Origin of the sequence: Agromyces sp. NDB4Y10 (assembly GCF_001620055.1) — a bacterium.
GTDB lineage: Bacteria > Actinomycetota > Actinomycetes > Actinomycetales > Microbacteriaceae > Agromyces > Agromyces indicus.
The window spans coordinates 224799-278678 of record NZ_LQGY01000014.1; the positions used below are offsets into that span (position 1 = coordinate 224799).

Genomic DNA, 53880 nt, shown 5'->3' on the forward strand with positions numbered 1-53880 from the left:
AGGGCAGCGGCCCACGGCGGAAGCTTCCGTCCCGCGAGCATGTAGTCCTCGTGGTCCTTCGTGCGTCGCGCGGCGAACACGCCGATCGCGATCATGCCGACGAAGTACGCGCCGAGGGCGATGTAGAGGAATGCCTGGTCGGACATCGCCGTCCTTCGGGGGTCGTCGCCCGGGCGGCTCTCCGCCACGGGCGGGGTGGGCATGGAGCACGGCCACCCTACTCGCTCGGCCCGCCCGCCGAAGAACCCGGGGGACGGACGGTGCGGCCCGTGACGGCGTCGGCGGGTCGTGCCATGCTGGCCGCATGCCCGAGTCACCCGAGGTGCAGGCGCTCGCCGACGAGCTCGATTCGCGGTTGTCCGGGCGCGCGCTCGCCGAGGTCGACGTGGTCGAGTTCCGGGTGACCAAGACGCGGGCGCGGCCGCTCGAGACGCTCGTCGGCGACCGGGTCGCGGGCGTCTCGCGGCACGGCAAGCTCATCGACCTCGAGGCCGCGAGCGGTGCGCACCTCGTGGTCTCGCTCGGCCGGCACGGGTGGGCGCGCTGGGCGGTCGAGGGCGAGGCGGATGCCGCCGGCACGGCCGACCCCGCGGATGCCGACCCCGCTGCCGACGTCGCGCCCCCGCCCACGCTCGCCGCCCTCGCGTTCGACGACGGCGCGACCCTCGAGCTCACGGATGCCGGAGACTGGGTGTCGCTCGGCGCCTGGGTCGTCGACGACCCCGCCGAGGTGCCCGCGATCGCGAAGCTCGGCCCCGACCCCGCCGACCCCGCGTTCACCCGCGCCGACTTCGACCGCGCGTTCGCGGGTCGCCGCAAGCAGGTGAAAGCCGTCCTGCAGGAACAGGAGTCGCTCGCGGGCATCGGCAACGCCTACTCCGACGAGATCCTCTTCGCGGCGCGCATCTCGCCGGTCGCGCACGCGTCGACCCTCGCCGCCGACGAGCTCGACCGGCTGTACGAGGCGACGGTCGGCGTCATCCGCTCGGCGATCGACGCCCGCCGCGGCGTCCCGATCGCCGAGCAGAAGGCCGCGAAGGTCGCCGCGATGCGCGTGCACGGGCGCACCGGCGAGCCGTGCCCCGGGTGCGGCGGCACGATCCGCGACTTCAGCTTCGCGAGCACGACCGCCCAGTACTGCCCCGACTGCCAGACCGGCGGCGCACTGCTGCCGCTGAAGGGCGAGTGAGCCGGGTGGCCGGCCGCGAGGCATCCGCTCGGCCCCTCACGCTCGTGGTGGACGTCGCGAACGTGATGGGGTCGCGGCCCGACGGCTGGTGGCGCGACCGGGCCGCCGCCGCGACGACGCTCCTGCAGCGCATCGCGCCGCTCGCCGGGCGCGAGCTCGACGTCGAGGGCGAGCGGGTCGAGATCGCGCGGGTCGTCGCGGTCGTCGAGGGGCGGGCGACGGATGCCGCGGCGCCGGCCGGCATCGACGTGGTCGCCGCACCGGCCGACGGTGACACCACGATCGTCGAGGTCGCCGTCGCGGCATCGAGCGCGGGGGAGCGGGTGCTCGTCGTCACCGCCGACCGCGGACTCCGGGCGCGGCTGCCCGAACCCGTCGCGACGGCCGGGCCGGGCTGGCTGAACGACCTGATCGGCCGGTGAGCCCGTCGACTCGGCGTGGACCCTGTCGCCGCGGCATCCGTCGACCCTAGGCTCGACCCGAGACGACCACCGACGGCCGGAGGGGGAGCCGTGATCGATCCGACCCTGCTGAGCGTGCCCGACGGTGCGCGCGACGTCACCGTCGTCGAGGCCATCGACGGGCTCAGCTACATCGACCCGAACGATCCGGCGATGCCGTCGTACCGGGTGATCGCGAACAACCGGCAGCCGGTCGCGCTGCGCGACATGATGATCGAGCCCGTGCGCACGGGCTACATCGGCGCGAACCACCCCAAGCCCGACCCGGCGCTCGTGCCGCCGACCGGCGCCGAGGCGGTGCCCGACGTCGACGTCACCGTCGTCTACCTGCCGGTGCGCGACGGCGTCGCCAGGGCGCAGGTGTACCGGCCCCAGTCGGCGGATGCCGCGGCGGAACTCCCGGTCATCCTGTACTTCCACGGCGGCGGGTTCACCGTCGGCTCCTCCGACGACACCGACTACCTCACGCGCCGGCTCGCGCGCGACAACGGAGCGCTCGTGGTCTCGGCCGATTACCGCCTGGCGCCCGAGTACCCGTTCCCGACGCCGCTCGACGACGTGCTCGACGTGTACCGCTGGCTGACGACGGATGCCGCCCGCCTCGGCGGACGGGCGGACCGCATCGCCGTCGCGGGCGACTCCGCCGGCTCGAACTTCGCCGCCGCCCTGCCCCTGTACGCGGCGCACCACGACCTTCCCGCGCCCGCCGCCGTCGTCATGCTCGGCGCGTTCGTCGACTTCGTGCAGGAGCGGTGGGACTCGTTCCAGCGGCTCGCCCCGCGGGGGATCGTCTACGACAGCCCCTTCTTCGGGTTCATTCGCAGCGCCTACCTGCCGACCACCTCGTGGACCGAGCCTCTCGCCAGCCCCATCTACGGCGACCTGTCGACGTACCCGCCGGCCTTCCTCGCGGCGGGCACGCACGACCCGATCGTCGACTCGGCGAAGGCGTTCGTCGACCTGCTCGACGGGCACGGTGTCGCGGCGGTCGGGTACTGGCCCGAGGGGATGCCGCACGGGTTCTACTTCTTCCCCGGCGTGCACCCCGAGGGCGACACGGCGTTCGAGCGGGTGTGGGCGTTCCTCGCCGAGCACCTGGTGTAACCGGCTCGGGCGCCTGACGTAGTCGGCTCGGGCGACGCGGCCGCCGCTCGGGCTATGCGTTCGCCGGCTCGGGGGCCCCGGCGGCAGCCGACGCCGCCCGCACCGCGTCACGGACCTCCTCCTCGACGAGGTCGGCGTTGATCGCCGCGCCCGCCATGCTGCCCGCCGACATCGCGTACGGCACCGACGAGCGGCCGTCGACGACGTTGCCGGCGGCCCACAGGCCAGGCACGCTCGTGCGGCCCATCGGGTCGACCGTCGCGAAGCGCCCGACCGGCGGGTGGTCGGCGAGCTCGGCACCGAGGGCGCGCAGCACGTCGTCGTTCGGCACGGGCCGCGGCCCGACGAAGATCACGTCGGCGGCCAGTTCGGCGCCGTCCTCCAGGCGGATGCCGCTCAGGCGACCGTCGTCGTCGGCGATCACGGCCGCGACCCGCCGCGTGTCGATCGGGATGCCGCGGGCGTCGAGGCCCGCGCGTGCGGCATCCGAGAGCTGGACGCCGTGGCCGAGGAACACGACGTCGGAGGTGAGCTGCCGCATGAGCTGCGCCTGGTGCACGTTGGCTTCGCTCGTCGCGAGCACGACCACGCGGCGGTCGCGCGCCTCCCACCCGTCGCAGTACGGGCAGAGGAACGCGCCGCGACCCCACTGCTCCGCCAGCCCGGGGATCTCGGGCAGCTCGTCGCGGAGGCCGCTCGCGACGAGCAGCCGGCGTGCGACGTGCTCCGAGCCGTCGCCGAGTGCGATCGTGAAGCCGTCGGCCTGTGCGGCGGCGGCCGTGACGGCGCCCTCGCGGATATCGACGCCGTCGTAGCGCGCGAGCTCGGCGCGGCCCGCGGCGAGCAGGTCGAGCGGCGACGTGTGGTCGCGGCCGAGCACGCCGTGCATGTGGCCTGCGAAGCGGTTGCGCGGCCGGCCCTCGTCGACCACGAGCACGCGGCGTCGCGATCGACCGAGCATGAGCGCGGCGCTGAGTCCGGCGCTGCCGCCGCCGACGATGAGGACGTCCCAAGTGGTGTGCTGCATGGATCGATGGTGCGCCGGGTGTCGCTGCAATGGCAAGATGGTTTGCCGGAGTGGCAAACGGAGGGTGCATGACCGACGCGGACGACCTGGGGCGCATGCTCGACGGCGTGGCGCCGCGCCTTCGCGCGCTGCGCACCCGACGCGGGCTCACGCTCGGCGAGCTCTCGGAGCAGACCGGCATCTCGGTCAGCACCCTGTCCCGGCTCGAATCGGGAGGTCGGCGACCGACGCTCGACCTGCTCATCCGACTCGCCGCCGTCTACCGCGCGAGCCTCGACGACCTCGTCGGCGCGCCGCAGATCGCGGACCCGCGCATCCACCCCAAGCCGTTCTACCGGGACGGCAAGGCGATCATCCCGCTCACCCGCAGCAACCCCGACGTGGTGGCGTTCAAGATGGTGCTGCCCGGTCACTCGCCCGACGAACCCGTCGCGCAGAGCGTCCACGACGGCTACGACTGGGTGTACGTGTTGAGCGGACGAATCCGCCTCGCCCTCGGCGACGACGAGCTCGTGCTCGAACGCGGCGAGGCCGCCGAGTTCGACACGCGCACGCCGCACGGCATGGCGAGCGCGTCGCTCGAGCCCGCCGAGATCCTGAACCTGCTGAGTCCCCAGGGCGAGCGCGCGCACGTGCGCGGCACAGGTGGCTGACCGCGGCCGGGCGGCCGCGACCCGTCAGCCGACGCCCACCTCGCCCTCCCAGTAACCGGTGCCGTCGCCCTCGGGCGACGTGATCTGCCACGGGATGGCACCCGCCTGCGCGTCCGTGCCGTCACGCAGCGCGGGGTCGGCGAGCCGGGCGGCGATGGCCTCCGCCTCCGCGACGGTGACGCGGGCGATGTAGACCTTCGGATACCGCGGCCCCTCGAGCAGCACCTCGGAGTTCGGGTGGTCGCGCGTGATCGCGACCAGCTCCTCGATGAGGCGCGGCGAGGTCGCACCCTCGACGTGCGTGAACTTCAGCCACGGCTGCTCCGACCGCACCGAGAACGTGCCGCCCCGCTCGAACAGCGCCGTCTCCCGCAGGGCGGCGAACCGCTCCTCGACTCGGTCGGGTTCGAGCAGGGCCGCGAACGGCCAGCCGTCCACGACCGACAGCCCCACGACGCCGTCGACCTCGGCCGCCTCGAGCAGGGCCGCGAGCGTCGCGCGGGTCGCCGCGGCATCCGTCGCCGGCTGCACCTCGAGCGACCACCACGGGTCGGCGCTCCAGGCGGTGTCCTCCGCGGCGCCCTCGTCGCCGGTCGCGTCGCCGGGCGGCTCGGCGCGCATCGTGATCGGGTCCTCCCACTCGAGGTCGCGGGCGAGGTCGGCGACGCCGTCGGATGCCGCGAGCACCGTCGCGGGGTCCGCCTCACCGTCGACGGTCACGGTCGTGTAGCGCGGGTTCTCGTCGCGCGGCTCCATGCCGCCGATGTCGACGGAGGCCACCCCGTCGAGCTCTTCGATGCCGTCGCGCAGCGCCTCCTCGCGCTCCACGTCGGTCATCGGCGTGGCCGGCGCCGGGTCGGTGCCGCCGGCACAGGCGGAGAGCAGGGCCAGCGTGACGGCGGCGAGGAGGGCGCCGCGGACGGCACGGCGACGAGGGGAGGTCGCGGTAGGGCGCATCATCCGAGCATGCGCGATCGACCCGGCATCCTCAACTCGGGCGGCCGGGCCGCCGGGGCGGAGGTCGCACGTCGCTCGTCGATCGGCTCAGCCTCGGCCGGTGATGCGCTGCAGTCGTTCGATCTCGGCGGAGGCCTGCGCCTTGGTGAGGTCGGCCGATACCTCTTCGCCGGCCTCGCGTGCCAGCGTGTCGAGGTAGCTGCGCTGCGCCGAGGTCATCGGTTCGTCGCCCGTGACCCAGTCGGCCGGGTCCTTGCTCGCCGGGTCGGCGTCGTCGTGGCCGCGCGCTCCGAGGGTCTCGTCGAAATCCGGGATCGTCTGCTCCTCGCCGGGCAGGTCGGAGCCCGGACCGGCATCGGGTGCCGGGCGCTGCTGCGGGTTCTCATCGCTCATGCAGCGAGGCTATGCGTCGCCACCGGGCGATCGGAGGGGCTTGCGCCCGGTGCCATCGGGCCCTAGGCGAGGCCGTCCGAGGAGCCCGTCGCCTACTCGGCCGCGGGTGCGGGCGGGATGCGCGACGCGATCACGAAGTACGCGCCGGTCGGGTCGGCGAGGCCCGCGCGACGGCCCGACGGCAGGTCCCACGGCGGCACGACGAGCGTGGCACCCGCCGCGACCGCCTTCTCGACCGCGGCCTCGACGTCGGCGACGCCGAACGCGACGCTCCACGCGGGCGGCAGGTCCTCGTCGAGCAGGGTGCCGGCGTCCAGGATGCCGGCGTGGTTGCGTCCGCCGTGGCGGTAGACCGCGGAGCGCGGCTGTCCGTCGCCGTGCGCCACCTCCCAGTGGAACGCATGGCCGTAGAACCGCTCGGCCGCGTCGAAGTCGCTCGCGGCGAGCTCGAACCACACGGCCGTGTCATCCTCGCCGAACGACTCGAAGCCCGCCAGGTTGCCCGGCTGCCAGTAGCCGACGACCGCGCCGGTCGCGTCGATCGCGAGGCCCATGACGCCCATGTCGGGGATGTCCATGGGCTCGAAGAGCACCGTGCCGCCGGCCTCTCCGATCGTGCGGGTCGTCGCGGCGGCGTTGTACGTCAGCAGGTAGACCGTCCAGTGCGGCGGCGCCGGATCGGTGTCCTGCCGGCGAGCCGCGCCCGCGACGCGCTTCCCGTGACGGCGGAACGTGACGTACCCGCCGTACCGCTCCTCGTCGCCGCGCTCGGCTTCCCACCCGAACAGCTCGCCGTAGAACGCGATCGTCGCGTCGAGGTCGGTGGTGCTCACGTCCACCCAGGCCGGCGAGCCGGCGACGAGGTCTTCGGATCCGGGCATGGAGCCTCCCGTGTCGATCGGAGCGGACGGCCGACGGCCGATTCACGCCCGCCGCGAGGCGACGGGCGTGCTGATCGCGAGGCTAGCACCGCGGCATCCGTTCGCCCAGACCCGCCGCGCTCGCATCACGCCGTCGGCAGCGCCGCGAGCAGCCGCGCCCGCAGGGCGTTCGCCCGTTCCGCGAAGCCGCGCTGCCGCCGCACGTACTCCGCCTTGCCCTCGGGCGTCTCGATGCGCACCGCCTCGCCGCCCCAGGGCGCCATGTCGTACGGCGATGCCTGCATGTCGAGGTGACGGATGTCGCGGGCGAGCTCGAACGCGTCGAGCAGCACCTCGCCCGGCGCGAGCGGGCCGAGCTTCACCGCCCACTTGTAGACGTCCATGTTGGCGTGCAGGCAGCCGGGCTGCTCGAGCTCGGGCTGCGTCTCGCGGGTCGGTGCGAAGCGGTTGCGGGGCACGGCATCCGGCGTGAAGAACCGGAACGCGTCGAAGTGGGTGCAGCGGATGTCGTGCGCCTCGACCACCTCGTCGGTGCCCGCCTGCCCGAGCCGCAGCGGCACCGGATGCCGGTGCTCGCCCTGCCGGTACACCATCGCCCACTCGTGCAGGCCGAAGCAGCCGAACTGGGCGGGCCGCGCGGCGGTGCGCCGCAGGATCCGCTCGACGACGCCGAGCATCGCGCCCTTCTCGCGCCGCATCGCCGCATGGTCGACGACGAGGCTGCCGGATGCCGCACCCGGGGCGTACCATCGCCACTCGGCGCGCGGCGAGCCCGCGGCATCCGCCAGCTCGACCCCCGCACCCGGATGCCACCGGCGCAGCAGGCCGGGGGAGTAGGAGTAGTACGTGAAGAGGAAATCCTCGATCGGGTGGGCCTCGCCGCGGAGGCGCCGTTCGCGGTGAGCCGCCGTGAGCGCGTCGGCGCGATCGGCGTGCGCCTGCTCCCGCGCCAGCCACTCGTCGGCCCCGAGCACCGCGACGGGTGCGCGGAGCGCGGTCGGCTGGGCTGGCGTGGTCACCCGACGAGGATAGGCGGTCGACCCGGGAGCGGCCCGGCCGTCACCGGCCCACGGACCAGCCGAGGACCGCGAGCTTCAGCGCGAGGAGGAACCCGCCCACGGTGAGCGGGGTGGTCTCCCGGTCGGGCGTGACGAGCGACTCGCGCCAGACCCGCTCGATCGGGTACCCGATCGACATGATCGCGCCCAGGACGCCGAGCACGCGTGCCGCGAGCACCGGCGGCTTCGGCGCGACGAGCAGCGCCACGCTCGCGGCGCCCTGCACCGCGAGCATCGCGGTCGGCGCCGAGAGCGACGTGCCCTCGATCCAGTGTCGCCGCCGCATCTCGTCGACCGACCTGATCCGCACGCCCGGGACGTCGCCGGGCAGCCCCTCGCGATAGGCCTTGCGCAGCCCGAGGATGCCGAGCACCAGCTGCGCCACGCCGATCGCCCCCACGATCCGCATCATGCGCACATGGTGGCACCGGGTTGCGCGCGCGGCAAGCCCGGCGGCGGTGCCCGGTCGTCGTCGCCGGCCCGGGGTCACGGACTGATGGAGTCGACGAACGCGTACGCCTCGCCGGCGATGGTGCGCCAGCGTTCCTCGCCCGCGTCGTACGGCACGACGGCCCATTCGCGCATCGGGCGGCCGCGCATGACCATCGGGTCGAGGCCGAGTTCGCCGATACGCTGCTCGGGCAGCTTCACGACGAGGTCGCCTGCGGTCGACGCGAACGCGAAGAGCTTGCCGCGCACCGCGAGCCCCTCGGAGCCGAACATGCGCCGCATCGTGACATCCGGTCGCTCGAGCACGGCGGCGACCTCGGTCAGCCGCTCGAGGGCGCGTTCCCGGTCGGGATGGGGCTTCGCCATGGGCCGAGCGTACGCCCGCCCGCCGACACGCTCAGGGCGTGCGTTCGACCGCGTTCACGCCGCGCACCATCCACTGCTCGGGATTCGACAGCGGCTCGAACCCGAACCGCTCGTACAGCCCGTGCGCGTCGCCGGTCGCGAGAGCGATGCGCTTCAGCCCCAGCGGGTCGAGGTCGGCGAGCACGAACTCCACGAGGCCGACGCCCACGCCGCGTCCGCGCGCCTCGGGACCGACGATGACGTCGCACAGCCACGCGAACGTGACGCCGTCGGTCACCACGCGGGCGTACCCGAGCTGGGCACCCGTCGCCTCGTCGTACGCGCCGTAGTTGCGCGAGCCCTCGATCGCGGCATCCTGCACCTCGCGGGGCCGGCCGAGCGCCCAGTACGCGTCCTCCGACAGCCAGGCGTGCACGCGCGCCCGATCGAGTTCGGCGGGGTCTGACGAGAAGCGGATGCCACGGGCCATCCGCCGATTCTGCCAGCCCCGCCCCGCCCGCCCCCTCTCCCCGCCCCCCGTCCCTGTCCCGCCCGCGGGCGCGCTGAAATGACGCGAACTGCTCCACGCCGCCCGCCGGGCAGCGTTTCACGTCATCTCACCGCGGGCGGGGGGCAGGCTCGCCGCGGGCGGGCAGCGGTCAGTGGTAGCGGCCGGAGTAGGCGTTGAGGGCCGGCTGCCCGCCGAGGTGGGCGTAGAGCACGTTCGAGTCCTTCGGGATGTCGCCGCTCGACACGAGGTCGATGAGCCCGGCCATCGACTTGCCCTCGTAGACCGGGTCGAGGATGACGCCCTCGAGGCGTCCGGTCAGGCGCATCGCCTCGTCGGTCGAGGCGACCGGGATGCCGTAGAGGTCGCCCGCCCAGCCCTCGAGGACCGTGATCTCGTCGTCGCGGAGGTCGCGCCCGACACCGATGGTCTCGGCGGTGTTCCGTGCGATCCGGGCGACCTGGTCGCGCGTCTCGTCGATCTTCGCCGACGCGTCGATCCCGATGACCCGGCGCGGCCGCCCGCCGAAGTTGTGCTCGAGGTCGGCGAAGCCCGCGATCATGCCCGCGTGCGTCGACCCGGTGACCGAGCACACGACGATCGTGTCGAAGAAGACGCCGAGCTCGGCCTCCTGCGCGGCGACCTCGTGGGCCCAGTTCGCGAAGCCGAGTCCGCCGAGCGGGTGGTCGGATGCGCCCGCCGGGATCGGGTACGGCGTGCCGCCGCCGGCTTCGACATCAGCGATGGCCCGCTTCCACGACTCGCGGAAGCCGATGCTGAAGCCCGCGGGCGACAGCCGCACGTCGGCGCCCATGAGCCGGGACAGCATGATGTTGCCGACGCGGTCGTTCACCGAGTCGGGCCAGTCGACCCAGTGCTCCTGCACGAGCACGGCCTTCATGCCGAGGTGCGCCGCGACGGCCGCCACCTGCCGGGTGTGGTTCGACTGCACGCCGCCGATGGAGACGAGCGTGTCGGCGCCCTTCGCGAGCGCGTCGGGCACGAGGTACTCGAGCTTGCGGGTCTTGTTGCCGCCGAAGGCGAGGCCGGAGTTCACGTCCTCCCGCTTCATCCAGACGCGGGCGCCGCCGAGGTGGGCGCTCAGGCGGTCGACCGGATGGATCGGGCTCGGCCCGAACGTCAGCCGGTGGCGGGGGAAGTCGGCGAGGGCCATGGTGCTCCTTCTGCGGGTGGGGTGGTGGCGGAGTCGGCCTCGTCGTCGAGGTGGAGGAGGCGGCCGAGCGTCGACCAGTTCTCGTGCGTCGCCCGGGCGGCGTCATCCGCTCGCCCCTCGGCGCACAGCGCGATGATGCGGTCGTGGTCGGCGACCGAGCCGCGGCCGGCGAGCGAGCCGAAGCGTGCGCGCTCGAGGCGCCGCAGCAGCGGGGTGACCTGTTCGAGCAGGCCGGGCAGCAGCGGATTCGCGCTCGCCTCGACGGCGACCGCGTGGAACGCGTCGTCGGCGGCGATGGCCGCGTCGACGTCGTCGGCGCCGAGCGCGGCCGCGAAGCGCGCGTTGGCGTTGCTCATCGCCTCGAGGTCGGTCCAGGTGAGCTGCGGCACCGCATCGCGCACGGCGAGTTCGTGCAGCGACGCCGCGATGCGCTGCGCGGCGAGGGCCGTGCGCGTGTCGAGCGGCGCGACGACGGTCTGCTTGGCGCGGCGGGTGTGCACGAGGCCGGCGAGTTCGAGGCGCGCGATGGCCTCGCGGATGGGGGTGCGGCTCACGCCGAGCCACTCCTCGAGCTCGGGGTCGCGCAGGCGCTCGCCCGGTGCGAGGTCGCCCGACACGATCGCGTCGCGCAGCTGCGCGTAGGCGTAGTCGCGCAGCGACTTCGGTCGCTCGGCGGGCGAGCGGGCGGGCAGTGGCATGCAATATATTGCAGCGGATGCCGCGGCATCCGTCAACTCTTCGGTGTCCCGGCGTCGGGGGTCGCGGCATGTCGGCGGGCGGGCGTACCGTGTGCGGCATCCGGAGCGTGGCATCCGCTCGACGGGCGCCGACGCTCGACGCAGACCTGGAGGAACCATGGCCAACCTCGTCGTGCACTTCGAGATCCACGCGACCGAGCCGCAGCGGCTCGTCGACTTCTACAGCGAGCTGCTCGGCTGGCGGTTCAGCCAGTACGGCGACACGCCCTACTGGCTGATCGACACCGGTGAGGGCGCCATCGGCAACACGTCCGGCACCGCCGGCATGGGCATCAACGGCGGACTCACGCAGCGCGAGGGGCCACGACCCGAGCCGGGCGCGGCGATCAACGGCTGCAACATCGTCGTCGGCGTCGACGGGAGCGTCGACGACCTCATGCGCCGCGGCATCGAGCTCGGCGCCACCGAGGCCATGCCCGCCGAGGACATGGAGGGCATCGGTCGCGGCGGCTACCTGCTCGACCCCGACGGCAACCTGTTCGGCATGCTGTCGCCCGTGCTCTCCGACGGCCGCACGATGATGACGTAGTACCCTACGGCGGGCGGAACCGCGGCGGGCGACCCGGCCGCCGCGGGAGGAACGAGTGACGACCAGCGACGCGCAGGGCGGGCAGTCCGCGGCATCCGCCGGCGGCGCCTCGGCGTCGGGAGCCCCGGCCTCGGTGAAGGTCGGCGTCGTCACGCTCGCCGCGATCGTCGTCGGGTCCATGGTCGGCGCGGGCGTGTTCTCGCTGCCGAGCCGCTTCGCCGAGCAGACCGGCGTCGTCGGCGCGCTCGTGGCGTGGGGCATCGCCGGGCTCGGCATGCTCACGCTCGCCATCGCGTTCCAGCGGCTCGCCGTCCGGCGGCCCGACCTCGACGCGGGCGTCTACGCCTACGCCAAGGAGGGCTTCGGGGAGCTGCTCGGCTTCTTCTCCGCGTTCGGCTACTGGGCGAGCGCATGCGTCGGCAACGTCACCTACTGGGTGCTGATCATGTCGACGGTCGGCGCGGTCGTGCCCGCGCTCGGCGACGGCGACACGGTGCTCGCGATCCTCGTCTCGTCGATCGGGCTGTGGGGGTTCTTCCTCCTCGTGCGGCGGGGCGTGCGCGAGGCGACCGCGCTGAACCGCATCGTCACGATCGCGAAGCTCGTGCCGATCCTCGTGTTCGTGCTGCTCGCCCTGTTCGTGTTCGACCCGGAGGTGTTCGCGGGCAACCTGTTCGGCAGCGGAGCGGCCGGCGGCGCGGCATCCGTCGACGGGGCCACCCTGTTCGAGCAGGTGCAGGGCACGATGCTCGTCACCGTGTTCGTGTTCCTCGGCGTCGAGGGGGCGAGCGTGTACTCGCGGCACGCCAGGCGGCGAGCGGATGTCGGCCGGGCCACCGTGTTCGGCTTCCTCGCCGTGTTCGCGGTGTTCGCGTCGGTCACGATCGTCTCGTACGGCGTGCTGCCCGCCGCCGAGCTCGCGTCGCTGCGCCAGCCGTCGATGGCGGGCGTGCTCGAGGCCGCGGTCGGCCCGTGGGGTGCAGTGCTCGTCAGCATCGGCCTGATCGTGTCGGTGCTCGGCGCCTACCTGGCGTGGACGCTCATGGCCGCCGAGGTCGTCTTCATGGCCGCCCGCGACGGCGACATGCCGCGGGCGCTCGCCCGCCAGAACGACCGCGACGTGCCGGTGGGGGCGCTCCTGGCCTCCACGGTGTTCGCGCAGGCGATCCTCGTCGTGGCGTACTTCTCGACCGACGCGTTCGACTTCGCGCTCGACATGACGAGCGCGCTGGCGCTCATCCCGTACCTGTTCGCGGCGGGGTTCATGCTGAAGATCGCCGTCGGCCGACGTGCGCCCGGCGTCCGAGGCCGCGCCGGCGACGTCGTGATCGGCGTGATCGCGACGGTGTACGTGGTGTTCCTGCTGCTGGGTGCCGGGCTCACGTACGTGCTCGTCTCATTCATCGTGCAGGCGCCCGCGACGATCCTGTTCCTGCTCGCACGACGCGAGCAGGGGCGACGGATGCTGCGCCCGGGCGAGGCGGTCATCCTCGCGCTCGCCGTGGCGGCCGCCGTCGTGGGCGTGGTCGGCCTCGCCACCGGGTGGATCGTGCTCTGACGCGCGCGGCGTCGGCGTCCCGCTCCTCGCGGGGACGCGACACGCCGTCGGCGCGCGAGCACGCGCGGCGTGTCGGGTCTCCTCGAGGGCGCGGCGCAACCCGGTGCGCGTGTCGGCGGGCGGTGCGAGGATGAGCGCGTGCTGCTCGATGAGCTCGTCGCAACCGCGGAACGCGTCGCCGCCACCCGGTCGCGCCTGGCGAAGGTCGACGCGCTCGCCGAGGTGCTCGGCCGTCTCGAGCCCGACGAGATCGCGCCCGCGGTCGGGTTCCTCGTGGGCAAGGCCCGACAGGGGCGGGTCGGCGTCGGGTGGCGCGGCCTCTCCGGGGCGATGGGCGAGCCGGCGGATGCCGCGTCCCTGACGATCGCCGACCTCGACGCCGCGCTCGACGAGCTCGCTGCGGCATCCGGTGCCGGCTCGACGGCCGCCCGAGCCGCCACGTTGGGCGACCTCGGCGCGCGAGCGACCACCCGCGAACAGGACTTCATCACGCGGGTGCTCCTCGGCGAGGTGCGCACGGGCGCGCTCGAGGGCGTCGTGACCGACGCGATCGCGCGGGCCGCCGACCGACCCGGTGAGGTCGTGCGCCGTGCGGCGATGCTCTCGGGCGACCTCGGCGAGACCGCGCGGCTCGCCCTCACCGGCGCGCCGGGCGAGCTCGAGTCGGTCGGACTCGTCGTGGGCCGGCCCGTGCAACCGATGCTCGCGGCATCCGCCCCCACCGCGGCCGCGGCGATCGAGCAGGTCGGCGAGGCGTCGGTCGAGTACAAGCTCGACGGCGCGCGCATCCAGGTGCACCGGTCGGGCGACGAGGTGCGGGTGTTCACTCGCAACCTCGCCGACATCACGCACCGCGTGCCCGAGGTCGTCGAGGTCGCGCGCGGCCTGCCGGTGACCGACGTGATCCTCGACGGCGAGACGCTCTCGCTCGACGAGGACGGCGGGCCGCGGCCCTTCCAGGACACCATGGCGCGATTCGGCGCCGACGTCGCGCGCGAGGTGCTGCTGCATCCGTGGTTCTTCGACGTGCTGCATGTCGACGGGCGCGACCTGCTCGACGAACCCCTGTCGGCGCGGCTCGGCGAGCTCGAGCGCATCGCCGGGCCGCACCGCATTCCCGGCGAGGTGACCGCCGATCCCGAGTCCGCTGAACGCATCTCGCGCGAGGCGCTCGAGGCGGGGCACGAGGGCGTGCTCGTGAAGGGCGTCGGGTCGCCCTATGCGGCCGGGCGGCGGGGCTCGAGCTGGATCAAGGTCAAGCCCGTGCACACGTACGACCTCGTCGTGCTCGGCGTCGAGTGGGGGTCGGGCCGCCGCACGGGGTGGCTGTCGAACCTGCACCTCGGCGCGCTCGACCCCGTGGGCGAGTTCGGCGAACCGGGCGGGTTCGTCATGGTCGGCAAGACCTTCAAGGGACTCACCGACGAGCTGCTGCGATGGCAGACCGAGCACTTCGCGCAGCTCGAGACGCGGCGCACCGCGTCGACCGTGTTCGTCGAGCCGACCACGGTCGTCGAGATCGCGATCGACGGCGTGCAGCGCTCGACCCGCTACCCCGGCGGCGTTGCGCTCCGGTTCGCTCGGGTCAAGCGCTACCGCGACGACAAGCCCGCGGCCGAGGCCGACACGATCCAGACGCTGCGCGGACTGCTGCGCGGCTGAAACGAGAGGAGCATCCGGATGGCAGAGCGACCAGGACGAGTGCGCCAGCTGCGGCTCGTCGTCGAGGCCGACGACTTCGAGGCGGCGCTGCGCTTCTACCGCGATGTGCTGGGCATGCCCGAGTCCGAGGCGTACAGCGGCCCGGATGGCGCGGAGGTGGTGATCCTCGACGCGGGTCGCGCGACGCTCGAGCTCTCGAACCCGGCGCAGGTGCGATTCATCGACCGCGTCGAGACCGACGGCGGCCGGAGCGACCACCTGCGGGTCGCGTTCGAGGTCGACGACGCGGCATCCGTGGCCGACGAGCTCGTCGACGCCGGTGCCGACCTCGAGGCGTCCGCGCGCGAGACGCCGTGGCGGTCGGTCAACGCTCGGCTGCGCGGGCCGGCGGGCGTGCAGCTCACGATCTTCCAGGAGCTCGACTGAGCCGGCTCAGTCCTCCATCTGGATGCCGGTGACCGGCTCGCCCGCGCGGTCGTAGACGAGCGCGACGGCGCCCTTCGGGAAGGCGATCGGCGGCTGCGCGAGCGTGAACGCGGCCGGCACCGTCCCGGTGTCGAAGAGCCGCTTCCCGCTGCCGAACGCGATGGGGTAGAGGTACAGGTTCAGCCGGTCGACGAGGTCGGCCGCGAGCAGCGACCGGGCCAGGTCGCCGCTGCCGATCACGTGGATCTCGTCGAACCGTTCCTTCAGCGCGGGTACCTCGGCCGCGACATCCGTCACCACCGTTGTGCCGGCCCACGACGGATCGGAGAGTGTGCGGGAGGCGACGAACTTCGGCACCCGGGCGAACTTCTCGCCGACCTGCGACTCGACGTGCTGCGGCCAGTAGTCGGCGAAGATGTCGTAGGTCCTGCGGCCGAGCAGCAGGGCGTCGAGGCGGTCGATGCCGGCGCCGATGACGGCGCCCGACTCGTCGTCGAGGTACGGCGCCTGCCACCCGCCGTACGCGAAGCCGCCCGACGGATCCTCCTCGGGGCCGCCCGGGGCCTGGTAGACCCCGTCGAGGGTGAGGAACAGGTCGACTGCGAGGATGCCCATGGTGCTCCCTTCCGCGCGTCACGCTAGCGAGCGCGCGGGCCGGCGTCGAGGGGTCCCGAACGCATGGGAATCCGTTCGATGCAGCCCCACCGCGGGCCCTTCGGACGGATCCTCATGCATTCGCGACGCGACGAGGCCCGCGGTGCGCGTGCACCGCGGGCCCGTGGCATCCGTCGACGTCGTCAGCGGGCGGCGACCAGCCGCACGCCCGCGACGAGGAGCGGGGCGTAGCAGGCGAGCGCGACGAGCACGCCCACCGGGCCGAGGCCGAACGCCGGGACGACCCACGGCAGGAAGCCGAGCGGGGCGATCCACCACGACACGGCCTTCGCCCGGGCGAGCGCGAGCGAGAGCAGGCCCATGCCGAGCAGGCCGCCCGCCATCCCGGTGTACTGCCAGATCGCGACCGTCCACTCCTTGGCCGCGGTGTCCATCGTCACGGCGTCCTCGATCGGCAGGGTGTTGCCGGCGCTGACGAGGAACCAGTCCGAGAGCAGCAGACCCGACATCTGGATGGCGCCGAAGGCGAGGATGATCGCGGCGATGGGCAGGAAGACCCGGCCGCGGCCGGCGCGGATCAGGCCGAGCGAGGCGATCGCGCCGAACGCGAGGGCGACCCAGCCGTAGTGCAGCAGGTTCGCCGACCAGAGGCTGAGGGCGGGGTCGGCCGCGAGCGACTCGATGTAGCCGGCGGCGCCCGGCGCGGTCTGCTCGGGCGAGGTGAGCATGCCACCGGTGAACAGCAGCGGCGCGGCGATCAGGCCGAGGCCGCCGAGGCGCTGCAGCCGGTTCGGGCGGACCGGGCCGAGGTCGGCCGAGGTGATGCGGGTCCGCTTCGAGCGGGCGGATGCCGCGGGCGTCGGGGCGTGGCTCGTGTCGGTGGCGGTGCCGGGGGCCGGCGCGGTCGTGGTGGCGGGTGAGAAGTCCATGGCGGTGCCTTTCGGAATCGGGATCGTGCGGTGATCCCAATCTCCGGGTCGGCCGACCCGGGCCCACAGGGTGCGCCGTCCCGCGGATGTCCCGAGTCGAGCCCGGGACAGCCGGCGCCTCCGCCCTCAGGGGCGGCCGAGGCCGGCGTCGCGGGCCCGCACGATCGCCTCGGCACGGTCGGCGACCTGCAGCTTCGCGAAGATGTTCGAGACGTTGTTCCGCACGGTCTTCGGCGACAGGAACAGCGCCTGGGCGATCTGCGGGTTCGACCGACCTGCGGCGAGCAGGTCGAGGATCTCGCGTTCACGCGCGGTGAGTTGGGGGAACACCTCCGCGGCCGGGGCGCTCGCCGGCCCGGCCGCGAAGAACTCCATCACGCGCCGGGCGATCGCCGCGCCGAACACAAGTTCGCCGCGCGCGGCGGCGTCGATCGCCGAGCGGATCTCGTGCTGGCTCGCACCCTTCACGAGGTACCCGCGCGCGCCGGCGCGCATCGCGGCGAACACCGTCTCGTCGTCCTCCGACATCGTGAGCACGACGACGGCCAGGTGCGGATGCCGCGCGGCGATCTCGCGGGTCGCCGCGATGCCGTCGAGCTTCGGCATCTGCACGTCCATCACGACGACGTCCGCCTCGGAGGACTCGACGACCGCGAGTGCCTCCTCGCCGTCGGCGGCGGTCGCGACGACGTCGACGCCGTCCAGCGACTCGAGCAGCATGGCGAGGCCGTCGCGGTAGACGGGGTGGTCGTCGACGAGGATGACGCGGATGGGCTCGTCAGGCATCAGCGGGGGCCTCCAGGTGCTCGGGGGTGGTCGCGGGGCGCGCCCCACGGCGCGGGTCGGAACCGAGGCCGGGGCCCGGCTCGGTGTCGACGCTCGGCTCGGCGCGGGGCTGCGAGGCGAGCGGCAGCGCGGCCCGGATCTCGGTGCCGCCGCCGTCGGCCGCGACGATCTCGAGCGTGCCGCCGAGCTCGTCCGCGCGCTCGCGCAGCGAACGGAGGCCCACGCCGGGCACGGCGTCGGCGGGGATGCCGGAGCCGTCGTCGCGCACGGTGAGGCGCAGCATCCGCTCGTCGTGTTCGAGGCGGACCTCGACGAGCGCGGCGCCCGAGTGGCGGCGCGCGTTGGTCAGCGCCTCCGAGACGATGCGGTAGGCGGCGACCTCGGCCGCGGGCGGCAGGTCGCGCAGCAGGTCGCCCTCGACGCGGACGACGAAGCCCGGCCCGGTGAGGCGGTCGGCCTGCTGCCGGAGGGCCCGGACCAGCCCCACGTCGTCGAGTGCGGGTGGGCGCAGATCATGGACGATCCGGCGGATCTCGTCGATCACCGCGGACTGGTCGTCGATGGCCGCGTCGACGAGCGCGAGCGACCGCGACGGATCTCGTTCGGCGAGGTTGCGGGCCGCCTCGAGCCGCAGCTTGACCCCGCCGAGCAGGGGCCCGAGCCCGTCGTGCAGGTCACGGCGCAGCCGCGACCGCTCCTCCTCGCGAGCGACGACCAGTCGCTCGCGGATGGCCTGCAGCTCCCGGCCCAGCTCGGCGTTGCGAATCGCCGCCGCCGCGAGCCGGACGAGGTCGCCGAGCAGCCGACGGTCGCGCTCGGATGCCACCGGTCGCCGGCCCGGCTCCATCCGGATGCGGCCGATCACCTGCCCGCCGTGGTCGATCGGGATCTCGACGGGTCGCGCGGTCGAGGTGCCGTGCTCCGCGACGAGGGGCGCGGCATCCGTCGACGTGCCCGCGGGTCGATCGAGCTCGACCCGCACGTAGGGCGACGCGAACGCCTCCGCGACGGCCGACGCGAGGTCGTCGAGCTGCGCCCGCGCGTGGGGCGACCGATCGAGGCGGTCGCCGAGCGAGGAGACCACGGCGTAGGGGTCGGCGCGGCGCCCGTTGACGAGCCGGTTCGCGAACGCGAACAACCGACCGCGCAGCGGCGCGTACGCGATCGTGACCGCGACGACCGCGAGCAGCATCGCCACCCGGTCATCGATGGCGCTGCCGACGAGGAGGACGACCAGCACGTCGACCGCGACGATGGCGGCGATGAGCATCGCGTAGACGAGCGTCCACGACAGCAGTCGGTCGATCTCGTAGAGGCGGTAGCGCGTGACCGCGACGACCACCGCCGCGCTCATGAGCCCGATCGTGACCGCGAGCAGCACGTCGACGACGACGGTCGGCACGAGCGGGTAGATGAGCAGCGAGCCGACGAACACGACGCCCGACCACACCAGCCAGCGCAGCTGCGCCCGCTCCTCGGCGCTCGCGCGGGCGCGTCGACTGACGCAGACGACGAGCGAGAGCACGAGGCTCGCCGCCAGGCAGGGGAGGGCGGCGCCGAGGATCACCGACCACGCCGCGTCCGGGAGCGGGAGGTCGGTCGACCACGATCCGAACGCGTCGAGCATCGCCGCGCGCTCCGGCTCGTCGGCGACCAGTGCCGCGGCGGGCGCGAACAGGAACGCGAACGGCATGACGAGGGCCAGGCCGATCGCGACGACCGAGACGACCCGCCATGCGCCGCGGCGCAGCCGGCCGTCGGGGAACAGCACGAGCAGGAGCACGATCGGCAGGAGCAGCACCGACCCGAGCCGGGTGAAGAACCAGAAGGCCGGCGGCGCCCACCACGCGTCGCGGTCGGTGTACCAGGCGAGGTTGACGGCCGCCGAGGCGAGCCCGTCGACGACCCAGAGCGTGCCGAACCCGGTGAGCACGACCGCGATCGGATGCCACGGCAGCCGCCACAGCAGCAGCGCTCCGGGCACGAGCATCGCCACGCCCGGCAGCACGCCCGACCAGCCCGACGACATCGGCGGGTCCGGATGCTCGGGCAGCACCCGCAGGTCGATCGCGATCGCGGCGATCGCCGCCACCCCCGCCACGACGAGCGCGACGACGGTCGCGATGCGACTCGAGCGGAGCGTCATCCGCTCATCGTCGCAGCCGCCGTGTCCCGCTGTCACGGGACTCCTGTCCCGAGTCGGCGAGAACGGATGCCGCGGCCCGCGACGATCCGACCACGCGGCATCCGCTCAGCCGCCCCGCCGTAGGCTGGAACCCATGCGCCTCGCCCTCATCCGCCACGGACAGACCGACTGGAACCTGAACGGGCTCATGCAGGGGCGCACCGACATCCCGCTGAACGACACGGGTCGCGCGCAGGCCGAGGCCGCCGCGGCGCTCCTCGACGCCGCCGAGTGGGACGTGGTCGTGAGTTCCACCCTCGGGCGCGCCCGCGAGACCGCCGACCTCCTCGCGCGCGGGCTCGGGCTCCCCGTCGCCGGTGCCTACGACGACCTCGTCGAGCAGGACTTCGGCGCCGCGGAGGGCACGCTCGTCGCCGAGATCGACGCGCGCTGGCCGGGCCGGGCGTTCCCGCGCAAGGAGGCCGACGAGCACGTCGGGCCCCGCGGCATCCGTGCGCTCGAGCGCATCGCCGACGAGCACGCCGGTGCGCGCGTGCTCGCCGTCGCGCACGGCACGCTCATCCGCCACGTGCTCGCCGAGATGAGCGGCCACGACGCCCGGCACTACCCCCGGCTCGACAACCTCGCGGTCTCCGAGGTGCGGCGAACGGATGCCGCGTGGCAGGTCGTGACCGTCGGCGGCACGCCGTTCGCCGAGGTGCGCGAGGCGCTCGACGCGGCGGCCGACCTGGTGCGGCTCGCCGGCTGAGGTTCCGCCCCGCCCGCCGGCGGGCGATACTGCTCGGGTGTCGACCATCGACGCCGGCCCTCGTCCGCGGCGCCCGGGAGGACCGGGACGCCCGACGGCGCGCGTCGTGGTGGCCGCGGCCGCCGCGGTGGTGCTGGTCGCGATCGCGGTCGTCGTGGCCGTCCTGCTCGCCCGGCACGAGTCGGAGTCCGGGGCGGCCGAGCGGCTCGCGCGGGCCGGTGCCGCGCATGCGGCCGCAGCGCGCGAGGTCGAGCGTGCCCGTGACGGGGTGGACGAGGCGCTCGATGCCGCGACGACCGCCGCCTCCCTCGCCGCCGAGGTGGCCGACGTGCCAGTCGCGCACGTCGGACCCGAGCCGGAGGCGTCGTTCGCCGGGGCCGTCGCCGAACTGGCGGCGCGGATCGACGCGGCCGAGGCGCTGCCGCACGTGGAGCCGGAGGTTCCGGCCGGTGCGCGCGAGGGTCAGGCGGAGTCGGCCGGCGACCTCGACGCGACGACCCGGTTGCTCGAGGCCGAGACCGCACGACTGGCCGAGCACGCGGCCGACCTCGGCGCGGCGGAAGACGGCCTCGCGATGGCGGTCGCTGACGTCGGCGCGACCGGCGCCGACCTGCTCGCCGCCGTCCCGGCGGCCGCGGGGGAGCTGGAGGCGGCGCACGAGTCGGCGCGGAACCTCGAGCGCCTCGCGCTGCGCGAGGCGACCGCGATCGTCGAAGCCGCCCGCTGGGATTCCGGCGCCGCCGACGCCATCGCCCGGTACGTCGCCGCCGCCGAGGCGCTGATCGCCTCGCACGAGGCTGAAGAGGCGGAGAAGGCGGGCCCGCTCTACGAGCGCAGGAAGCAGGTCGAGGCCTTCGCGCGCGAGCTCTCCGGCGGCCTGCCGCTCGAGTTCGACTGGGAGACGATCGTGCTCGGCTACGGCACCGACGGAACGTACGCCGGGCGGGCGACCTGGGACGTCGCGGGCGGCGGCATCGCCTCCCTTACGTTCAGCCACAGCGTCGCGGAACTCTGGGACGCGCCGGGCGTGCGGGCGCTCGTCGCGCACGAGGTCGGCCACGCCATGACGGGCCGCTGCCTCGGCGAGATCGTGCCCGACGAGCTCGCGTACGGCGACGGCAACGAGGCGTGGGCGACGGCGTGGGCGATCAGCCGCGGGTACACCGGCGACGGGAGCGGCGAGTGGATCTACGGCCGCCCGGGTGACGACGTCATCGCGCTGGCGGCGCAGTGCCGGTGAGCCGCGGCGACGCGCGTCGGGCCCATCCCGTCAGCCCTCCGAACGGACGTACAATCCGAAAATGGAGGCACCGGGAAGCACCACCCTGGTCGTCGTCGGCGAGGAGGCGACGACCGCGATCACGTCCCTCGCCGGCCTGCCGAACGTCGAGTCCGCGTCGTTCGCCGCGATGACGGATGCCACCGACGCGGAGGTCGTCACCTGGACCACGACGTCGCACGCACCGTACGTCGTCCACGACCGCGATCCACTCGGGCACGTGGCATCCGCGTGGGTCGAGTTCTACGACGAGCGGTCCACGCTCGGCGTGCTGGAACTCGAGATCGAGCAGCTCGTGCGGGCGGTCGATCGGCACGAGATCCGCGTGCCCGACTACTACGTCGTGCTCGAACCCGAGTCGATCCGCGGCACGTGGCTGCACTGGTGGCTCGGCGTGCTCGCGTCGGCGTCGCCCAACCGGGTGATCCCGTGGGCGCCGGGCGACGCGTCGCTCGCCGCCCTGATCCGGGGACTGCCCACCGCGCGAGCCTGGCCCGACGTGCACGAGTGGCTGCCGGGCGTCGTCACGGCCGTGCCCGATCGGGTGGGCCTGGAGCCGCCGGCTTCCTGACCGTCAGGCCGAGCCCGCCGCCCGTGCGTAGCGCTCCGACAGCGTGCGCAGCAGCGGCCTGAGCTCATCGGGCGATTCGACGGCGAAGTCCATGCCGAGCATGCCGATGTACGCGCCGATGGTCTCGAGCGAGTCCGCGCCGGTGGCGAGCACCGACTCGCGGTCCGAGACGGCCTCCACCACGCCCACGGCCGGGTTGATGCGCGCGAGGACCTCGTCGGCCGGCGCCGCGATGCGCAGGCGGGCATGGACGTTCCATCCGCTCTCGGCGATCGCGCGCATGACGAACGCGGCATAGTCGCCGCCGGGCAGCGGCACAGGCGAGAACCGGCGGCGGGTCGGCATCCGCGGTTCGATCCGGTCGGCGCGGACGACGCCCCACTCGCCCGTCTCGGGATCACGGCCGACGAGGTACCAGCGGCGCTGCCAGCTGAGCAACCGGTACGGTTCGACCAGGCGCGGTGTCCCGCGATCGAGGAAGCGGAACCACTCGACTTCGCGGATGGCGGCCGCGATCGCCGCGAGGACGGCATGGTCGACCTCGGGGTCGGGTGCGTCGGTGCCCGTGTTCTCCGGCGCGCGCTCGACGACGGCCCCGATCGCCGCGACGGTCGCGCGGAGCCGCGGCGGCAGGACCTGCTCGAGCTTGGCGAGCGCACGGGCGCTCGATTCCTCCACCCCGGCGATGCCGGTCGCCGCCCGGAGGCCAACCGACACCGCGACCGCCTCCTCGTCGTCGAGGAGGAGCGGCGGCAGCTTGGCACCCGCGCCGAGCCGGTAGCCCCCGGCGGCACCCCGAGTCGCCTCGACCGGGTAGTCGAGCGCGCGCAGTCGCTCGATGTCGTTGCGGATGGTGCGCCCGGAGACGCCGAGCCGTCGTGCCAGTTCGCTGCCGCTCCACTCGGGGCGGGACTGCAGGAGGGACAGCAGGGAGAGCATGCGTGCGGCCGTGTCGGACATGCGTCGATGATCCCGTTCTATTAGGAAGTGAACGTGCCTGATTCGACCGTAGCGTCGGAGACATGACGAACACCACCGTTTCCACCGACATCCGCCCCTTCCGCGTCGAGGTGCCGCAGGCCCACCTCGACGACCTCATGGAACGGCTCGCCCGCACGCGTCTGCCCCAGCCGGCTCCGGCCGACGACTGGTCCTACGGGACGCCGAACGCATACCTGCGCGACGCGGTCGAGCGCTGGCGGACCGCCTGGGACTGGCGTGCCGAGGAGGCCCGCATCAACGCCGTGCCGCACTTCACGACCGAGATCGAGGGGCAGCGCATCCACTTCATCCACGTCCGGTCGCCGCACGCGGACGCCACGCCGCTGATCCTCGCGCACACCTACCCCGGGTCCTCGATCGACTACCTCGACCTGATCGACCGACTCGTCGACCCGGTCGCCCACGGCGGCCGCGCGGAGGACGCCTTCGACGTCGTCATCCCGGATGCCCCGGGCTACGGCTTCTCCAACCCGGTGCTGGAGCCGGGATGGACGACCGCCCGCGTCGCCCGCGCGTACGACGAGCTCATGCGCCGCCTCGGCTACACCCGCTACGGCATCCACGGGTCCGACAACGGCGCGATGGTCGCGCGCGAACTCGGCCTGCTGCGCCCCGACGGGTTCCTCGGGCTGCACGTCCTCCAGCTCTTCTCGTTCCCCTCGGGCGACCCGGCCGAGTTCGAGCGCCTCGAGCCGCAGGACTACGCCGGCCTCGAGCACATGCAGTGGTTCCAGTCGGTCGGCGGGTACAACACCATGAACGCGAGCCGGCCCCAGACGATCGCCGCCGCACTGAGCGATTCGCCGGTCGGCCTCCTCGCGTACAGCGAGCTGTTCGAGTCGTTCGGCAACGGGACGTCGCGCGTGCCCCTCGACCGGATCCTCACCGAGGTCAGTGTCAACTGGTTCGCGAACGCCGCGGCGGGCATGAGCCGCAGCTACCTCGAGAACGCGCGGGTCGAGGCCGAGCCGCAGGTGAACTCCGCACCGACCGGCGTCGCCGTGTTCGCCGACGACTTCCAGACGATCCGCGTGTTCGCCGAGCGCGACAACGCGAACATCGTGCACTGGAGCCGGTTCGACGAGGGCGGACACTACGCCGCACTCGAGGTGCCCGAGGCGGTCGCGGGCGACATCCGCGCCTTCTTCGGGGCGCTGCGAGCCTGATCGCACCGGGGCGACCTGCCCGCGGCGCCCGTCACGCGGCGCCGCGGGCCGTCGGCGAGAGGTCGAGCGCCTGGTCGCGGAGCAGGTCGAGCGCGTGCTGGATGGCTCCGGTCGCCACGCACGCGTCGCCCAGGCGCGACGGCCGCAGCTCGGGTGCGGCGGGGTCGTCGCTCGTCGCGAGGAGCGCCGCGGTCCGATCGACCACGATCGGCATGGCGGTGGCCGCGGCGCCGCTCACGATGACGCGGTCGACGTCGAGCAGGTCGCTCAGTACGAGGCAGATCCGGGCGAGGCGGGCGGCGAGGCGGTCGACGATCGCCACGGCCGCCGGGTCGCCGGCGTCGGCGGCGCGCGCGACGTCGGCTTCGGTGAGGGCGTCGGGATCGAGGCCGCCGAGCGCGCTGTCGGCCGGCAGCCCGTCGCGGATCGCGTCGACCGCCCAGCGGCGGGCGAGCAGGGCGAGGCCGTCGGCCGAGCCGACGCCGTCGACGTGGTCGAGGAAGCGGAGCTCGCCCGCACCGCCGCGGCGGCCGCGGACGAGTCGGCGGTCGATCATGAGGCCGGCGCCCATGCCCTCGCCGACGATGAGCGCGATGAACGAGTCGACGTCGAGCCCGCCGCCGAGCGGCACCGAGGCTTCGGCGATGGCGGCGAGGTTGGCGTCGTTCTCGACCACGACGATCGCCGCCGTGCCGCGGAACTCGTCGACGTAACCGGGGTTGGTGAGGCTCCAGAACGGGTTCTCGGCGGGGGAGACGCCGTCCGCATCGACCGGGGCGGGAACGGCGACGGTGAGCGCGAGGAGTTCCGACTCCGAGGCGCCCGCGTCCTGCAGCGCCTCGTGCAGCGTGCGGCGGGCGAGCTCGCGACGTTCTGCGGCATCCGCGAGCCGTTCGATGCGGCCCGGGCCGGCGGCCGGGATGGCGGCGGCGCTGCGGCCGACGACGTTCCCGCGGAGGTCGGCGACGGTGGTCGAGACGTGGTCGTAGCCCGCGTCGATCCCGGCGACGAGGGCGGCGCGCTCGCGGAGGGCGTATCGCCGGGCGGGGCGGCCCTTGGTATAGGCGCCGACGGCCCGGGCGTCGCCGAGTTCCTCGAGCCAGCCCTGCTGCACGAGTTCGTCGCACACGCCGATCGTCGTGGAGCGCGTGAGGCCGGTCGCGGCCATGACGTCGGTCGCGGTGAAGGCGCCGGCGCGCCAGGCGTGCTCGAGGACGCGTCGGGCGTTCACCCGACGGAGTACCTGCGGCGACGTCGCCGCTTCGATCCGATCCACTGCTTGACCTTTCCTCGAGTCTCCGTCATTATTTACGACAACAAGTAAATCTACACTCTAAATTTACTTCCGTCAGGGTCGACGCGCTGCGAGGGCACCGGGCGGTCCCACGGACTCGAAGGAGACGACGTGCCAGCATCCCGCCCCGCCACCGGCCGCCGCCCGCGGCGCCGCACCCGCATCGCGGTCGCGCTCGCCGGCGTCCTCGCCACGACGCTCGCCATGTCGGCATGCGCCCGCCCCGGCTCGACCGGGCCCGCCGAGATCACCTTCCACATGTCCAAGCCCGAGGCCATCCCGTACTTCCGCGACCTCGTCCGCCAGTTCAACGGTGAGCAGTCCGACGTGCGCGTCACCCTCGACACGGCCTCGAACCTCTCGGCGGGATTCCTCCGCGGCAACCCGCCCGACGTCGGGCTCCTGAACTACAACATGGAGATGGCGCGCTTCATGGAGCGCGGCGCGCTGAGCGACCTCTCCGACATGCCCGAGGCCGACCGCATCCGGCCCGACGTGCAGGAGCTCGTCGACCAGTACGCGACCTACCCCGGCCGCACGAGCGTCCTGCCGTACTCGGTCGCCGCGGCATCCGTCATCTACAACGTCGCCATGTTCGAGGAGCAGGGCCTCGAGGTGCCCAAGACCTGGGACGAGTTCGTGGAGGTCTGCGAGACCCTCGAGGCGGCCGGCATCACGCCGATCTACAGCACGTACAAGGATCCGTGGACGGTGGGGCAGGGGCTCTTCGACTACACCGTCGGCGGCAGCATCGACGTCGCCGGGTTCTACGAGCAGATGAACGAGCTCGGCACCGAGGTCGGGCCCGACTCGCCGGTGTCGTTCCAGAAGACCCTCGCCGAACCGGTCGAGCGGATGCTGCAGGTCGCCGACTACTCGCAGCCCGGCGCCGAGAGCCGCGGCTACGGCGACGGCAACGTCGCCTTCGCGAACGAAGAGGCGGCCATGTACTTCCAGGGCCCGTGGGCGCTCGGCGAGATCGCCAAGACCAACCCCGACCTCGAGCTCGGCACCTTCCCGCTGCCCGTGACCGACGACCCCGACGACCTCAAGGTGCGGGTGAACCTCGACCTCGCCCTGTGGATCCCCGAGTCCGGCACCGACCAGGAGGCCGCGCGCACGTTCGTCTCGTACCTGATGCAGAAGGACGTCATGGACGACTACAACGCCGCCTTCCTCGGCTTCGGCACGACGACGGATGCCGCGCCCGTGACCGACGAGCGGATCATCGGCATGCAGGAGTACTACGACGACGGCCGGTTCTACCAGGGCCCCTCGCGCGCCATCCCGCTCACGATCCCGACCGACAACTACATCCAGTCCATGGTGACCGGCGGAGACCCGCAGCGGATCCTCGCCACCCTGGACGCCGACTGGGCCCGCCTCGCGCTGCGCGGCTGACCCGGCGAACCGAGAGGACTCCGACATGACGACGCCGATCTCGCCGGCCGCCGCAGCGGCAGGCTCACTCGTCGACGAGGCCGAGCACGGCCGCGTCGACCACCCGGCCGGCGGCAGGCACGACCGCCGCGGCGGGGCCAGGGTCGACCCGATCTACTACTGGTTCCTGGTACCCACGCTGGCGCTCTTCACGCTCGCGATCACCGTCCCGGCGGTGCTCGGCATCTTCTACTCGTTCACCGACTTCATCGGGTTCGGCGAGTGGCAGTTCATCGGGCTGACCAACTACATCGCCGTGTTCTCCGACCCCGCGATCCTCGCCAGCTACGGCTTCACGTTCGGGTTCGCGATCGTGACGGTGCTGCTCGTGAACGTGATCGCGTTCCTGCTCGCCGTCGGGCTGACCTCCCGGATCCGGCTGAAGGCGCCGCTGCGCGCGATCTTCGTGATCCCCATGGTGATCTCCGGCATCATCATCGCCTACGTCTTCAACTTCCTGTTCTCGAACTCGCTGCCGTCGCTCGGCGCCGACGCGGGCATCCCGTGGCTGTCCGAGTCGATCCTCGCGAACCCCGACCTCGCGTGGCTCGCGATCGTGATCGTCGCCGCCTGGCAGTCGATCCCGGCGACGCTGCTCATCTACATCGCCGGGCTCCTGTCGATCCCCGGCGAGGTGTACGAGGCGGCCGACATCGACGGGGCCGGCGCTGCGCGCCGACTCTGGTCGGTCACGCTCCCGCTCGTGGCGGGCTACGTGGTGATCAACGTGATCATCGGCTTCAAGAACTACCTGAACGTGTACGACGTGATCGTCGGCCTCACCAACGGCGGCCCGGGCACCGCCACCCGCAGCATCGCGATGACGATCTTCACCGGCTTCACCGGCGGCGACTACGCGTACCAGATGGCCAACGCGACCATCTTCTTCGTCATCGCCGTGACCATCTCGGTGCTCCAGCTCCGACTCACCCGCGGAAAGGCGGCGATCCGATGACCCAGGCAGCAGTGAAGCGGCCCGCCGCTTCCGTCACGACCCCCGCCCGTCCGGAGGCGACCGCGACGACGGTGCGCCGTCGCCGGGGCCGCGTCGGCCAGGAGCGCACCAACTGGACCACCATGGTGATCCTCCTCCTCTGCGCGCTCACCGTCCTCCTGCCGCTGTACGTCACCGTGATGATGTCGATGAAGTCGACCTCGCAGGCGGTCGACGGCAACGCCTTCTCGCTGCCGAACCCCATCGACCTCTCCGGCTTCGCGCAGGCGTGGGAGCTCACGAACTTCCCGGTCGCCTTCACGATCTCGCTGCTGGTGACCGCTGGCACGGTGATCGGCACCGTGCTGCTCGCCGCACTCGCGTCGTACGCGATCGTCCGCAACTGGGAGCGCCGCTTCTTCCGCTGGTCGTTCTTCTACCTGCTCGCGGCGATGTTCCTGCCGTTCCCGGTCGTGGCGCTGCCGCAGATCCAGCTCACGGGCCTCGCCGGGCTCGCCAACCCGGTGGGCGTCACCATCCTGCACATCATGTTCCAGCTGTCGTTCAGCATCCTGCTGTTCACGGCGTTCCTCCGCTCGATCCCGCTCGAGCTCGAGGAGAGCGCCCGCATCGACGGCGCGACCACGTGGCAGACGTTCCGGCAGCTGATCTTCCCGCTCCTCGCGCCGATGAGCGCGACCGTCGCGATCTTCGCCTTCCTCGCGTCCTGGAACGACTTCATGATGCCGTCGCTGATCATCGCGGACTCCGCGCAGCAGACGCTGCCCGTCGTGCAGTCCATCTTCCAGACGCAGTTCAGCAACAACTACAACGTCTCGTTCGCGTCGTACCTCATGGCCATGGCGCCCGCCATCATCGTCTACCTGTTCACGCAGCGCTGGGTGATGGAGGGCGTGACGCAGGGCGCCGTGAAGGGCTGACCGACCGTGCCGACGCGACCGGACCGCACCTCCGCCTCCGAACCATCCGCCGAAAGGACCCCGATGACCGACCTCCTCGCCCGCGCCGACCGGACCCTGCTCCGGGACGACCCCGACTGGTGGCGGCACGCCGCGGTGTACCAAGTGTACCCGCGCAGTTTCGCCGACACCGACGGCGACGGGATCGGCGACCTCCGCGGCATCCGCTCGCGCGTGCCGTACCTGCGCCGACTCGGCATCGACGCGATCTGGCTGAGCCCGTTCTACCCGTCGGCCCTCGCCGACGGCGGGTACGACGTCGACGACTACCGCGACGTCGACCCGCGGCTCGGCACGCTCGACGACTTCGACGACCTCGTCGCCGACCTCCACGCCGCCGGCATCCGCATCATCGTCGACATCGTGCCGAACCACACGTCGAACCGGCACGAGTGGTTCGTCGAGGCGCTCGCCTCGCCGAAGGGATCGCCGGCGCGCGAACGCTACATCTTCCGCGACGGGCTCGGACCCGACGGGTCGCTGCCGCCCGCCGACTGGACGAGCGCGTTCGGCGGTCCCGCCTGGGAGCCCGTCGGCGACGGCCAGTGGTACCTGCACTACTTCGCGACCGAGCAGCCGGACCTCAACTGGGAGCACCCCGAGGTGCGCGAGGACTTCCTGCGCACGCTCCGGTTCTGGTCCGACCGCGGCGTCGACGGGTTCCGCATCGACGTGGCGCACGGCCTCGCCAAGCGGCTCGACGACGACCTGCCCGACCAGGCGACGCTCGACGCGCTGCCGCGCGACGGCGGCCACCCGCTCTGGGACCGCGACGAGGTCCACGACATCTACGCCGAGTGGCGCCGCGTCTTCAACGAGTACACGCCGCCGCGCACCGCCGTCGCCGAGGCGTGGGTCGACTCGTCGCGCCGGCCCCGCTACGCGAGCGTCGAGGGGCTCGGGCAGGCGTTCAACTTCGACCTCCTCGAGGCCCCGTTCGACGCGCGCGCGTTCCGCACCATCGTCGACGCGAACCTCGAGCTCGCCGCCCAGTCGGGCTCGTCGACGACCTGGGTGCTCTCCAACCACGACGTCGTGCGTCACGCCACGCGCTACGGGCTGCCGGAACCCGAGCCGGGCGAGAAGCACGGCGCGGCCTGGCTGCGGACGGGTGGCACCGAGCCCGAGCTCGACCGGGAGCGCGGCATCCGTCGCGCCCGGGCCGCCACGCTGTTCATGCTGGCGCTGCCCGGCTCGGCCTACCTCTACCAGGGCGAGGAACTCGGCCTGCACGAGGTGCCCGACATCCCCGCGGAAGCCCGGCAGGACCCGGCGTACTTCCGCAACCCCGGGGTCGACCTCGGCCGTGACGGATGCCGCGTGCCGCTGCCGTGGGCGACCACCGGCGCCTCGCTCGGCTTCGGGCCGGCCAGCGCGCACCTGCCGCAGCCCGCGTGGTTCGGCGACCACGCCGCCGAGGCGCAGGAGCACGACCCCGACTCGACGCTGTCGCTGTACCGGCGAGCCCTCGACCTCCGCGCCGAGCTGCGGACCGCCGAACGGCTCGAGTGGATCCCCGGCGGTCCGGTCCACGTCGTCCGCTTCCGCCGGCCCGGCGGCTGGGAGGTCGTCATGAACTTCGGCGCGGACCCGGTGCCGCTGCCCGAGGGCGAGGTGCTCGTGGCGAGCGGCCCGCTCGCGGACGGCGCCCTCCCCGGCGAGACGACGGCCTGGCTGCGCCGCTGACCGAGCCCCGCGCGGACTCCGGCCGGTCACCGACCCCGGGGTCCGCGCGGCCTTGACGGCCGGGCCCGCGCGTGGTCGCATGGCCGGGTGGATGCCGCGCGGCCCGAGCTCATCTCCGACGACGCGCTCGACGACCTCGAGCGCGAGGCCATCGGGCGGGTGCGCGGCCGCGTGCTCGAGATCGGGGCGGGCGAAGGCGAGAACTTCGGCGCCTTCGACCACGACGTCGAGTGGATCGGCCTCGAACCCGACGCCGGCCGCCGCGCCGAGCTCGCCGTCCGCGCGCGCGGGTGGGGCCACCGCAGCGAGGTGCTCGACGCGGTCGCCGAGCGCATCCCGCTGCCCGACGCCTCGGTCGACGCGGTCGTCGGCACGTACGTCCTCTGCTCGGTCGACGACCAGGCCGCGGCGCTCGCCGAGGTGCGACGTGTCCTCCGCCCGGGCGGTCGCGTCGTGTTCGTCGACCACGTCGTCGCCCCGCCGCGCACCTTCAAGCGGGCGCTGCAGCGCGCGGTCACGCCGATCAGCGCGCGCTTCTGCCACAACTGCCACTGGGACCGGGACACGGGTCGGGCGCTCGCCGATGCCGGGTTCGCCGGCGACCACGTCCGCCTCGTGCGCGTGCCGTCGTTCCCACTCGGGCCGACCCGCGTGCTCGTCTTCGGCGGGCACGTGACGGATGCCGCCGGCTCGTCCGCGACGGGGGAGCGCCCGTGACCGCGACCCCGCGCATCGTCGTGCTCACGGGCGCCGGGATCTCCGCGGAGTCCGGCGTCCCGACGTTCCGCGACGCGGAGGGGCTCTGGGAGGGGCACCTCGTCGAGGACGTGGCGACGCCCGAGGCGTTCGAGCGCGACCCCGAGACCGTGCACCGGTTCTACGACGCGCGGCGGCGCGCCGTGGCATCCGTCGCCCCGAACCCGGCGCACGAGGCGCTCGCGCGGCTCGAGGCGGCGCTCGGCGACGACCTGCTGCTCGTCACGCAGAACGTCGACGACCTGCACGAGCGGGCGGGGTCGCGGCGCGTGCTGCACATGCACGGCGAACTCCGGCGGGCGCGCTGCATGGCCTGCGAGCAGCGCTCCGAGGCGACGGGCGACCTCATCGACGAGCCGCCGTGCCCGGCGTGCGGCGAGCGGATGCTGCGCCCCGACGTGGTCTGGTTCGGCGAGATGCCCTACGGCCTCGACGAGATCGACGCGGCCCTCGTCGGCTGCGAGCGGTTCGTGGCGATCGGCACGTCGGGCGCCGTGCATCCGGCGGCGGGCTTCGTGCTCACGGCGGCCGCGTTCGGCGCGGCCACCCTGGAGCTCAACCTGGCCGTCAGCGAGATCACCGAGTTCTTCGACGAGACGCGTCTCGGTCGCGCGGGCGAGCTCGTGCCGCGCTGGGTCGACGAGGTGCTCGCAGGCGGGGCGCCGTGGCGCCGCGCCTGAGCCGGGGCAGCATCGGCCGACGAGCGGATGCCGCGGGCCGCTCGTCTCGGCCCGCGGCATCCGCGGTCTCGCCCACCCCCGGTGCCCCCATCAGGGGCGACGCCGTGGACGGGGTTCCCGGTCCGATCCCCCGACGGGACCGGGACCCCGTCACCACCTACTTCCGACCGGACCGCCCGATCGGATGCACCCCGACGGAGATTTCCCGCCGAGCGCCGCGGATCAGGGCTCGTCGAGCATCCGCCGCGCCAGCATCGTCGCGCCCGCGACCGCGGCCGGCATGGTCGCGACGGCACCGAGCGGCACCAGGAAGCACAGCTGCGTGGCGACGCCGAAGCCGAGCAGGCGCCAGCGGTGCCGCCGGTACAGGGCGCGGCGGTCCGCGAAGGTGAGCCCGCGCGAGTCGAGCGCGCGCGCCGCGAGCTCGCGGGCGAGGATCCGGCCGGTGAGCACGGAGCCGAGCACCGCGGCCGCCACGCCGCCGACGACGGGGAGGAAGCCGACCGCGGCGACCGCCGCCGCGGAGACCAGGCCCTGCAGCATGAGGACGAGCCCGCCGCGCACGCCGCTCCAGAAGCTCGGGCCCTCGGCGGGCACCTCGCCGCCGACGTGCGATTCGACCCGCTTCCAGATCCGCTCGTAGAACGGGTCGCCGACGATGAGGGTGAGCGCCGTGAACGTCACGAACGCGAGCACGGCGGCCGCGGCGAAGACCACCACGGCGACGAGCGCGCGGAAGGCGTTGCGCCAGAACTCGTCCCAGCCGTCGGCGAACGGCGTGGCCCAGTCGACGAGGCCCGGCAGCCCGATGCCGAGCGCGACGAGGCCCCACACGAGCACGGCGAACACGATCGCGGCCGGCACGAGCCCGAGCAGCATCACCCCGGGGTCGACCCGCCAGAACCCGAAGCCGCGCAGCAGGGTGCGAGCGCCGTCGGCGAGATCCCTCAGCATCGGGCCAGCATAGGCGCGCCCGGGCACGCGCCGCGGTGCGACGCGGTGTTGCGGGACCGTCACGCGCTCACAGCAGACGGCGATATCGTCGGAGGCATCCGTCACCGCCCGCAGGATGACGAACCCCGCCGCAGAAGGACCCCGCCCGGAAGATGACCGTGACCCAGACGAAGCCCTCACGTGCCGCCGAATGGTGGCGTGCGCAGCGGAAGCGGGTGCTGTGGGGCGCCGCCATCGCCCTCGTCGTGCTCGTCGTCGCCGTCGTCGTCGCGCGGCTGCTCCGCGGCCTGCCCGCGGTCGAGGCGTTCGTCGCCGAGTACCCGGGCATCGTGCCGCCGCCCGAGGGGGCTCCCGTCGGCATCCCCGCCTGGCTCGGCTGGCAGCACTTCCTCAACGCGTTCTTCCTCGTGCTGCTCGTGAAGACCGGCCTCGAGCTGCGCTCCAAGCGCCGCCCGCCCGGGTTCTGGACCCGCGACAACACGCGCTGGCCCCGCACCGCCCGGCCGCCGCGCCGCCTGGGCATCTGGCTCTGGTTCCACCTGTGGCTCGACGCGCTCTGGGTGCTCACCGGCGTGAGCTACGTCGTGCTGCTCCTCGCCACGGGGCAGTGGGTGCGCATCGTGCCCACCGACTGGGCGGTCGTGCCGAATGCGCTCTCGGCGGCGCTGCAGTACGCGTCGCTCGACTGGCCCGTCGAGGACTCGTGGGTCGTGTACAACTCGCTGCAGCAGCTGGCCTACTTCACCGTCGTCTTCATCGCCTCGCCGCTCGCGATCCTCACGGGCCTGCGGCTCTCGTCGGTGTGGCCCGTCGAGGGGCGCCTCGCGGCTCCCGCGGGCGAGCGGATGGCGCGTGCCGTCCACTACCCGGTCATGCTGTTCTTCCTCGCCTTCACGTTCGTGCACGTGGTGCTCGTCTTCACGACCGGCGCGCTGCGCAAGCTCAACCAGATGTACACCGCGCGCGACACCGACGACTGGCTGGGCTTCGGGGTGTTCGCGCTGTCGGTCGTGGTCATGGTGGTCGCCTGGGTCGTCGCGAAGCCGCCGCTGCTCAAGCGGATCGCCGCCGCATCCGGACGCGTCCAGGGCTGACCCGGCCGGGTTCGCTAGGCTCGCCTGATGAGCCGCACCCTCTGGATCGTCCTCGGCGTCATCGTCTCCGTCGCCATCGCCTGGTTCGTCGTCGACCTCGTCTTCAGCGTCGTCTGGTTCGTCGTGAAGCTCGCGATCGTGGCGGTGGTCGCGGTCGTGGTGTTCTTCGTGCTGCGGTCCTGGCTCGGCCGTTCCCGCGACCGACGCGAGGTCGAGCGCTGACCGGGGCCCGACCCGCAGTCGCATGATCCGCACGGTCGACGTCGCCCGACCCGACGGGCGCACCATCCGCGCCGTCGAGGCGGGATCGACCGCGCCCGACGCCCCGACGGTGATGTGGCACCACGGATCGCCGCACACGGGCGAGCCGGTGCCGCCGCTCGTCGCCGCGGCCGAGCGTCGCGGCATCCGTCTCATCACCTACGCCCGTCCCGGGTACGGGGCGTCGACGCCGCAGCCGGATCGCGACGTCGCCTCGGCCGCCGGAGACGTCGCCGCGATCGCCGACGCGCTGGGCGTCGACCGGTTCGCCGTGCTCGGCTACTCCGGCGGCGGCCCGCACGCGCTCGCGTGCGCCGCGCTGCTGCCCGGTCGCGTCACCGCCGCAGCGACCCTGGCGGGGATCGCGCCGTACGTCGCCGCCGACGAGTGGTTCGCGGGCATGCACGCGCCCGCCGGCCTCCGGGCGGCGGCGACCTCGCGCGATGCGCGCCTGCGCCACGCCGAGCACGACGAGTTCGACCCCGGCCAGTTCGTCGACACCGACTGGGCCGCCCTCGAGGGGGAGTGGGCGGCGCTCGGCCAGGACGCGCAGCGCGCCGAGGCCGACGGGCCGGGCGGACTCGTCGACGACGACGTCGCCTTCACCCGGCGGTGGGGGTTCGACCTCGGCGACGTGCGCGTCCCCACCCTCCTCGTCCACGGCGAACGCGACCGCGTGGTGCCGCGGGCGCACGCCGTCCGCACGCTCGCGGCGCTGCCGGACGCGCGGCTCTGGATGCGACTCGACGAGGGCCACGTCGCGGTGCTCGCGGTCGTGCCCGACGCGCTCGACTGGCTCGTCGAGCGGTCCGCCGGCTGACGCAACGCGGCCGCGCGGTCGCGCGGTCGGCGCGGCGCACGGTCAGCGCGTCTTCGCGCCCGCCCACTCCACGAGCCGGTCCGCATCCCACGTGGTGATGATCCGCTCCGGCGGGATCCCCGCGGCCTCGGCACGCGCGGCGCCGAGTGCGAGGAAGCCGAAGTGCCCCGGTGCGTGTCCGTCGCTGTCGATCGAGAAGCGGCATCCGGCGTCGAGCGCCATCGCGATGAGCTCGTCGGGCGGGTCCTCGCGTTCGGGGCGCGAGTTGATCTCGACGGCGACGTCGTACTCGGCGCACGCCGCGAACACCGCCTCGTGGTCGAACTCCGACTGGGGGCGCGTGCCGCGCGACCCCTTCACGAGGCGGCCGGTGCAGTGGCCGAGCACGTTCGTGTGCGGGTCGCGGATGGCTCGCAGCATCCGCTTCGTCATCTCGTCGCGCGGGGCGCGCAGCTTCGAGTGCACGCTCGCGACCACGATGTCCAGCCGCTCGAGCAGGTCGGGGCGCTGGTCGAGCGTGCCGTCCTCGAGGATGTCGACCTCGATGCCCGTGAGGATCCGCACGCCCAGGTCGCCGCGCGAGCGCGGGTCGGGTTCGTCGCCCTCGCCGCGGCCCGACTCGCCGAGCCCGGCGTTCAGGGCGGCGACGATGTCGAGCTGCGACTCCAGTCGCTCGGGCGAGAGGCCGTTCGCCACGCGCAGGCTCGGCGAGTGGTCGGTGAGGGCGAAGTAGGCGAGCCCGGCGGATGCCGCGGCGCGGGCCATCGCGGCGATGCTCGTCGTGCCGTCCGACCAGTCCGAGTGGGCGTGCAGGTCGCCCCGCAGCTGCGCGCGCAGACCCGTGGCGGACTGGGCGCCCGCCTTCTCGCGCAGGTCGGCGAGGTACGTCGGCACGCGGCCGTCGAGCGCGTCGACGATGACGCCGAAGCTCGAGTCGCCGATGCCCGGCGTCCGCTTCAGGCGTCCGTCAGCGGCGCGCGCCCGCAGCTCGTCCTCGGACCAGGGGCCGATCACCCCGGCCGCGCGCCGGAACGCCTTGGCCTTGAACGGCGACGCGAGCTGCACCTCGAGCAGCGTCGCGGTCTCCTCGAGCGCCTGCACCGGGTCCATCGCCCCAGTCTGCCCCGGCTCGTCCCGGTGGTCGAGGGGCACCGCGCACCGAGACCACCTCGGGGCGCGGGGTCTCGGTACGACGCTGGCGCGCCTACTCGACCAGCGGGGGCCCGGCGAAGGCGACCGCGCGGACGGGCGCGCCGTCACCGCCGAGGCGGATCGGGAAGAACCCGATCCGCACGCGCGTCGGCAGGTCGCCGAGGTTGGCGAGGTTCTCGACGATGAGCCCGTCGCCGCCGAGCACGACCTCGTGCACGGGGAACGAGGTCGTGCCCGCGGCATCCGTCGGGTCGGGGCTCAGCGTGTCGACGGCGAGCACCCGCATGCCGCGGTCGACGAGTTCCTGCGCGGCATCGCGTGCCAGCGACGGATGCCGCAGCGCGCGCTCGGTGCCGAACCACCGCCACCACCCCGTGTCGATCACCACGATCGGAGGCACCCGCTCGGGCAGCTCGCCCAGCCGGTCGAGCCCGTACGTCTCGCCGTCGTCGACCTCGCCGTCGAGGTGCACGACGAGCGCCTCGCCCACGAGCTCCTCGAGCGCGACATCGGCCATCGTCCGTCCGCCCGCGACGGTGTGCGAGGGCGCGTCGACGTGCGTGCCCGTGTGGGAGCCGAGCTCGAGCGCGGTCACCTCGGCGCCGTCGCGCTCGAGCTCGAGCGCCGGCGCGAGGTGCACCCCGGGGTCGCCGGGGTACACCATCATGCCGTCGGCGATGGGGTGGCTGAGGTCGCGCATCGAACCGGTCGTCACGCGTCGCGGGCGCCGCTGCGTGCCAGGTGGCGGCTCGGTTCGGCCGGGTGCGCCGACCGCTCGCGCAGCGACAGCACCAGATAGAGCACGAACGTGAGCACGAAGCCCGGGATCGTCGCGCCGATCGGCGTGGGCCACACGTACGTCCAGAGGTACACCGCGACCGCGCCGATCGCCCACGCGGCGACCGCGAACCAGTTGACCCCCGCGAGGTACCAGTAGCGCCCGCCCTTGGCGTTCAGGATGTCGGGCGTGTAGGCGCCGCGCTTGACGATGTAGTAGTCGGCGATCATGATCGCGAAGACCGGCGCGAACAGGGCGCCGATCGTCACGAGGAACGTCGTGAACTGCTCCAGCAGGCCGAAGAAGGTCGCGCCGATGATCGAGATCAGGCCGAGGATCAGCGCCGCGGGAAGGAACTTCACGCGCGTGCCGGGGACCGCGTTGACGACCGTCGTGACCATGCCGTAGACGACCATCGTGTTCGTCGCCATCACCGAGGTGAAGATGACGACGGCGAGCGGCCAGCCGAACGGCTCGACGATGGTCACCGGGTCGAACGGGATCGCCTCGCCGCCGGAGAGGATGACGTACGAGATCGCGGTCGCGCCGAGCGACATGGCGATGATGGTCGACAGGCTGTAGCCGATGCCCGAGCCGATGATGCCCGCGCGGCTCGTCTTGGCGAACCGGTTGAAGTCGGCCGACAGGACGGTCCACGAGATCGCCGTCGCGATGACGACGTCGAGCACCAGGATCGGCGTGTACCCGATGGACTCGTCGACCGGGATCGACTGGAACTCGGCGGGCGTGAACGTTGTGAACGCGGTGATGAAGATGAACGCCATGATCGCGAGCATGATCGCGGCGAGCCACGGCTCGATGCGCGCGATGCCCTCGTGGCCGAAGATGGCGAGGATCACGACGATCGTCTGGCAGACGACCGCCCACAGCACGGGCATCGACACCCCGGTCACGGAGGCGACGATGAAGTCGAGCGCGATGCCGGCGAGCATCGCCTGCACCCAGCTCCAGCCCATGAGGATGATGACGTTCGCCGCGACCGGCACGAGGCTGCCGCGCGTGCCGAACGGCCCGCGCGTGAGCGCCATCGTCGGCAGCCCGGTGCGCGTGCCGATGTTGCCGACGGTGACGAGCACGACCGCGCCGACGAGCGTGCCGACGATGATGAGCAGGATCGCCAGGCCGTAGTCGATACCGGGCACGAAGAGCGTGCCGGTGAGCAGCGTCGTCACGACGAGGTTCGCGGCGAGCCAGATGAGGCCGATGCGCACGAGCGAGAACTCGCCGCGCACCGGGCCGGCGTCATCCGAGTTGCGCTCGAGGCGCTGTTCGAGGCGGGTGTAGAGCGACATTGCTGTGTCTCCTCGGTGGTGGGTGGGGTTCAGGCGTCGTCGTCGGCGGATGCCGCGTCGGCGGGGTCGGGGGAGAGGTGCTCGTGCACGGCGATGAGGTCGCCCGTGGCACCCGTTCGGAACACGATGGTCTCGCGCTCTCGGTACGACTCGCGGCCGTCGCCGGTCTCGACGGTCGTCGCGACGGAGTGGGTGAAGACGGCGCCGCCGGGCAGGGGCTGCACGTGCCGGTTCGTCGACTCGCACGACACGACGCGCCAGCCGCTCGCGACCCACTCGTCCCACAGCCGCTCGTAGGCGGCGCGGTCGTCGAGCCGGGCGGGCTCGGTGTGGAACACGAACGTGGCGTCGGGTGCGAACGTGGCGAAGTAGCGCGCCCCGTCGGTCGCGGCGAACGCGTCGACGATCTGGGATGCCGCGGCCTCGACCTCCTCGACGGACGGGGTTCGTGGTTCGGTCATGTCGCGGGCTCCTTCGCCTGGGGTCGTGGGTGGGGCGGTCTCGCTACGGGCGTCGCCCTAGTCGACCACCGGAGTCGAGCGGGGCGCCATGGCGCTCAGCAGTTCGTACGCGACGTGGCTCGCCGCGACGCCCGTGAGCTGGGCGTGGTCGTAGGCCGGGGCGACCTCGACGATGTCGGCGCCGACGATGTTCCGGTCGGCGAGCGCGCGGAGCATGCGGAGCAGCTCGCGGCTCGTGAGCCCGCCGGCCTCGGGGGTGCCGGTGCCGGGCGCGTGGGCGGGGTCGAGCACGTCGATGTCGATCGAGATGTACAGCGGCGCGTCGCCGATGCGGGCGCGGAGGCGCTCGATGGCGCTCGCGACGCCGTGCTCCTCGAGGTACTCGCTCGTGATGATCGAGAACCCGAGGCGCTCGTCGTCCTCGAGGTCGCTCTTGGCGTAGAGCGGGCCGCGGATGCCGACGTGCATGCTCGCGGTGAGGTCGATGAGGCCCTCCTCGCTCGCGCGGCGGAAGGGCGTGCCGTGCGTGGTGGGAGCGCCGAAATAGGTGTCCCACGTGTCGAGGTGCGCGTCGAAGTGGAGCACGGCGACCGGCCCGTGCTGCGCGTGGACGGCGCGCAGCAGCGGCAGGGCGATGGTGTGGTCGCCGCCGATCGCGAGGAGCCGTCCGGCGTTCGACTGCAGCTCGCGGGCGCCGGCCTCGACCTGCCGCACGGCCTCGGCGATGTCGAACGGGTTCACGGCGATGTCGCCGGCGTCGGCGACCTGCTGGGCGCCGAAGGGGAACACGTCCTGTGCGGGGTTGTAGGGACGCAGCAGCCGGGAGGCCTCGCGCACGTGCGCCGGGCCGAACCGGGCACCCGGCCGGTAGCTCACGCCCGAGTCGAACGGCACGCCGACGATCGCGACATCCGCCCGCTCGACCTGGTCGAGGCGCGGCAGGCGTGCGAAGGTGGCGATGCCCGCGAATCGCGGTACGACGCTCGCGTCGACCGGTCCGATCGGGGTGGACTCCGAAGAGGGTTGCATATTGAGAAACTTCCAGTACTGTTGAGACAACTTGCTCACACGGTACGCCTCGACGCGACCACGCGTCAAGGGCCGACGGATGCCGCGGCGCCCACCCGCGCGAGAGGAGCCCCAGTGCGACCCATCCACCCGTCCGCCACCGGCGGTCCGCCCATCGGCGCCAAGCTGCGCAGCACCCGCATGGCGCAGGGACTCACGCTCTCGCAGGTCGCCGAGTCGAGCGGCCTCAGCAAGGGCTTCCTCAGCCGGCTCGAACGCGACGAGACCTCGCCGAGCGTCGCCACCCTCGTGCAGCTCTGCCAGGTGCTCTCGCTGCCGGTCGGGGCGCTGTTCGCCGAGCCCGAGATCCAGAAGATCACACGTGCCGACGCGCCCCGCATCAACCTCGGCGGCGTGCACGTCGAGGAGCACCTCATGTCGCCCCGCGGCGAGGAACGCGTCCAGCTCCTGCGGTCGTCGCTCGAACCCGGCGCCCACGGCGGACACGAGCTCTACACCGTCAACTGCGATGTCGAGGTGCTCCACGTCGTCGCGGGCGCGGTCGAGGTGCGATTCGCCGACCGCACCGTCCGACTCGAGGCCGGCGATGCCCTCACCTTCCCCGGCCGCGAACCGCACACCTGGGTCGCCGACGACGACGCGCCCGCCGAGGTCGTGTGGGTGCTCGTCCCCGCGCCGTGGAGCGGGTCGGCGTAGCCGGCGGCATCCGCTCGCGCACCCTAGGCGGATCGGACACGGACCGCGAGGGGGCTGCGCGCCCGGCCGTGCCCGCCCTAGGGTCGAGCCATGATCTTCGTGAGGGGACGGAGCCGGCCGGTCCAGGCGGCGACGGAGGACGACGAGCACGAGACGCGCGACGGAGCGGGCGGGCCGATCTGGAACGACCGCCTCGGCCACTGGTCGATCCGGAGCCTGCAGGTGCTCATCGTCGGCGCGCTCGCCGCGGTCTCGATCTGGGCGCTCCTGCAGATCCGCCTGCTCGTGATCCCCGTGCTCGTCGCCCTCATCCTCGCCGCCGCGGCCGCACCGCTCGTCTCGCTCATGCGACGCAAGGGCTGGTCGCCGATGCTCGCCGCATGGACCACCCTCCTCGGCGGCATCATCGTGCTCGGCGGCGTCGTGACGCTCATCGTGTTCGCCGTGCGCGGCCAGTGGTCGCGACTGGCCGAGTCGGCCACCGAGGGCTTCGACGACCTCCTCGGATGGGTGCGCGACCTGCCGATCCCCATCGACCAGCAGCAGCTCGACGACGCGCGCGACGGCATCCTCGAATTCGTCACGAGTGCCGAGTTCGGGCAGGGCGCGCTCGCCGGCGTCACCCAGGCCACCGAGTTCCTGACCGGGCTCGTGCTCATGATCGTGGTGCTGTTCTTCTTCCTCAAGGACGGCGACCGCATCTGGGCGTTCTTCCTCCGGCCGTTCCGCGGCAGCCGGCTCGAACGCGGTCGGCGTGTCGGCCGCACGAGCGTCCGCGTGCTCGGCGGCTACGTGCGCGGCACCGCGATCATCGCCTTCGTCGACGCGCTCTTCATCGGCCTCGGCCTCGCGATCCTGCAGGTGCCGCTCGCGCTGCCGCTCGCGGTGATCGTGTTCCTGCTCTCGTTCATCCCCATCGTCGGCGCCACGCTCGCCGGGGCGCTCGCCGCGCTCGTGGCCCTCGTCGCCAACGGGCCGATCGTCGCCCTCATCGTCATCGCGATCGTCATCGGCGTGAACCAGATCGAGGGCAACTTCCTGCAGCCGGTCGTCATGGCGCAGTCGCTGAAGCTCCACCCCCTCGTCATCCTCATCGCGCTGACGGCCGGCACGATCCTCGGCGGCATCGTCGGCGCCGTCCTCGCGGTGCCGCTCACCGCGGTCGGCTGGGCCATCGTCAAGGTGTGGGACCGCGATGACCCGACGATCGACCAGCGACGCACGTTCCGACGACGAACCCGGCGGGTCATCGAGGCCGGCCGCACCGAACCCGCCCGCGCCGACTCGGCCGGCGGGGTGCCCACCGCATGAACCGCGGCATCCGCTCGACCCGCGGGCCGTCGCGCGCACCGACGGATGCCGCCCCGGCGCTGTTCACGGCCGCCGCGGCGAGCTACACGGCCAACTGCGCCCTCGGCGCCTCGGTCGCCGTGCGGCTCATCGACACCCGGAACTTCCGGTGGGTGCACCACGCCCTGTACATCGCCACGTTCGGGCTCGCGCTCGCCGCGTTCTCCTCGGCATGGTGGGGCCGGCCCCGCGACGCCGTCGGCTCGGCCGCGGCCGCGCTCGCCCCCGCCCTCGTGCCGCTCGCCGTCATCCCGTACGCGGGGACGCACACGCGGCGGCATCCGCTCATCGCCCTGACGGCCGCGCCGTTCATCGCCGCCGCCGCGATCCGATCCAGGAGGTAGCCCGCATGGAGCTGCTCGACGCCATCCGACGCCGCAAGACCACCAACGGCCCGTTCCTGCCCGACCCGGTCTCGGAAGAGCACCAGCGCACCCTCATCGAGGCCGCCGGCCGGGCGCCGTCGCAGCTGAACAGCCAGCCGTGGCGGTTCGTGCTCATCGAGGACCGCTCGACCATCGAGGCCATCGCGCGCATCTCCGGCGAGAGCATGACCGAGGCGATGTCGAACGGCACGTTCTTCGAGCGCTACAAGCCGTACTTCCGCTTCAGCCAGGCCGAGATGGACGAGAAGCGCTCGGGCATGCTCTTCGACAAGCTGCCCTCGGCGCTGCGGCCGTTCACGTCGCAGGTGTTCACCAAGCGCGGGCAGAAGCTCATGAACACGTTCGGGGTGCCGAAGACCCTCGGCGAGGAGAACCGCAAGCTCGTCGCCGGGTCGCCGCTGCTCATGGGCGTCATGCTCGACCGGTCGGAGTACCGGCCGGGGCAGTTGTCGTCGTTCTACTCGGTGTTCAGCATGGGCGCCGCGATGGAGAACGTGTGGCTCACGACCGTCGAGCTCGGGATGGGGATCCAGTTCATCTCGTTCCCCATGGAGGTGCCGGGCCGCTGGGAGGAGATCGTGCGCCTGCTCAAGGTGCCCGACGAGCTGGAGCTCATGGCCGTGTACCGGCTCGGGTACGTGCCCGTCGAGCAGCGGCGTCCGGCCATCGACTGGGTGAGCCACGAGCGCAAGCTGCCCTCGCAGGTGGTGTTCCGCGAGACGTGCGACACCCCGCAGACCGGATGGGACGAGCCGCTCCACCGGCCCGCCGGGTCGTAGCCCGCGCAGCCGGCGACCCGGGCGCGGAGGACGGCGGTCAGACGGCGGCGAGGTGCGCTTCGAGGCGGTCGAGCGCGGCGAGCTGGCCCTTCACGAGGAGCGTCCGCGCCTCCGCGACATCCGCCCACCGCGCCTGGTCGACCTCGGGGAACTCGGCCGTGCGCCCCGAGCGCGGCGGCCACTCCATCTCGAACGTGCCCGGCCGCAGCTCGGCCACCTCGAAGTCCGGCGCCTCGCCCGCGAACACGTGCAGCACCTTGCCCGACGACGCGCGCACGGTGCCGAGGTCGACGTAGTCGACGGATGGCGCGGGCACGCCGATCTCTTCGGCGAACTCCCGCAAGGCCGCGACCCGCGGCGACTCATCGCCCTCGAGCAGCCCTTTCGGGATCGACCACGCCTGCTCGTGCCGCTTCGCCCAGAACGGCCCGCCCATGTGCGCGACGAACACCTGCAGGGCGGGACTCCGGCGGAACAGCAGGATGCCCGCGCTCGTCACCGGCACGATCGAGCCGGGCTCACTTGGGCTTGACGAACGACCACAGCGCCGCGACGGCGAGGACCCCGCCGACCGCCACGATCCCCCCGATCGCCAGCCAGAGCACCGTCTCGATGTCGATGTCCATCCGCACCTCCCCGTGTGTGCGCCCCATTCTGCCGGGCCGGGCCTGCGCCGGGCCACCCCCGATTTCGCCGCCGCAGGTTGCCGCCGCGGCATCCGTCACTACGCTCGAAGCAACCGACGGAGGGGGACGGACGGATGACGAAGGTGCTGGTCATCGGAGGGCACGGGCGGGTCGCGCAGCAGGTCGAGCGACTGCTGGCGGGCCGGGGCGACGAGGTGGACGCGGTGATCCGCAACCCCGAGCACGCCGAGGACGTCGCGGCGACCGGGGCGAACCCGGTGGTGGCGGATGTCGAGACGCTCGACGTCGACGCGCTCGCCGAACTCATCGCCGGGCACGACGCGGTCGTGTGGTCGGCGGGCGCCGGCGGCGGCAACCCCGAGCGCACCCGCGCGGTCGACCACGACGCCGCGGTGCGATCGATGGATGCCGCCGAGCGCGCGGGCGTGCGCCGCTACGTGATGGTGTCGTACTTCGGTTCCCGCGTCGACCACCGCGTGCCCGCCGACAGCGCGTTCCGCCACTACGCCGACGCGAAGGCCGACGCCGACGAGCACCTGCGCTCGACCGGGCTCGACTACACGATCCTCGGCCCGTCGACGCTCGCCGACGGCCCCGGCACGGGCCGCATCGACACGACCGGCGAGGAGAGCGGGCAGGTCGACCGCGCGGATGTCGCGGCAGTGGTGGTCGCGACGCTCGACGAGCCGGCGACGATCGGGCGCACCATCCGCTTCAACAACGGCGACACGCCCATCGCCGAGGCGCTGCGGGGCTGACCGCGCTCACTCGGTGAACGGCACGCTCCCCGCGCTGCAGTACGAGCCGGGGGAGTGCACGAGGTGCGCGATGCGCAACTCGGCCGCGTCGTCGCCGGTCGTCTCCGGGCGCAGCGCTGGGTCGAGGTTCCACGCGAACGGCGCGGCACCCGGGTTGGCGCGCGCGTGCTCGCGCAGCGCGACGGGCAGCAGGCGCAGGCGCCGGTCGATCCACTCGGCGTCCCAGGGTCCCTCGGCGAGGATCTGCTCGGCCGCGCGGAACTCGTAGTAGATCGTGCGGCGGAGCCGGTTGCCCGTGACCGCCTCGGAGCCGTGCACGACCATCACGTCGTGCACGAGCACGTCGCCGGGCTCGAGCTCGACCTGGATCACGCCGGGCGCATCCCACCCGTACTCCTCCTGGAGCTGGCACACGTCGACGGGTGCGAGGTGCGAGCCGGGCGCGACCCGCAGCGCGCCCTCGCCCGCGCGCGAGGCGTCGAGGTACACGTCGATGTTGAAGATGCGGTGCGTGCGCGGGTGCACGGCGTCCTGGTGCCAGTCGATCGCGGCGCCGTCGCCCTCGTCCTTGAACACGAGCGACTCGTAGGTCGGCACGAAGTCCGGTCCGGCGAGGCTCTCGGCGATGCCCAGCACGGCGGGGCTGCCGAGCAGCTCCAGCGACGCCGCCTGGCCCTTGGCGTGCAGGTAGTCGACGCGAAACATGCGGCGCTCGCCGCCCCGCGTGGCCCACTGGTAGTCGGATGCCGCGGGGTCGCTCTCGTCGAGCGCGCAGCCGTCGGCGATCCACGCGTCTGCGGCGTCCTGCAGGCGGGCGAGCGTCGCGGTGGGGATGCGCCCGCGCAGCACGAGGTAGCCGTGCTCGTCGAAGAAGCGCACCTGCTCGGGCGTCAGGTGGTGGTCGGCAGCGGATGCCGCGGCGCGGGCGGCGGGCTCGGCGAGGGTCATGTCGGTCCTTCCTGTCGGCGGGTTCGCATCTCACGGTAGGTCGCACGATCGAGCAGGTCTTCCTGTCGAATGTGCGAGGATTCCGGGATCATGAGCTTCGACGTCGACGCAAGCGCACACGGAGCGAGGTCGTTCGGGCTCTCCTGCTGGCAGGGCGCGACCGCCGCCATGACGGTTGCGCACCGGCACGACGACCTCGAGCTCAACCTCTCGCCGGGCGGCCTCGACTACCTCGTCGACGGACGCGCCGTGCACATCCCGCCGCGCACGCTCGCGCTGTTCTGGGCGGCGAGGCCGCACCAGCTCCTGACCGACGCGTCGCGCGGCCTCGTCTCGTGGCTCACCGTCCCGCTCGGGACGGCGCTCGGCTGGCGGCTGCCCGGCGGGATGGTCCCGCGCCTGCTCGCGGGCGGATTCGCGCTGGTCCCCGCCGGGCCGGGGCTCGACCTCGAGGGTCGGGTCGGCGTGTGGGCCGGGGAACTCGCGGCGGGCGGCGAGGCCCGGCGTGCGGCATCCGCTGAGATCGAGGGGTTCGTGGGTCGGGCCGCGCTCGCCGCATCCGAGCCGCGAGCGGTCGAGTCGGCGGTCGCGGCCGGCGGCGGGCTGCGCCCGGACGCCGCCGCGATGGCCGCGTGGATCTCGGAGCACGCCGACGAGGAGGTGCGCGTCGACGACGTGGCACGCCAGGTGCACCTCGCACCGCAGCACGCCATGACCGTGTTCCGCCGGGCGCTCGGGATCACGATCGGCGAGTACCTCGCGCAGTGCCGCGTGGCGCGGGCCCAGCACCTGCTGCTCACGACCGACCTCGCGGTGCCCGACGTTGGCCACGCCGCCGGGTTCCGGTCGCAGAGCCAGTTCTACGCGCGCTTCCGCGAGCGCTGCGGCGAGGCGCCCGCGGCGTACCGCCGCCGCCTGCGCCCCTGACCGTCCTCCCCGTGATGCGTTTCTCAGGAGCGCCGGCGGAGGATCGCGGAACGCGGCCCCGACCCGCGCGTCGGTTCCGGGATCGCGCGATCCGGCCGGGCGTGTCTCCTGAGAAACGGAGGAGGAGCGGAACGGCCGGTCAGGCGGAGTCGCGCCAGACGATCTCGCAGTCGAGGCGGCGCTCGGCCGGCGTGTCCTCGCCGCGGAGGCGGTCGAGCACGAGCTCGGCCGCGCCCGCCCCGAGGCCCGCCGCGGGCTGCCGCACGGTCGAGAGCGGCGGCGTCGTGCGACGGGCCCAGGCGCTGTCGTCGAACCCCACCACCCCGACGTCCTCGGGAACCCGGCGTCCCGCCTCCTTGAGCGCCTCGATCGCGCCCGCGGCCACCGCGTCGGACGCGGCGAACACCCCGTCGAGGTCGGGCGCGCGCTCGAGCAGGCGGCGCATGCCGTCGCGCCCGGCGGAGTACGAGTAGAGCGGAACGGGTTCGACGAGGGTCTCGTCGAACCGGTCGCCGAGGGCGGCGCGGAAGCCGCTCAGCCGGTCGGCGCCCGAGTCGCGGTCGAGGGCGGCGGCGATCATGCCGATGCGTGAGCGGCCGGTGGCGGCCAGTCGTTCGGTGATCGCGCTCGCCGCGCCGCGGTTGTCGATCACCACGAATGACGCCGTGCTGGCGGCGCCCGGCGGATGGCCGACGTACGCCGCGGGCAGCTGCAGGCGCTCGACGACGCGCGTGATCGGGTCGTCGGCGCGCGCGGAGACGATGACGACGCCGTCGACGAGGCCGCCCGAGAGGTAGCGGGCGACGCGCTCGGTGTCGCGTTCGGTGTCGACGATGAGCACGGCCATCTGGTGGTCGGCCTCGGACAGTCGCGCATTCGCGCCGAGCAGGATCTCGCCGATGTTGGGGTCCTCGACGAAGAGCGAGTGCGGCTCGTGGACGATGAAGCCGACGGCCTGGGTGCGCTGCATCACGAGGTTGCGCGCCGCCGTGTTCGGCACGTAGCCGACCTTGGCGATGGCCGCCTCGATGGCCTCGCGCGCGGCGGCGGAGACGTAGCGCTCGCCGTTGACGTAGCGGCTCACGGTGCCGCGGGAGACGCCGGCCTCGAGGGCCACGTCGTGCACCGTGGCGCGCTTCGCGCGGGCCCGCTTCGTCGTCATGCGACTCACTGTAGCGGCGGCGGGGTGTTGACACGGATGCCGCGCGGTGCCATTCTGTGTACGTTCACAGAAATCGCGAGGCCGACCCGCTCACGCGAAACTGTGCACGTTCACAGGTTCAATGACGATCACCGGGAGCACCGTGGACCACCACGCGACGACGCTGGCGCCGATCCCGCCGCAGCAGGCCGAGCCTGCACCCGCCGCCGCCCGCCCCCGCTTCCAGCACCAGGGCATCGCCTTCGGCTGCGACTACAACCCCGAGCAGTGGGACCCGGCCGTCTGGCGCGAGGACGTCGCGCTCATGCGCGAGGCCGGCGTCGACCTCGTCGCCATCAACATCTTCGGCTGGGCCGCGCTGCAGGGTCCCGACGGCGCCTTCGACTTCTCCGCGCTCGACGAGGTCGTCGACCTCCTCCACGAGGCCGGCATCCGCATCAACCTCGGCACCGGCACCTCCTCGCCGCCCCCGTGGCTCACCACGCGGCACCCCGAGATCCTGCCCGTCGTCGCGGACGGCACCACGCGGTTCCCCGGCGGCCGCCAGGCCTGGTGCCCGAGCTCGCCCGTGTTCCGCCGTGCGGCGCTGAAGCTCGTCGACGCGGTCGCCGAGCGCTACGGCCGGCACCCCGCGGTCGCGCTGTGGCACGTGTCGAACGAGCTCGGCTGCCACAACGCGCTCTGCCACTGCGACGAGAGCACGCGCACCTTCCGGCGCTGGCTCCGCGCCCGGTACGGCACGATCGCCGAGCTGAACCGCGCCTGGGGCACGAGCTTCTGGAGCCAGCGGTACACCGACTGGGACGAGATCCTCACCCCCAAGCTCACCCTCTCCAGCCGCAACCCGGGCCAGGTGCTCGACTTCCACCGGTTCTCGTCCGAGCAGCTGCTCGACCACTACCGGGCGGAGGCCGCCGTCATCCGTCGCCGCAGCGACCTGCCCATCACGACGAACTTCATGGTCACCGCGCACATCCGGAACCTCGACTACTGGTCGTGGGCACCCGACATGGACGTCATCGCGAACGACCACTACCTCGACCACCGGCTCGGCGAGCCGCGCACCGAACTGGCCTTCGCGGCCGACCTGACCCGCGGCCTCGCGGGCGGCGAGCCCTGGCTGCTCATGGAGCACTCCACCGGATCGGTCAACTGGCAGCCCGTGAACCTCGCGAAGGAACCCGGCCAGCTGCTGCGCAACTCGCTCGCCCACGTCGCGCGCGGTGCGGACGGCGTCTGCTTCTTCCAGTGGAGGGCCTCGCTGCAGGGCTCCGAGAAGTTCCACTCCGCACTGGTGCCGCACGCGGGCACCGACTCCGCCCTCTGGCGCGAGGTCGTCGAGCTCGGCCGCATCGTCGGCGCGCTCGACGAGGTCGCAGGCACGCGCGTGCAGGCCGACGTCGCGCTCCTGTTCTCGTGGGAGTCGTGGTGGGCCTCCGACGCCGAGACCCGGCCGACCCACGCCATCGAGTACCTCGACCAGGTGCACGCGCTCTACGGGGCGCTGCACGACCTCGGCGTGAGCGTCGACGTCGTCCGCCCCGGCGCCGATCTCAGCGGCTACCGCCTCGTCGTCGTCCCGGGCCTCTACCTCGTCGGCGACGAGGACGCCGCCGCGCTCGACGCGGCCGTGGCATCCGGCACCCACGTGCTCGTCACGTTCTACAGCGGCATCGTCGACGAGCACGACCGGGTGCGACCCGGCGGGTACCCCGGCGCCTGGCGCGACCTGCTCGGCGTCCGCGTCGAGGAGTTCACGCCCGTGCTCCCCGGCACGCCGCTCGTCCTCGAGTCCGGCGCGGCCGCCTCGCTGTGGGCCGAACGGGTCGAGGCGACGGATGCCGCGGTGCTCGACCGCTTCGCCGACGGCCCCGCCGCCGGCCGCCCCGCCGTGACCCGCCGCGCCGGCAGCTCCGGCGCGGGCGACGCCTGGTACCTCGCCACGCTGCTCGAGCGCGACGACCTGCTCGACCTCGTCGGCCGGGTCGTGGAGGGTGCCGGCGCGGCATCCGCCCCCGCCGCCGGCGCCGACGTCGAGATCACGCGCCGCATCGCCGAGGGCCGGGCGTACACCTTCGTCGTGAACCACGGCGCCGACGCCGTCGAGGTCGACGCGCGCGGCACCGAACTCGTGACCGGAACCGTCGCGGACGGGCGCCTCGCGGTGCCCGCCGGCGCGGTCCGGGTGATCAGAGAGGAGGACGCGGAATGACCGCATCCGCCACCCCCGCGACCGCGGCGCGACTGGCCGCCGAGGAGGGACGCGGCCGCCGGACGCCGACGCGCCGACGGCGCGTGCAGCACCCGTGGGCGATCGTCGCCTTCGTCGGGCCGTTCGCGGCGATGTTCGTGCTGTTCTACCTCATTCCCATCGGCGTGGCCGTCTGGCAGTCGCTGCTCGTCGTCGAGCGCGAGGGCACGTACGGCACCGCGACCGAGGTCTTCGGCGGGCTCCGCCAGTACGAGCTGGTCTTCCAGAACGAGGCGTTCTGGACGTCCGTCGGCCGCGTGCTGCTCTTCGGCATCGTGCAGGTGCCCGTCATGCTCGCGCTCGCGCTGCTGTTCGCGCTCCTGCTCGACTCGCCGCTGATCCGCGGCAAGAAGTTCTTCCGGCTGGCGTTCTTCGCGCCGTACGCCGTCCCCGGCGTCATCGCGGCGATCATGTGGGGCTTCCTGTACTCGCCGAACCTGTCGCCGTTCCAGGCGCTCACGAGCCAGGTCAACCTGCTCTCGGCCGACTTCGTGCTGTGGGCGATCGCGAACGTCGTCACCTGGGTGTTCGTCGGCTACAACATGCTCATCATCTACTCGACGCTGCTCGCCATCCCGCAGGAGATCTACGAGGCGGCGCGGATCGACGGCGCGGGCCAGGCGCGCATCGCCTGGTCGATCAAGATCCCGCTCGTCCGCCCCGCACTCGTACTCACGGCCGTGCTGTCGATCATCGGCACGCTCCAGCTGCTCGCCGAGCCGCAGACGTTCCGGTCGTTCAGCTCGGCGGTCACGAGCACGTACACGCCGAACATGACGATCTACGCGACCAGCTCGATCCCGAACGTCTCGCTCGCCGCGGCCTTCTCGGTCGTGCTCGCGCTCGCCACGTTCATCCTCTCGTTCACGTTCCTGCGACTCACCCGACGGAAGGGAGCGGACGCATGAGCACCGCGATCGGCCCCGACGCGACCTCGGCCATGCCCGCGGTCAACCCGCGCGGCGTCGACCGCCACGGCGACATGCCGTCGGTCGGCCGCGGCCCCCGGGAGAGCATCCTCTCGCGCACCGGCGCCATGCTCGTCATGGCCGTCTTCACGCTGTACTTCCTCGTGCCGATCTGGTGGCTGCTCGTCGCTTCGACGAAGAGCCGCGGCGACCTGTTCAGCACCAACCCGCTCTGGTTCGCCGACTTCCGGCTGTTCGAGAACATCGGCGCCCTCCTCGCCCACCGCGACGGCGTCTACCTGAAGTGGATCCTCAACAGCCTCCTGTACGCGGGCCTCGGCGCGGTCGTCGCGACGATCCTCGCGGCCATGTGCGGCTACGCCCTGGCGAAGTACCGCTTCCCCGGGCGCGAGACGATCTTCAACATCGTGCTCGGCGGCGTCCTCGTGCCCGCCACCGCGCTCGCACTCCCGCTGTTCCTGCTGTTCAGCCGCGTCCAGCTCACCGACACGTTCTGGGCGGTGTTCCTCCCGAGCGTCGTGAGCCCGTTCGGCGTGTACCTGTCGCGCGTGTTCGCCGAGGCATCCGTGCCCGACGAACTGCTCGAGGCGAGCCGGCTGGATGGCGCGGGGGAGATCCGCACCTTCTTCACCGTCTCGATCCGCCTCATGTTCCCGGCGCTCATCACGGTGTTCCTGTTCCAGTTCGTGACCATCTGGAACAACTTCTTCCTGCCGCTGATCATGCTGCGCAGCGAGGAGCTGTTCCCCGTCACCTACGGCCTCTACGCCTGGAACTCCACGGTCAACCAGTTCCCCGAGCTGCGCACCTACGTGCTCGTCGGATCGCTGCTGTCGATCATCCCCCTGATCATCACCTTCCTGCTGCTTCAGCGCTACTGGCGCACGGGCCTCGGCACCGGAGCCCTGAAGTAGAGCCCGCCCGGGGCATCCGGGCACCAACCCCACACCGAGAAGAGGAAACCATGCGTCACACGAAACGAGCGGTCACCGCAGCCCTGCTCACCTCCGCCGCGCTCGCCCTGACCGGGTGCGCCGCGGGCGGCGCGAGCTCCGGGGGCGGCGGCGGCGACGCCGCGGCATCCTGCGAGCCCGCGGGCGAGGACGTCACGCTCACCTTCACCAGCTGGATCCCCGGCATCGAGGACGCCGTCGCGATCTGGAACGAGGAGAACCCCGACATCCAGGTCGAGGTGCAGACCGGCCCCTCGGGCAACGCCGGCACCTACCAGAACTTCTTCAACCAGCTCGAGGCGGGCAATGCCCCCGACCTCGGCCAGATCGAGTACGACGCGCTGCCGAACTTCCGCGTGCAGGACGGCCTCGTGAACCTCGGCGCCTGCGAAGACGTGCTCGCCGCCGAGGACCAGTTCCTCGACTGGACCTGGGGCCAGGTCACCCTCGGCACCGAGGACGAGGTCTACGGCATCCCGCAGGACCAGGGCCCCATGGCCCTGTTCTACCGCAGCGACCTCTTCGAGCAGGCCGGCATCGAGGTGCCGACCACGTGGGAGGAGTACCGCGAGGCGGCCGTGACGATCCGCGAGCAGGGCGGCTACATCACCAACTTCTCGCAGACCGACATCAACCAGTTCGCCGGCTTCGTCTGGCAGGCGGGCGGCCAGTGGTTCGCCAACGACGGTGACGCGTGGACGGTCGAGCTCACGAGCGACGAGTCGATGACGGTCGCCGAGTACTGGCAGGACCTCATCGAGAACGACCTCGTCTCGACCTACCCGGCCTGGACCGACGAGTGGAACAACGCGTACAACTCGGGCGAGGTCTGGACCTGGAACTCGGCCGTCTGGGGTGCCAACTCGATCCTGTCGGGCGCGCCGGACACGGCGGGCAACTGGTCGGTCGCGCTCGCGCCGCAGTGGAACGAGGGCGACGCGGTCGCCGGCAACTGGGGCGGCTCGTCGATCGCCGTGTTCAACGGCACCGACCACCTCTACGAGGCGGCGAAGTTCGCGCTGTGGCTGAACACCTCGGAGGAGGCGCTCACCTCGCTGAACGAGACCGCGCAGATCTACCCCGCCACCGAGGCGGGCCTCGACCTGCCCGTGCTGAAGGAGGGCGTCGAGTTCTACGGCGGCCAGCCCATCTACGACGTGTTCGCCGAGGCGGCGGCGCAGGTCAGCCCGGACTTCGTCTGGGGTCCGACGATGACGCAGACCTACGCTGACGTCTCCGACGGGTTCAAGGCCGCCGCATCCGGCAGCAGCACCCTGATGGAGGCCCTCGAGAAGGGCCAGGAGTCGACCATCAAGGCGCTCGAGGCCCAGTCGATCCCGGTCGCGGAGTAACGCCCGCCTGAGTGCAGCCCGTGCCGCGGACGTCCCTCCCCCCAGGACGCCCGCGGCACGGGCCTGCGGCTGCGGTCGCGCGCCATCCGTGCGAGCATCGGGACATGGCGAACGGGAGGTCGGCGTGACGTACGCGATCCCGGGCAGCACGCCCGACGGGGGCGGACCCATCGGCGAGACGTACGGCGCCGCGCTCGTGCGCATCGGCGACGAGTCGCTCGTGGTCGACGCGCTCCGCGGCATCCGCTTCACCGGCTGGGTCGCCCCGGCCGAGTCGGGCTGGGTCGTCGCGCTCGGCGATCCCGGCGACGGCACGGTGGCGACGGCGCGCAGCGGCGTCCTCGAGGTGGGAGCGGCGCTCGCGGCGGCGCTGCACACCGTGGTGGTCGTCGCGCGCGTGCGGCTCGACCGGCAGCTCGTGCTCGCGGCGTTCCGCGGCCCCGACGAGCTCGGGCGCTACTCGAGCGACCCGTCCCGCGAACCCGGCGCCGACGACGAGGTGCTCGCCGAGCCGTTCGGCGTCGAGCACGCCGAGGCGTTCGCCGAGGCGGTGGGGCGAGCGGATGCCGCGGAGGAGCTCGCCGAGGTGCTCGGCGAGGAGCTCGACACCGACAGCGTCTACGAGTCGGAGCGGCTGGCTCGCGTGCTCGGCCTGCTCGGCCTGCCGCGGTGGATCGTGGCCGCGGGCGCGCTCCCGCGCGACCTGCCCACCGGCCCGCGCACGAAGGACCTCGT

General features: G+C 73.0%; 58 protein-coding genes (2 of these 58 running past the window's edge). 32 read left to right on the forward strand and 26 right to left on the reverse strand.

The genetic code is table 11. The features are described 5' to 3' along the window. Window positions 1-146, reverse strand: the 5' portion of a protein-coding gene (gene putP / locus AVP42_RS04065) for a sodium/proline symporter PutP (RefSeq protein ID WP_067946338.1). The gene continues 1372 nt to the left of window position 1, outside the view; the window shows 146 of its 1518 coding nt (coding positions 1-146); its start codon is at window positions 144-146; its stop codon lies off the left edge, out of view. 158 nt (window positions 147-304) lie between these two features. Here putP and AVP42_RS04070 point away from each other — a divergent pair, with 158 nt between their 5' ends. From AVP42_RS04070 to AVP42_RS04080, 3 genes are all read left to right on the forward strand, one after another. Beyond that, window positions 305-1189, forward strand: coding sequence for an Fpg/Nei family DNA glycosylase (locus AVP42_RS04070; RefSeq protein WP_067946340.1), 885 nt, complete (start codon window positions 305-307; stop codon window positions 1187-1189). 5 nt (window positions 1190-1194) lie between these two features. After that, the gene (locus AVP42_RS04075) at window positions 1195-1611 is read left to right on the forward strand and encodes a hypothetical protein (RefSeq protein ID WP_231878535.1); all 417 of its coding nucleotides are present in this window, start codon (window positions 1195-1197) and stop codon (window positions 1609-1611) included. A 90-nt stretch (window positions 1612-1701) separates the two neighbouring features. Beyond that, window positions 1702-2754: an alpha/beta hydrolase gene (locus AVP42_RS04080; protein WP_067946346.1), complete on the forward strand. Its 1053-nt coding sequence runs from the start codon at window positions 1702-1704 to the stop codon at window positions 2752-2754. 52 nt (window positions 2755-2806) lie between these two features. Here AVP42_RS04080 and AVP42_RS04085 read toward each other — a convergent pair whose 3' ends face one another. Next, complete coding sequence (locus AVP42_RS04085) at window positions 2807-3781, reverse strand: NAD(P)/FAD-dependent oxidoreductase (RefSeq protein WP_067946348.1); 975 nt, start codon at window positions 3779-3781, stop codon at window positions 2807-2809. A gap of 68 nt (window positions 3782-3849) precedes the next feature. Between AVP42_RS04085 and AVP42_RS04090 the strand changes: the two genes are divergently transcribed. Beyond that, window positions 3850-4434: a helix-turn-helix domain-containing protein gene (locus AVP42_RS04090; RefSeq protein ID WP_067946350.1), complete on the forward strand. Its 585-nt coding sequence runs from the start codon at window positions 3850-3852 to the stop codon at window positions 4432-4434. A gap of 24 nt (window positions 4435-4458) precedes the next feature. On the opposite strand, the gene AVP42_RS04095 is transcribed toward AVP42_RS04090, so the two are convergent. The 9 genes from AVP42_RS04095 to AVP42_RS04135 form a co-directional block, all read right to left on the reverse strand. Then, window positions 4459-5394: a hypothetical protein gene (locus tag AVP42_RS04095; protein ID WP_067946352.1), complete on the reverse strand. Its 936-nt coding sequence runs from the start codon at window positions 5392-5394 to the stop codon at window positions 4459-4461. 84 nt (window positions 5395-5478) lie between these two features. Beyond that, window positions 5479-5784 carry a DUF3072 domain-containing protein gene (locus AVP42_RS04100; RefSeq protein WP_082846975.1) on the reverse strand — a complete coding sequence of 102 codons (306 nt, stop codon included), beginning with the start codon at window positions 5782-5784 and terminating at the stop codon, window positions 5479-5481. A 92-nt stretch (window positions 5785-5876) separates the two neighbouring features. Continuing rightward, window positions 5877-6665, reverse strand: a complete 789-nt coding sequence (locus AVP42_RS04105) for a VOC family protein (RefSeq protein ID WP_067946353.1) — start codon at window positions 6663-6665, stop codon at window positions 5877-5879. A 125-nt stretch (window positions 6666-6790) separates the two neighbouring features. Next, window positions 6791-7684: a 3-methyladenine DNA glycosylase gene (locus AVP42_RS04110; protein ID WP_067946355.1), complete on the reverse strand. Its 894-nt coding sequence runs from the start codon at window positions 7682-7684 to the stop codon at window positions 6791-6793. A gap of 40 nt (window positions 7685-7724) precedes the next feature. Beyond that, window positions 7725-8135, reverse strand: a complete 411-nt coding sequence (locus AVP42_RS04115) for a hypothetical protein (protein WP_067946357.1) — start codon at window positions 8133-8135, stop codon at window positions 7725-7727. Between the two features lie 74 nt (window positions 8136-8209). Further along, on the reverse strand, window positions 8210-8539 hold the full coding sequence (locus AVP42_RS04120; RefSeq protein WP_067946359.1) for a TfoX/Sxy family protein: 330 nt from the start codon (window positions 8537-8539) through the stop codon (window positions 8210-8212). 31 nt (window positions 8540-8570) lie between these two features. Next, entirely contained in the window at window positions 8571-9008 is a 438-nt protein-coding gene (locus tag AVP42_RS04125) for a GNAT family N-acetyltransferase (protein WP_067946361.1), read from the reverse strand. Window positions 9009-9177: 169 nt separating this feature from the next. Beyond that, a complete protein-coding gene (locus AVP42_RS04130) occupies window positions 9178-10200 on the reverse strand; it encodes a 1-aminocyclopropane-1-carboxylate deaminase (RefSeq protein WP_067946363.1) in 1023 nt (340 codons plus the stop codon). After that, entirely contained in the window at window positions 10167-10898 is a 732-nt protein-coding gene (locus AVP42_RS04135; protein ID WP_067946365.1) for a GntR family transcriptional regulator, read from the reverse strand. Before AVP42_RS04135 ends, AVP42_RS04130 begins: the two co-directional genes overlap by 34 nt. Window positions 10899-11055: 157 nt before the next feature. Between AVP42_RS04135 and AVP42_RS04140 the strand changes: the two genes are divergently transcribed. The 4 genes from AVP42_RS04140 (at window position 11056) to AVP42_RS04155 (ending at window position 15133) form a co-directional block, all read left to right on the forward strand. Then, window positions 11056-11487: a VOC family protein gene (locus AVP42_RS04140; protein WP_067946367.1), complete on the forward strand. Its 432-nt coding sequence runs from the start codon at window positions 11056-11058 to the stop codon at window positions 11485-11487. Window positions 11488-11542: 55 nt separating this feature from the next. After that, window positions 11543-13045 carry a basic amino acid/polyamine antiporter gene (locus tag AVP42_RS04145; protein WP_082846976.1) on the forward strand — a complete coding sequence of 501 codons (1503 nt, stop codon included), beginning with the start codon at window positions 11543-11545 and terminating at the stop codon, window positions 13043-13045. A gap of 138 nt (window positions 13046-13183) precedes the next feature. Next, entirely contained in the window at window positions 13184-14707 is a 1524-nt protein-coding gene (locus AVP42_RS04150) for an ATP-dependent DNA ligase (protein WP_067946369.1), read from the forward strand. A gap of 18 nt (window positions 14708-14725) precedes the next feature. After that, the gene (locus AVP42_RS04155) at window positions 14726-15133 is read left to right on the forward strand and encodes a VOC family protein (protein ID WP_067946371.1); all 408 of its coding nucleotides are present in this window, start codon (window positions 14726-14728) and stop codon (window positions 15131-15133) included. 6 nt (window positions 15134-15139) lie between these two features. Here the strand turns inward: AVP42_RS04155 and AVP42_RS04160 are convergent, their stop codons facing one another. From AVP42_RS04160 to AVP42_RS04175, 4 genes are all read right to left on the reverse strand, one after another. Then, complete coding sequence (locus tag AVP42_RS04160) at window positions 15140-15748, reverse strand: dihydrofolate reductase family protein (protein WP_067946373.1); 609 nt, start codon at window positions 15746-15748, stop codon at window positions 15140-15142. A gap of 182 nt (window positions 15749-15930) precedes the next feature. Next, the gene (locus tag AVP42_RS04165) at window positions 15931-16677 is read right to left on the reverse strand and encodes a hypothetical protein (RefSeq protein WP_067946375.1); all 747 of its coding nucleotides are present in this window, start codon (window positions 16675-16677) and stop codon (window positions 15931-15933) included. Window positions 16678-16803: 126 nt separating this feature from the next. Further along, window positions 16804-17463, reverse strand: coding sequence for a response regulator transcription factor (locus tag AVP42_RS04170; protein ID WP_197466947.1), 660 nt, complete (start codon window positions 17461-17463; stop codon window positions 16804-16806). Continuing rightward, a complete protein-coding gene (locus tag AVP42_RS04175) occupies window positions 17456-19609 on the reverse strand; it encodes a sensor histidine kinase (protein WP_067946376.1) in 2154 nt (717 codons plus the stop codon). Before AVP42_RS04175 ends, AVP42_RS04170 begins: the two co-directional genes overlap by 8 nt. Before the next feature lie 133 nt (window positions 19610-19742). Here AVP42_RS04175 and AVP42_RS16590 point away from each other — a divergent pair, with 133 nt between their 5' ends. From AVP42_RS16590 to AVP42_RS04190, 3 genes are all read left to right on the forward strand, one after another. Then, window positions 19743-20357 carry a histidine phosphatase family protein gene (locus tag AVP42_RS16590; protein WP_067946378.1) on the forward strand — a complete coding sequence of 205 codons (615 nt, stop codon included), beginning with the start codon at window positions 19743-19745 and terminating at the stop codon, window positions 20355-20357. Window positions 20358-20394: 37 nt separating this feature from the next. Then, window positions 20395-21597, forward strand: a complete 1203-nt coding sequence (locus AVP42_RS04185) for a hypothetical protein (protein ID WP_157356714.1) — start codon at window positions 20395-20397, stop codon at window positions 21595-21597. Between the two features lie 61 nt (window positions 21598-21658). Beyond that, window positions 21659-22207, forward strand: a complete 549-nt coding sequence (locus AVP42_RS04190) for a hypothetical protein (RefSeq protein ID WP_067946382.1) — start codon at window positions 21659-21661, stop codon at window positions 22205-22207. Window positions 22208-22210: 3 nt separating this feature from the next. On the opposite strand, the gene AVP42_RS04195 is transcribed toward AVP42_RS04190, so the two are convergent. After that, window positions 22211-23167: a YafY family protein gene (locus tag AVP42_RS04195; protein WP_067946385.1), complete on the reverse strand. Its 957-nt coding sequence runs from the start codon at window positions 23165-23167 to the stop codon at window positions 22211-22213. Window positions 23168-23229: 62 nt separating this feature from the next. Here AVP42_RS04195 and AVP42_RS04200 point away from each other — a divergent pair, with 62 nt between their 5' ends. After that, window positions 23230-24375 carry an epoxide hydrolase family protein gene (locus AVP42_RS04200; RefSeq protein WP_067946387.1) on the forward strand — a complete coding sequence of 382 codons (1146 nt, stop codon included), beginning with the start codon at window positions 23230-23232 and terminating at the stop codon, window positions 24373-24375. Between the two features lie 31 nt (window positions 24376-24406). On the opposite strand, the gene AVP42_RS04205 is transcribed toward AVP42_RS04200, so the two are convergent. Further along, on the reverse strand, window positions 24407-25651 hold the full coding sequence (locus AVP42_RS04205; RefSeq protein ID WP_067946389.1) for an ROK family protein: 1245 nt from the start codon (window positions 25649-25651) through the stop codon (window positions 24407-24409). A 129-nt stretch (window positions 25652-25780) separates the two neighbouring features. Between AVP42_RS04205 and AVP42_RS04210 the strand changes: the two genes are divergently transcribed. The 6 genes from AVP42_RS04210 (at window position 25781) to AVP42_RS04235 (ending at window position 32145) form a co-directional block, all read left to right on the forward strand. Further along, window positions 25781-27070 (forward strand): ABC transporter substrate-binding protein, encoded by a 1290-nt coding sequence (locus AVP42_RS04210; RefSeq protein WP_067946391.1) that lies wholly within the window; start codon window positions 25781-25783, stop codon window positions 27068-27070. Window positions 27071-27095: 25 nt separating this feature from the next. Next, window positions 27096-28064 (forward strand): carbohydrate ABC transporter permease, encoded by a 969-nt coding sequence (locus tag AVP42_RS04215; RefSeq protein WP_082846979.1) that lies wholly within the window; start codon window positions 27096-27098, stop codon window positions 28062-28064. Beyond that, window positions 28061-28984 (forward strand): carbohydrate ABC transporter permease, encoded by a 924-nt coding sequence (locus AVP42_RS04220; RefSeq protein ID WP_082846980.1) that lies wholly within the window; start codon window positions 28061-28063, stop codon window positions 28982-28984. The genes AVP42_RS04215 and AVP42_RS04220 overlap by 4 nt, the downstream gene beginning before the upstream one ends. Before the next feature lie 63 nt (window positions 28985-29047). Next, entirely contained in the window at window positions 29048-30709 is a 1662-nt protein-coding gene (locus AVP42_RS04225; RefSeq protein ID WP_067946395.1) for an alpha-amylase family glycosyl hydrolase, read from the forward strand. Between the two features lie 87 nt (window positions 30710-30796). Beyond that, a complete protein-coding gene (locus AVP42_RS04230) occupies window positions 30797-31426 on the forward strand; it encodes a class I SAM-dependent methyltransferase (RefSeq protein WP_067946397.1) in 630 nt (209 codons plus the stop codon). Further along, window positions 31423-32145, forward strand: coding sequence for an NAD-dependent deacylase (locus tag AVP42_RS04235; RefSeq protein WP_067946399.1), 723 nt, complete (start codon window positions 31423-31425; stop codon window positions 32143-32145). The genes AVP42_RS04230 and AVP42_RS04235 overlap by 4 nt, the downstream gene beginning before the upstream one ends. A gap of 222 nt (window positions 32146-32367) precedes the next feature. Here AVP42_RS04235 and AVP42_RS04240 read toward each other — a convergent pair whose 3' ends face one another. Then, window positions 32368-33099, reverse strand: coding sequence for an EI24 domain-containing protein (locus tag AVP42_RS04240; protein ID WP_067946401.1), 732 nt, complete (start codon window positions 33097-33099; stop codon window positions 32368-32370). A gap of 152 nt (window positions 33100-33251) precedes the next feature. Here AVP42_RS04240 and AVP42_RS04245 point away from each other — a divergent pair, with 152 nt between their 5' ends. From AVP42_RS04245 to AVP42_RS04255, 3 genes are read left to right on the forward strand one after another with little or no spacing between them, the layout of a single operon-like run. After that, window positions 33252-34193, forward strand: a complete 942-nt coding sequence (locus AVP42_RS04245; RefSeq protein WP_067946404.1) for a cytochrome b/b6 domain-containing protein — start codon at window positions 33252-33254, stop codon at window positions 34191-34193. Between the two features lie 27 nt (window positions 34194-34220). Then, window positions 34221-34415: a hypothetical protein gene (locus AVP42_RS04250; RefSeq protein WP_067946406.1), complete on the forward strand. Its 195-nt coding sequence runs from the start codon at window positions 34221-34223 to the stop codon at window positions 34413-34415. A 22-nt stretch (window positions 34416-34437) separates the two neighbouring features. Next, complete coding sequence (locus tag AVP42_RS04255) at window positions 34438-35274, forward strand: alpha/beta fold hydrolase (protein WP_067946407.1); 837 nt, start codon at window positions 34438-34440, stop codon at window positions 35272-35274. Between the two features lie 42 nt (window positions 35275-35316). On the opposite strand, the gene AVP42_RS04260 is transcribed toward AVP42_RS04255, so the two are convergent. From AVP42_RS04260 to speB, 5 genes are all read right to left on the reverse strand, one after another. Continuing rightward, window positions 35317-36384 carry a PHP domain-containing protein gene (locus tag AVP42_RS04260; protein ID WP_067946409.1) on the reverse strand — a complete coding sequence of 356 codons (1068 nt, stop codon included), beginning with the start codon at window positions 36382-36384 and terminating at the stop codon, window positions 35317-35319. 94 nt (window positions 36385-36478) lie between these two features. Then, complete coding sequence (locus tag AVP42_RS04265) at window positions 36479-37126, reverse strand: cyclase family protein (protein WP_067946527.1); 648 nt, start codon at window positions 37124-37126, stop codon at window positions 36479-36481. Window positions 37127-37137: 11 nt separating this feature from the next. Next, complete coding sequence (locus AVP42_RS04270; RefSeq protein ID WP_067946411.1) at window positions 37138-38517, reverse strand: cytosine permease; 1380 nt, start codon at window positions 38515-38517, stop codon at window positions 37138-37140. A 29-nt stretch (window positions 38518-38546) separates the two neighbouring features. Continuing rightward, window positions 38547-38978 (reverse strand): nuclear transport factor 2 family protein, encoded by a 432-nt coding sequence (locus AVP42_RS04275; RefSeq protein ID WP_067946413.1) that lies wholly within the window; start codon window positions 38976-38978, stop codon window positions 38547-38549. A 57-nt stretch (window positions 38979-39035) separates the two neighbouring features. Continuing rightward, window positions 39036-40007, reverse strand: a complete 972-nt coding sequence (gene speB, locus AVP42_RS04280; RefSeq protein ID WP_067946415.1) for an agmatinase — start codon at window positions 40005-40007, stop codon at window positions 39036-39038. 114 nt (window positions 40008-40121) lie between these two features. Between speB and AVP42_RS04285 the strand changes: the two genes are divergently transcribed. The 4 genes from AVP42_RS04285 to AVP42_RS04300 all read left to right on the forward strand — a co-directional run bounded on the left by AVP42_RS04285 (window position 40122) and on the right by AVP42_RS04300 (window position 43218). After that, a complete protein-coding gene (locus tag AVP42_RS04285; protein ID WP_067946417.1) occupies window positions 40122-40703 on the forward strand; it encodes a helix-turn-helix domain-containing protein in 582 nt (193 codons plus the stop codon). Between the two features lie 90 nt (window positions 40704-40793). Continuing rightward, window positions 40794-42014, forward strand: a complete 1221-nt coding sequence (locus AVP42_RS04290) for an AI-2E family transporter (RefSeq protein ID WP_082846981.1) — start codon at window positions 40794-40796, stop codon at window positions 42012-42014. Beyond that, window positions 42011-42397 carry a hypothetical protein gene (locus AVP42_RS04295; protein WP_231878537.1) on the forward strand — a complete coding sequence of 129 codons (387 nt, stop codon included), beginning with the start codon at window positions 42011-42013 and terminating at the stop codon, window positions 42395-42397. Before AVP42_RS04290 ends, AVP42_RS04295 begins: the two co-directional genes overlap by 4 nt. 5 nt (window positions 42398-42402) lie before the next feature. Further along, window positions 42403-43218, forward strand: a complete 816-nt coding sequence (locus AVP42_RS04300) for a nitroreductase family protein (protein WP_067946418.1) — start codon at window positions 42403-42405, stop codon at window positions 43216-43218. Between the two features lie 37 nt (window positions 43219-43255). Here the strand turns inward: AVP42_RS04300 and AVP42_RS04305 are convergent, their stop codons facing one another. Beyond that, a complete protein-coding gene (locus tag AVP42_RS04305; RefSeq protein WP_197466948.1) occupies window positions 43256-43723 on the reverse strand; it encodes an NUDIX domain-containing protein in 468 nt (155 codons plus the stop codon). 255 nt (window positions 43724-43978) lie between these two features. On the opposite strand from AVP42_RS04305, the gene AVP42_RS04310 reads away from it, so the two are divergent. After that, window positions 43979-44623: an SDR family oxidoreductase gene (locus AVP42_RS04310; RefSeq protein ID WP_067946420.1), complete on the forward strand. Its 645-nt coding sequence runs from the start codon at window positions 43979-43981 to the stop codon at window positions 44621-44623. Between the two features lie 6 nt (window positions 44624-44629). On the opposite strand, the gene AVP42_RS04315 is transcribed toward AVP42_RS04310, so the two are convergent. Next, a complete protein-coding gene (locus AVP42_RS04315) occupies window positions 44630-45571 on the reverse strand; it encodes a phytanoyl-CoA dioxygenase family protein (RefSeq protein WP_067946422.1) in 942 nt (313 codons plus the stop codon). 90 nt (window positions 45572-45661) lie between these two features. Between AVP42_RS04315 and AVP42_RS04320 the strand changes: the two genes are divergently transcribed. Then, complete coding sequence (locus AVP42_RS04320; RefSeq protein ID WP_067946423.1) at window positions 45662-46498, forward strand: helix-turn-helix domain-containing protein; 837 nt, start codon at window positions 45662-45664, stop codon at window positions 46496-46498. 139 nt (window positions 46499-46637) lie between these two features. Here AVP42_RS04320 and AVP42_RS04325 read toward each other — a convergent pair whose 3' ends face one another. Further along, a complete protein-coding gene (locus tag AVP42_RS04325; RefSeq protein ID WP_067946425.1) occupies window positions 46638-47660 on the reverse strand; it encodes a LacI family DNA-binding transcriptional regulator in 1023 nt (340 codons plus the stop codon). Between the two features lie 121 nt (window positions 47661-47781). Here AVP42_RS04325 and AVP42_RS04330 point away from each other — a divergent pair, with 121 nt between their 5' ends. The 5 genes from AVP42_RS04330 to AVP42_RS04350 form a co-directional block, all read left to right on the forward strand. Further along, window positions 47782-49872 carry a beta-galactosidase gene (locus AVP42_RS04330; RefSeq protein WP_082846983.1) on the forward strand — a complete coding sequence of 697 codons (2091 nt, stop codon included), beginning with the start codon at window positions 47782-47784 and terminating at the stop codon, window positions 49870-49872. Beyond that, the gene (locus tag AVP42_RS04335; RefSeq protein ID WP_067946427.1) at window positions 49869-50819 is read left to right on the forward strand and encodes a carbohydrate ABC transporter permease; all 951 of its coding nucleotides are present in this window, start codon (window positions 49869-49871) and stop codon (window positions 50817-50819) included. Before AVP42_RS04330 ends, AVP42_RS04335 begins: the two co-directional genes overlap by 4 nt. Window positions 50820-50851: 32 nt before the next feature. After that, window positions 50852-51754, forward strand: a complete 903-nt coding sequence (locus tag AVP42_RS04340) for a carbohydrate ABC transporter permease (RefSeq protein ID WP_197466952.1) — start codon at window positions 50852-50854, stop codon at window positions 51752-51754. 50 nt (window positions 51755-51804) lie between these two features. Then, window positions 51805-53145 carry an ABC transporter substrate-binding protein gene (locus AVP42_RS04345; RefSeq protein ID WP_067946429.1) on the forward strand — a complete coding sequence of 447 codons (1341 nt, stop codon included), beginning with the start codon at window positions 51805-51807 and terminating at the stop codon, window positions 53143-53145. 124 nt (window positions 53146-53269) lie between these two features. Then, window positions 53270-53880 carry the 5' portion of a hypothetical protein gene (locus AVP42_RS04350; protein ID WP_067946431.1) on the forward strand. The gene runs 145 nt beyond the window's last position, so only the first 611 of its 756 coding nucleotides appear in the window; its start codon is at window positions 53270-53272; its stop codon lies off the right edge, out of view.

Excerpts from the sequence above, each read along its gene's own strand:
- AVP42_RS04335 (WP_067946427.1), top strand. The coding sequence starts at position 49,869 with ATGACCGCATCCGCCACCCCCGCGACCGCGGCGCGACTGGCCGCCGAG.
- AVP42_RS04225 (WP_067946395.1), top strand. The coding sequence starts at position 29,048 with ATGACCGACCTCCTCGCCCGCGCCGACCGGACCCTGCTCCGGGACGAC.
- AVP42_RS04125 (WP_067946361.1), bottom strand. The coding sequence starts at position 9,008 with ATGGCCCGTGGCATCCGCTTCTCGTCAGACCCCGCCGAACTCGATCGG.
- AVP42_RS04070 (WP_067946340.1), top strand. The coding sequence starts at position 305 with ATGCCCGAGTCACCCGAGGTGCAGGCGCTCGCCGACGAGCTCGATTCG.
- AVP42_RS04095 (WP_067946352.1), bottom strand. The coding sequence starts at position 5,394 with ATGATGCGCCCTACCGCGACCTCCCCTCGTCGCCGTGCCGTCCGCGGC.
- AVP42_RS04120 (WP_067946359.1), bottom strand. The coding sequence starts at position 8,539 with ATGGCGAAGCCCCATCCCGACCGGGAACGCGCCCTCGAGCGGCTGACC.
- AVP42_RS04160 (WP_067946373.1), bottom strand. The coding sequence starts at position 15,748 with ATGGGCATCCTCGCAGTCGACCTGTTCCTCACCCTCGACGGGGTCTAC.
- AVP42_RS04260 (WP_067946409.1), bottom strand. The coding sequence starts at position 36,384 with ATGGACCCGGTGCAGGCGCTCGAGGAGACCGCGACGCTGCTCGAGGTG.
- AVP42_RS04270 (WP_067946411.1), bottom strand. The coding sequence starts at position 38,517 with ATGTCGCTCTACACCCGCCTCGAACAGCGCCTCGAGCGCAACTCGGAT.
- AVP42_RS04175 (WP_067946376.1), bottom strand. The coding sequence starts at position 19,609 with ATGACGCTCCGCTCGAGTCGCATCGCGACCGTCGTCGCGCTCGTCGTG.
- AVP42_RS04090 (WP_067946350.1), top strand. The coding sequence starts at position 3,850 with ATGACCGACGCGGACGACCTGGGGCGCATGCTCGACGGCGTGGCGCCG.
- AVP42_RS04245 (WP_067946404.1), top strand. The coding sequence starts at position 33,252 with ATGACCGTGACCCAGACGAAGCCCTCACGTGCCGCCGAATGGTGGCGT.
- AVP42_RS04130 (WP_067946363.1), bottom strand. The coding sequence starts at position 10,200 with ATGGCCCTCGCCGACTTCCCCCGCCACCGGCTGACGTTCGGGCCGAGC.
- AVP42_RS04295 (WP_231878537.1), top strand. The coding sequence starts at position 42,011 with ATGAACCGCGGCATCCGCTCGACCCGCGGGCCGTCGCGCGCACCGACG.
- AVP42_RS04085 (WP_067946348.1), bottom strand. The coding sequence starts at position 3,781 with ATGCAGCACACCACTTGGGACGTCCTCATCGTCGGCGGCGGCAGCGCC.
- AVP42_RS04300 (WP_067946418.1), top strand. The coding sequence starts at position 42,403 with ATGGAGCTGCTCGACGCCATCCGACGCCGCAAGACCACCAACGGCCCG.
- AVP42_RS04165 (WP_067946375.1), bottom strand. The coding sequence starts at position 16,677 with ATGGACTTCTCACCCGCCACCACGACCGCGCCGGCCCCCGGCACCGCC.
- AVP42_RS04105 (WP_067946353.1), bottom strand. The coding sequence starts at position 6,665 with ATGCCCGGATCCGAAGACCTCGTCGCCGGCTCGCCGGCCTGGGTGGAC.
- AVP42_RS04255 (WP_067946407.1), top strand. The coding sequence starts at position 34,438 with ATGATCCGCACGGTCGACGTCGCCCGACCCGACGGGCGCACCATCCGC.
- AVP42_RS04195 (WP_067946385.1), bottom strand. The coding sequence starts at position 23,167 with ATGTCCGACACGGCCGCACGCATGCTCTCCCTGCTGTCCCTCCTGCAG.
- AVP42_RS04275 (WP_067946413.1), bottom strand. The coding sequence starts at position 38,978 with ATGACCGAACCACGAACCCCGTCCGTCGAGGAGGTCGAGGCCGCGGCA.
- AVP42_RS04290 (WP_082846981.1), top strand. The coding sequence starts at position 40,794 with ATGATCTTCGTGAGGGGACGGAGCCGGCCGGTCCAGGCGGCGACGGAG.
- AVP42_RS04115 (WP_067946357.1), bottom strand. The coding sequence starts at position 8,135 with ATGATGCGGATCGTGGGGGCGATCGGCGTGGCGCAGCTGGTGCTCGGC.
- AVP42_RS04140 (WP_067946367.1), top strand. The coding sequence starts at position 11,056 with ATGGCCAACCTCGTCGTGCACTTCGAGATCCACGCGACCGAGCCGCAG.
- AVP42_RS04240 (WP_067946401.1), bottom strand. The coding sequence starts at position 33,099 with ATGCTGAGGGATCTCGCCGACGGCGCTCGCACCCTGCTGCGCGGCTTC.
- AVP42_RS04190 (WP_067946382.1), top strand. The coding sequence starts at position 21,659 with ATGGAGGCACCGGGAAGCACCACCCTGGTCGTCGTCGGCGAGGAGGCG.
- AVP42_RS04340 (WP_197466952.1), top strand. The coding sequence starts at position 50,852 with ATGCCCGCGGTCAACCCGCGCGGCGTCGACCGCCACGGCGACATGCCG.
- AVP42_RS04220 (WP_082846980.1), top strand. The coding sequence starts at position 28,061 with ATGACCCAGGCAGCAGTGAAGCGGCCCGCCGCTTCCGTCACGACCCCC.
- AVP42_RS04135 (WP_067946365.1), bottom strand. The coding sequence starts at position 10,898 with ATGCCACTGCCCGCCCGCTCGCCCGCCGAGCGACCGAAGTCGCTGCGC.
- AVP42_RS04320 (WP_067946423.1), top strand. The coding sequence starts at position 45,662 with ATGAGCTTCGACGTCGACGCAAGCGCACACGGAGCGAGGTCGTTCGGG.
- AVP42_RS04100 (WP_082846975.1), bottom strand. The coding sequence starts at position 5,784 with ATGAGCGATGAGAACCCGCAGCAGCGCCCGGCACCCGATGCCGGTCCG.
- AVP42_RS04345 (WP_067946429.1), top strand. The coding sequence starts at position 51,805 with ATGCGTCACACGAAACGAGCGGTCACCGCAGCCCTGCTCACCTCCGCC.
- AVP42_RS04170 (WP_197466947.1), bottom strand. The coding sequence starts at position 17,463 with ATGCCTGACGAGCCCATCCGCGTCATCCTCGTCGACGACCACCCCGTC.
- AVP42_RS04215 (WP_082846979.1), top strand. The coding sequence starts at position 27,096 with ATGACGACGCCGATCTCGCCGGCCGCCGCAGCGGCAGGCTCACTCGTC.
- speB (WP_067946415.1), bottom strand. The coding sequence starts at position 40,007 with ATGCAACCCTCTTCGGAGTCCACCCCGATCGGACCGGTCGACGCGAGC.
- AVP42_RS04155 (WP_067946371.1), top strand. The coding sequence starts at position 14,726 with ATGGCAGAGCGACCAGGACGAGTGCGCCAGCTGCGGCTCGTCGTCGAG.
- AVP42_RS04315 (WP_067946422.1), bottom strand. The coding sequence starts at position 45,571 with ATGACCCTCGCCGAGCCCGCCGCCCGCGCCGCGGCATCCGCTGCCGAC.
- AVP42_RS16590 (WP_067946378.1), top strand. The coding sequence starts at position 19,743 with ATGCGCCTCGCCCTCATCCGCCACGGACAGACCGACTGGAACCTGAAC.
- AVP42_RS04310 (WP_067946420.1), top strand. The coding sequence starts at position 43,979 with ATGACGAAGGTGCTGGTCATCGGAGGGCACGGGCGGGTCGCGCAGCAG.
- AVP42_RS04265 (WP_067946527.1), bottom strand. The coding sequence starts at position 37,126 with ATGCGCGACCTCAGCCACCCCATCGCCGACGGCATGATGGTGTACCCC.
- AVP42_RS04200 (WP_067946387.1), top strand. The coding sequence starts at position 23,230 with ATGACGAACACCACCGTTTCCACCGACATCCGCCCCTTCCGCGTCGAG.
- AVP42_RS04250 (WP_067946406.1), top strand. The coding sequence starts at position 34,221 with ATGAGCCGCACCCTCTGGATCGTCCTCGGCGTCATCGTCTCCGTCGCC.
- AVP42_RS04325 (WP_067946425.1), bottom strand. The coding sequence starts at position 47,660 with ATGACGACGAAGCGGGCCCGCGCGAAGCGCGCCACGGTGCACGACGTG.
- AVP42_RS04330 (WP_082846983.1), top strand. The coding sequence starts at position 47,782 with ATGACGATCACCGGGAGCACCGTGGACCACCACGCGACGACGCTGGCG.